The organism is Pseudarthrobacter sp. TAF60_1, assembly GCF_052113505.1.
Classification (GTDB): domain Bacteria; phylum Actinomycetota; class Actinomycetes; order Actinomycetales; family Micrococcaceae; genus Arthrobacter.
In genome coordinates this window covers 1-55,452 of record NZ_JBFRDI010000021.1, presented here as the reverse complement: position 1 = coordinate 55,452, position 55,452 = coordinate 1, and the positions used below count along the sequence as shown (strand labels likewise).

Sequence of the window (55,452 nt, the reverse complement as noted above, 5' to 3'; positions counted from 1 at the left end):
ATGAGGCCGTCCAGAACGGCTACAGCCTCCCGTCCTACGTCCCGGATCTCGCGGATGCCGACGTTTACATTTGCGGGCCCGCGCGTTGGGCGGGCAACGTCATCGCCGATGCCCGCGCCGCGGGCGTCCGGCCCGACCAGATCCATCACGAACGGTTTGACTGGTGAAAACACGAGGAGCAGTGTCTGCAGCCATCGCCTCCGCAGGTATCCTCCTGGCCGGCTGGCAGGCCGGAACCCAGGTCGCGGGGGTCAGCACCACCACCAACAGCAGTACGACGGCGGCCGGTACCAGCGGTGCCGGAGCCTCCGGCGGTGCGGGAGCGGCGTCGGGAAGCGGCACCTCCGGTTCCTCCAGTTCCTCGGGTACCTCCGGTTCCTCGGGCTCGTCCGGCAGCGCAGCAACGGCAGGGACCTACAAGGGATCGGTGGTGCAGACAAGGTTCGGCGCCGTGCAGGTCCAGATTACTGTCAGCGCCGGGAAAATTTCCGAGGTCACCGCCCTCCAGTTGACCGACGACGACCGCAAATCGGCCCAGATCAGCAGCCGGGCCGCGCCGCTCCTCCGCAGCGAAGTCCTGGCCGCGCAGTCAGCCAAGGTCAAAACCATCAGCGGAGCCACAGTCACCAGCAGCGCGTACCTCTCATCCCTCCAGGCAGCCATCGATGCCGCGCACCTCTGAGAACCCCGCGCGGCCCACGGCGGTCGCGCCGCTAATAGCCTCCACCTTCCACTCCATGGGCACTGTCATCAGCCTGACCATGCCCGGCGCGCCCGGTCCGGGAGGGCACTCAGCAACGGACGAGCTGGAAGCGGCGGCCGCCGTCGTCGAACGCGTTTTCCTTGAACTGGACCAGACGTTCAGCCTGTACCGGGAGGATTCCGAGGCGAGCAGCCTGGCGCGTGGCGAGATGACCCTTCGCGACGCGTCGCCGGTCATGCGGGAGCGGTACGCGGAGGCGCTGGAATGGCGGCTGCGGACGCACGGGGCTTTCACACCGGAAAGGCCCGACGGCGTGCTGGACCTTTCCGGCCTCATCAAGGCTTATGCAATCCAGGAGGCGGGGACGTCGCTCCTGGCCCTGGGGCGCACGGACTGGTGCCTCAATCCCGGCGGCGACGTCCTGGTCAACGGTTCGCCGGTGCCCGGAAGCCCCGAACCCTGGGACGCCGGCATCGTGGATCCGTTCGACCGCGGGGCCTTGCTGGCCGGCTACCCGCTGGGCACCCGACGGCGGCACTCGGCGCTGGCGACGTCAGGTTCGGCTGAGCGGGGGGACCACATTTGGCGACGGGCCGGGGAGGCCCCCACGTTTGTCCAAGTATCGGTTGCCGCCGCGGACATCACCACGGCCGACGTCCTGGCCACCGCGATCGTGGCCGGCGGCGTACCCATGCTGGACCGGGCCACGGACGGCTGGAATGTAGCGGTGCTGGCGGTCGGCAGCGACGGAGCGCTGCTGGGGACGCCGGACTTCCGCCGCTAGGGCTTGTGTGGGGACCGGTTCAACCTGTCCCGGCCCGGTTCAGAGCCGCGTCAGCTGGCCGTACTTGGGCGCCAGACCGTCTCCGGACGACTTGCCCGTCACACGCCGGACCACCCACGGCCCCGCAAACTCGCGGACCCAGCGGGCGTTGGCGCGCATCGCTTCGGCCCTGCTGAGTTCGGGGACGGGAGTCATGGGCGGGACGTCGATCGAATGGTCATGTTCGAGGACCGTGAGGACGCGCTTGGCCATGTTGGCGTGCCCCGCCGCGGACATGTGCATCCGGTCCTGGGCCCACATTCCCCAGTCGTAGTACTCGTTGAAGCGCCAGTAATCCACCAGCAGCGCCCCGTGGTCGCCGGCGATGCCGCGGACCAGTTCGTTATAGATCGCCGTGCGCCCGCGCATGGTGCTGAACACCTTGGACCCGCGCGCATCAAAGCCGGTGAACATCACCACGGTGGCTCCCGTGGCAGCCAACTTGCCGATGCCGGCGTCGTACTCCTGCAGCAGATCGTCGATGTCGATCCTGGGCCGCAGGATGTCGTTGGCTCCTGCGTAGATGGTCACCAAGGTCGGGTTAAGTTCGACGGCGGCGTCCACCTGTTCCGCCATGATCTGGCGCAGTTTCCTGCCGCGGATGGCGAGGTTTGCGTAGCCGAAGCCGGGATCGGCCGCGCCCAGCTGCTCGGCCACGCGGTCGGCCCAGCCACGGACACCGTTGGGACGGGTCGCATCATCATCGCCGACTCCTTCAGTGAAGGAGTCACCGAGGGCTACATAGCGGGTCGAAAAGTCCATCCCGCCAGTCTGTCATCCGTTGCCGCGAGCAACCAAGAATCAGCTTTCGCGGAGGATCCAGTGGTCATCGTCGAGCCGCGCCACAATTTTTTCCCCGATGCGGGCCAAATCGTTGACATCGCGGTCCGTCAGCGCGTCCAGGAACTTTGCGCGGACTGCCTCCACGTGCCCCGGCGCGAGGTTCACCAAAGTGGCCATCCCGTCGTCGGACAGGTGCGCGGTGGTGACACGCGCATCGCGTGGGTGCGGGCGCCGCTCCAGCCAGCCGCGCTTTTCCAGTTTGGACACCACGTGCGAGAGCCGGGACAGCGAAGAACTGGTCCGGGCCGCCAGCTCACTCATGGGAAGGAAATGCCCCTCGGCCTCCGACAGCATGGCCATGACGTTGTAGTCGAACAGGGACACCTTGCCGGCGCTGTGCAGCTGGCTGTCCAGTGCCGCAGGAAGGAGGGTGTTGATACTCAGGATCGCCAGCCAGGCACGGCGTTCGTCGGCGTTCAGCCAGCGCGGTTCGGTCATGAGTCCATTCTAGGAGGACAATCTCTTGACGGTTCAAGTGCCCCGTCCGCGCGCCGGTAGGCTGGCCCTATGTTTGTTGTGTCGCTCACCTACAAAGTGCCCGAAGACATCGTTGACTACCACCGCCCCGCCCATATGGCCTGGGTTAAGCAGGCGTTCGACGACGGCGTGTTCCTTGCGTCCGGACGCCTGGTTCCGGCGGTGGGCGGTGTGCTGCTGTCCAAGGCGGACCGCGCCACCCTCGACGCCGCCTTGGCCCGGGACCCGTTCTACAGCAACGGTGTGGCCGAGTTCGAGGTCATCGAGTTCACTGCCACAACTGTGGCTGATGGCTACGAAAACCTGCTGGACACCTAAGTCTTATTAGCGCAGCCCGATCCTCACAGGGCACCGCCGGCTGTCTGGTGTTCGGACCTGCGGGACGGCAGGTACTCGGCCGGCTGCCCCGACGCGCGCACCACGGCACGCAACTCACCGAGGCCGTCGCCGAGCACGCCGGCGGCGCGGGCCTGGACCAGGACGTTGCCCAGCGCCGTGGCTTCAACCGGGCCTGCCAGGACGGGCCTGCCGGTGGCCTCGGCGGTGAGTTGGCAGAGCAACCGGTTCTGGGACCCGCCGCCCACGATGTGAACCACGCCGGCCCGGGCGTCCGCGAGCCGTTCGGCGTCGGCGATGGTCCGGGCGTAGCCGGCGGCGAGGCTGTCCAGGATGCAGCGGGTGATGGCTGCCGGCTTGTTCGGCAGGATATTCCCGGTGTGGCGGACTGCGGCGCGGATGCGTTCGGGCATGTTGTCGGGGGCGATGAAGTAGGAATCGTCGGCGTTGATGAGCGGACCGCCGGAGGGCAGGGCTGCGGCGGCGTCGAGGAGTTCCGCGAGGCCGGGCCGGTAGCCCTCCCCCGCCCAGGTGCGCTGGCATTCGCTGAGCAGCCAAAGCCCGCCCACGTTGCGCAGGTAGCGGATGGTGCCATCCACGCCCCGTTCGTTGGTGAAGTTCGCTGCCCTGCTGGCCTCGGTCAGGACCGGGTGGGAGAGCTCGACGCCAACCAGGGACCAGGTGCCCGAGGAGATGTAGGCGAAGTCCTTCCGGTCTGCGGGCACGGCGGCGACAGCCGAGGCGGTGTCGTGCGAGCCCACGGCCACCACCCTCGTGCTCTCCGGCAACCCCGTCCTCGCCGCGATGGCCGGCAGGAGGGGGCCGGTTGTTTCGCCCGGCTGGATCAGCGGCGGGAAGAGGTCCTTGGGCAGGCCGAGGGCAGTGAGGAACTCGGTGGCCCACTCCCCCGCCACTGCGTCGAAAAGCCCGGTGGTGGAGGCGTTGGTTGCTTCGGTACGGCGCTGTCCCGTCAGGAGGAACGCGATCAGGTCCGGAATGAGCAAAGCCTGCATGCCCTTCAGGTCCGGCTCGGTGGCGAGCTGGTAAATCGTGTTGAACTGCAGGAACTGCAGTCCCGTGGTCCCATACAGCTGCGCGGGGTCGAGTTTCCGGTGGACGGGCGCCACGGCGGCGCGGCTGCGGTCATCGCGGTAGCTGTACGGCTGTGAGGTGAGCTCGCCCGCCTTGTTGACGAGGCCGTAGTCCACCGCCCAGGTGTCGATCCCGATGCTGGCGATTATCTCGCCGCGTTCCCTGGCGACGCGGGCCGCGGCAGCGAGCCCTGCCAGGACCTCGGCGAACAAAGCATCAAGGTCCCAGCGGAGGCCGCCGTCGAGCTCTTTGACGCCGTTGGGGAAACGGTGCACAGTCTCGAGCTCGGCCCTCGTCCCACCGGGACTGCCAGCGACCCGGCCGAGGATGACGCGGCCGGAGGAGGCCCCGATGTCGACGGCGGCGAACAGGCCGCCGTCGGCCTTGGCTTCAGCGGCACGTGCGTCACCCAGCGCCGGCATTGTGCTCATCGCAGGAACGCGGCGGCCACGCCGGCATCAACGGGGATGTGGAGCCCGGTGGTGTGGGAGAGCTCGCTGCCGGTTAGCACGGCCGCGGCGTTGGCGACATTTTCCGGCAGCACTTCGCGCTTGAGCAGCGTGCGCTGGGCGTAGTACTTGCCCAGTTCCGCTTCCTTAACCCCGTAGACGGCGGCGCGCTTGGCACCCCAGCCGCCCGCGAAGATCCCGGAGCCGCGGACCACGCCGTCGGGATTGATGCCGTTGACCCGGATCCCATACACGCCCAGCTCCGCCGCGAGCAGGCGCACCTGGTGGGCCTGGTCTGCCTTGGTGGCGGAGTAGGCGATGTTGTTCGGACCGGCGAAGACGGAGTTCTTGGACGAGATGTAAATGATGTCGCCGCCCATTTCCTGGCCGATCATCACCTGCGCGGCGGCCTTGGAGACCAGGAAGGAGCCCTTGGCCATGACGTTGTGCTGCAGGTCCCAGTCCTTCTCCGTGGTTTCCAGCAGCGGTTTGGAGATTGAGAGCCCGGCGTTGTTGACCACCAGGTCCAGTCCGCCAAAGGCCAGGACGGCGTCCTGGATGGCAGCGGCGATCTGGGCTTCGTCGGTGACGTCGGCCTGGACGCCGATGGCGACATCCGCACCGCCCAGTTCCGCGGCGACGGCCTGGGCGTTTTCGAGGTTCAGGTCGGCAATCACTACGCACGCGCCGTCGGACGCCAACCGGGTGGCGATGGCTTTGCCGATGCCCGACGCCGCCCCGGTGACCAGCGCGATCCGGCCAACGTGCGACTTGGGCTTGGGCATCCGGGCGAGCTTCGCCTCTTCCAGTGCCCAGTATTCGATCCGGAACTTCTCGGATTCCTCGATCGGCGCGTACGTTGAGACGGCCTCGGCGCCGCGCATGACGTTAATGGCGTTGAGGTAGAACTCTCCCGCCACCCGGGCGGTCTGCTTGTTCGCCCCGAAGGAGAACATGCCCACCCCGGGAACCAGGACGATGGCCGGGTCCGCGCCGCGCAGGGCAGGGCTGTCCGGGGTCGCGTGCCGGCGGTAATAGCCCTGGTAGTCCTCGCGGTAGGCGGCGTGGAGTTCCTTCAGCCGGGCGACCGAGTCCTCGATCGGGGCATCGGCGGGCAGGTCCAGGACCAGCGGCTTGACCTTGGTGCGCAAGAAGTGGTCCGGGCAGGACGTGCCCAGGGCGCCGAGCCGCGGGTGCTCTGCAGCTTCGAGGAACTCCAGGACGGCGGGGTGGTCGCTGAAGTGCCCCAGCTGCGGCTTGTCCGTCGAGGCGAGTCCGCGGATCACCGGAGCCAGGGCGACCGCCTTAACACGCCGCTCAGCCTCCGGGAGGGCGCCGTAACCGGGCAGCTTGGGCCCGAACGGGTCGGCCTTGCCGTGGTCCTTGATGTACTGCTCTGCCTGCTCGATGATCCACAGGGAGTTCGCCTCGGCTTCCTCGCTGGTGGCGCCCCAGGCGGTGATGCCGTGGCCGCCGAGGATGGTGCCGACCGCGTGCGGGTTCGCATCCTTGATGGCGGCGATGTCCAGGCCCAGCTGGAAGCCTGGGCGGCGCCACGGCACCCACGCGACCTTCTCGCCGAAGATCTCCTTGGTGAGCGCCTCGCCGTCGGCTGCCGTGGCAATGGCGATCCCGGAGTCCGGGTGCAGGTGGTCCACGTGCGCGGCGTCCACCAGGCCGTGCATTGCGGTGTCGATCGAGGGGGCGGCGCCGCCCTTTCCGTGCAGGCAGTAATCGAACGCGGCCACCATTTCGTCTTCACGCTCGACGCCGGGGTACACGTTTTTCAGTGCCTGCAGCCGGTCCAGCCGCAGCACGGCCAGGCCTTGTGCCGTGAGCGTGCCGAGGTCTCCGCCGGAGCCTTTGACCCAGAGCAGCTGGACGTCCTCGCCGGTCACGGGGTCCTTCTCAGCGCCCTTGGCCGAGGTGTTGCCGCCGGCGAAGTTGGTGTTCCGCTTGTCCGCGCCGAGGCGGTTGGAACGGGCAATCAGTTCTTCAACAGTCTTGTTCGTCATGACTTTTCAGGCGCCCCATCCGGCTTGCTGGCCGCCGACGCGGTCCTCGTTGATCTTCTTCTGGTAGCCGCTGGCCTTGAAGGCTGCCAGCGGGTCCGCGGGCAGGCCGCGGGATTCACGCCATTCGGCCAGGATGGGCCGGACGTCGGTGTAGAAGGCATCATTGAAGATGCCGTTGGCGGCCAGGACGTCGCCGCTGCGCTGGGCCTCGGCGAGCGCATCCGTGTCGATCAGCAGGGCGCGGGCCGTCATTTCCTGGACGTTGAGCACGGAGCGGATCTGACCGGGGATCTTCTCTTCCAGGTTGTGGCACTGGTCCAGCATGAGCGCCACGCCCGAATCTTTCCCGAATCCGCCGCCGCGGATGACCTCGTGCATGATGCGGAAGAGCTGGAACGGATCCGCGGCACCCACGATGAGGTCGTCGTCGGCGTAAAAGCGTGAGTTGAAGTCGAAGGAGCCCAGCTTGCCCAGGCGCAGCAGCTGCATCACGATGAACTCGATGTTGGTGCCCGGAGCATGGTGGCCGGTGTCGAGGCAGACGAAGGCCTTCTCGCCCAGCGCCAGGGTCTGCGCATAGGAGGTGCCCCAGTCCGGAACGTCGGTGTGGTAGAAAGCCGGCTCGAAGAACTTGTACTCGAGGACGAGCCGCTGGTTTTCGCTCAGGGCCGCGTAGATCTCCTGCAGGGATTCAGCCAGGCGGTCCTGCCGGCCGCGCATGTCGTCCTGGCCCGGGTAGTTGGTGCCGTCCGCGAGCCAGATCTTCAAATCACGCGAGCCTGTGGCGTGCATGATCTCCAGGCACTCGAGGTGGTGAGCGATGGCGCGGCGGCGGACTGACTCGTTGGCTGAGGTCAGGGAACCGAACTTGTACTCGTCATCCTGGAAGGTATTGGAGTTCACCGTGCCCAGCCCCACGCCCAGGTCCGCGGCGTACTCCTTCAGGGCCGCATAGTCATCCACCTTGTCCCAGGGGATGTGCAGAGCCACGGTGGGCGCCAAGCCGGTCAACTCGTGGACCTTCGCGGCGTCGGCCAGCTTCTCCTGGATGGTGCGCGGGGTGCCGGGGGTGCCGAACACCTTGAATCGTGTGCCGGAGTTGCCGTAGGCCCAGGACGGCACCTCGATGGCGAGTTCCCCGAGGCGGCCCAGGGCCTTTTCTGTGCTGTTCATGGTTGTTCCTTCTGCGGTTGGTGGCTGTCCCCGGCGACGTTGGCCGCGGACAACTGGTCCTCGAGATTGAAAATTTCTGTGAGCTGGAGGAAGCCCTGGTCCGGTGACTGCGCGTCGTCTTCGAACAGGGTTGCCATCTCGGCCTGCCAGCGGGCGTTCACCTCAGTGAGCGCCATTCGGGCGCGTACTGCGTCGAAGTCATCGCACTCCACGTAGCCCACGAGCAGCCCGTCGTCGGCGAGGAACAGCGAGTAGTTGTTCCAGCCAGCCGCCTTGAGCTCCCGGAGCATCTCCGGCCAGACAGCGGCGTGCCGGCGCCGGTACTCCGGAATCTGGCTGGGTTTGACCGAGGAGCGGAAACACACCCTCATGAAGAATTCCCCTCACCGCAACTGTAATTGAATCGATTCATTCGTGCAATAGTGTTCTGCTAATTCGTTCGCCTGGCTCCGGCGCTGGTCATTTGACCAGCGCCGGAGCAGAGCATCTAGAAGTTGTACTTGTCCACGTTCTCGGCCGTGAAGACGGTGGGCTCACCGAGCAGAACCGTGGCGTTCGGGCCGACTTTGAATTCGCCCAGGGTGCCGGCCTTGAAGGTCTGGCCTTCGGTGCCGCTGATCTGTCCGGATGCCAGGGCCGCGCCGGCGTAGGCGGCGAGGTAGCCGAGCTTTTCAACGTCCCAGAGGGCGAAGGACTTCATGGTCCCGTTTTTCAGGAATTCCTTGAGCTGGCTCGGGAAGCCGAGTCCGGTCAGCTGCACCTTGCCCTTGTATTCGGAACCGGCCAAGTACTGGGCGGCAGCGGCAACGCCGACGGTCGTGGGCGAAATGATGCCCTTGAGTGTGGGGTGGGCCTGGAGGAGCGCCTGGACTTCCTGCTGGGACTTCTGGGCGTTGTCATCGCCGTAGGCGGTCGCGACGAGCTTGAGCTTGGCGTACTCGGGCTTCTGCAGTTCCTTTTTCATCAGCTCGATCCACGCGTTTTGGTTCGTGGCGTTCGCGGTGGCGGACAGGATGGCGATGTCCCCGCCGGCGGCACCGATGGCGTCGGAGATGAGCTTGATCTGGGTTGACGCGATACCTTCAGCGGTGGCCTGGTTGATGTAGAGGTCGCGGCATGAGGGGTCGGTGTCGGAGTCAAAGGTGACCACCTTCGCTCCGGCGCTGCGAGCCTCGTCCAGGGCCGAACAGATGGCTTTGGGATCGTTGGCCGAGGTTGCAATGACGTTTGCGCCCTGCTGAGTGAGGGTGTTGATGTAGCTCACCTGGCTGGAGGCGCTGGCTTCGGACGGCCCGACCTCGGAGAAGACGCCCTTGTATTCCGCCACGGCATTCTTGCCGCCGCGATCAGTGACGGTGAAGTAGGAGTTGTTGAGCTGTTTGGGCAGGAACGCCACCTTCAGCCCTTCCTTAATCGGGGCATTCGGATCCGCCGTGGCGCTGGAAGAGGCGCCGCCGCCACCGCCGGTGCTTGAGTTGTTGGTGGTCCCGCCGCAGGCGCTCAGCGCCAGTGCGAGTCCCGTGGCGACGGCTATATAGGCCGGTGCGAGGCGGCGGGTGCGGGTAGTGGTCATTAATTTCACGGTGGTGCCTTTCAACTGAACGTCGTTGTTGCTTAGATGCGGGCGGTGGTCAGGTCGTTGAATCTTTGCGGGTGAGGGATCGGAAAGAGGTGATGGCGTTGGGGGCGACGACGGCGAGGATCAGGAGGCCGCCGGTGAGCATCGACAGCGTGTCCTCGGGGACGCTGGCCAGCTGGAGGGCGTTGCGCAGGATGGCCAGGAGTCCGACGCCGGCAACAACACCCGGCAGGGTACCCTTGCCACCAAAAATGGACACGCCGCCTAGCAGTACCGCCGCGATGACGGACAGTTCGAGGCCCGTGGCGTTGTCTCCGCGTGCGCTTCCGTAACGCAGGGTCCACCACACGCCGACCACTGCTGCGACGACGCCCGAGATGACGAAGAGCCAGAACTTGGTCCGTGCGACCCCGATTCCCGAGAACCGTGCGGCGTCCACGCTGTAGCCGATGGCGAACAGGGCGCGGCCGAAGCCGGTGAAGTGCAGGAAGACCGCGAAGACGATAACGAGAAGTACGACCGGCAGGATCCAGACGGGGATGCCTGTGGACCCGATCTTTGCCTGCAGGCCCGTGGTGATGGCCCGCGGGAAGCTGGTGACCGCCTGGTCACCGAGGACAACAAAGGCGAGCCCGCGGTACAGCGCCAGGGTGCCGATGGTCACGGCCAACGACGGCAGGCCGACCACGGAGACCAGGAATCCGTTGACAGCCCCGGACACGGCGCCGATGACGATGCACACGGGAATGATCGTCTCCATCGGCATGCCGGCGTTCCAGAGCGCTCCGAACACGCAGCTGACGAACCCTGCCACGCTGGCCACTGAGAGGTCGATCTCGCCGGTGACGATGATCAGTGTCATCGGCAGGGCCAGCAGCAGGACCGGGATCACATCGATAAGTAGGAAACCGACGTTGCGTGAGGTGGCGAATCCGCTCACGGTCAGGGAAGCGACGATGACGCTGGCCACGAGGGCCAGGATGATCGCGGTGTCCCAGCTGCGCAGGAAGCCGAGGCGGGGAGGGCGGCGGGTTTCTGCTGCCGGCGGTGCTGTATCAACCAGCATGTGAATCGTGTCCTCTCAGACGGCGCTCGGTGCGCAGGGCAAGGTATCGGTCCAGGACAATCGAGGCCAGGATCAAGACGCCGATCATCGCTCGCTGCCAGAAGGGGGAAACTCCGAGGACCGGAAGGGCGGAGGTGATCGTGGTCAGGAGGACGGCGCCAAGCGCCGCCCCGTACACCGTGCCGACACCGCCGGCGATGGCGACCCCGCCAACCACAGCCGCGGCCACGACGTTCAGTTCCAGGCCTTGGCCCGCCGTCGCGTCCAGGTTGCCGTACTTGGCTGCATAGATCACCCCGGCGAGTCCGGCAAGGGCGCCGGAGACGGCGAAGGCGGTGAACACCTTCCGGCCGACCCGGATTCCGTACAGGCGGGCGGCCTGGACGTCCGAACCGATGGCGTAGAACTCGCGTCCGGAGCGCAGGTTTCTCAGGTAGAGCCCGAAAGCCAGCACGACCGCGAGGGCGATCAGGGCAAGGTAGGGGAATCCGAGCAGGGCGCCCGCACCGAGGGCAAGGAAGTCTGCCGGCAGGTCAGACGGGCTGATCTGCTGGCCCTGGGCCCAGGCGAAGTCAACCCCGCGGAAGATGTACAGGGTGCCCAGGGTAACCACCAGGGCCGGTACCTTGGCCACGGCGATCAGTGCTCCGTTGATGGCTCCCAGCATGGCACCGATAGCGATGCCGATGATCAGCATGGCGATCACGGGAAGACCGGGCACCGCGATGAAGATTTTTCCTGTGGCGAAGGCAGTCAGCCCGAGGACTGAACCGACCGAAAGGTCCACGTTCTTCGTCACGATCACGATCCCCTGACCGACGGCGAGGATCACCAGGATCGAGGAGTTCAGCAGGAGGTCTTTGATGCTCTGCCCGCTCAGGAACCGGGGATTGGCGGCGACTGTGACGGCGATCAAGATCACCAGCGCGAGGAACACGCTGAACTCACGTGATCGGGTCAACGTCCCCAGCCATGCCATGGAAGGCTGACGTTGCAGGGTTAGGGTGGTCACGCTGTTGTCTCCTTGGTTTTCGGGTCGACTCCGGTGGCGGCCGTCATGACGGATTCCTCCGTGGCGTCCTTGCGGCTGAGTTCTGCGGTGATCCGTCCCTCGTGCATCACCAGCACGCGGTCCGACATGCCCAGAATCTCGGGCAATTCCGAGGAGATCATCAGGACGGCCAGGCCCGTGCCCGCCAGTTCGGAGATGAGCCGGTGCACTTCGGATTTAGTGCCGACGTCGATTCCGCGGGTGGGTTCGTCGATGATCAGGACTCGGGGACCGGTGGCCAGCCACTTGCCCAGGACGACCTTCTGCTGGTTTCCGCCTGAAAGAGTTGAGATCGGGGACGTAGGGGACCCCGCCTTGATCTGGAGTTTCTTGGCCCACTCCGTGGTGGCCTGGGCTTCGGCCTGGTTGGTGAGGAGGCCAAAACGGCTCAGTTTGCGCCGGAGAGTCAGCGTCAGGTTGCGGCTCACGGTCAGCTCCATGACGAGGCCCTGCTTGCGCCGATCTTCCGGCACGAACGCGAGCCCGGCCTCCATCGATGCCCGGGGGGACAAGGACTTGAGCGGCACGTCACGGACCAGCACTTCGCCGGCATCGTATTTGTCGATACCGAATACGGCCCGGGCCACCTCAGAACGTCCGGCGCCGACAAGGCCGCTGAGGCCGACGATCTCGCCGGCCTTCACGGTGAAGGAAATATCCGAGAAGACGCCCTTGCGGCTGAGTCCCTTCACCTCAAGGGCGGTGGCTCCGATTTGCGTTTCCTGCTTCGGGAACAGTGAAGCGACGTCGCGGCCCACCATTTGCCGGATAACGCCGTCGACCGTCAGTTCGGAGGCCGGCGCGGTGGCGACGTGCGCGCCGTCGCGCATTACGGTGATCCAGTCCGCCAGCGCGAACACTTCGTCGAAGCGGTGCGAGATGAACAATACTGCGGCCCCCTGGGCCCGCAGGGTCCGGGTGACGGCGAAAAGCCGGTCAACTTCGACGCCGCTGAGCGCCGCCGTCGGTTCGTCCATGATCAGGACACGCGCCTCGAGCGAAATGGCCTTGGCGATTTCCACTACCTGCTGGTCAGCAATCGAGAGTCCCTGCGCAACGCGGTCAGGATCGATCTTGACCCCCAGTTGGGCAAAGAGCTCCAGGGCCTGCCGGCGCATCGCCTTCCGGTCGATTCGGTGCAGGGAGCGCAGCGGCTGCCGCCCCATAAAGATGTTCTCTGCGACGGTGAGGTCCGGGAACATGGTGGGCTCCTGGTAGATGACCGCAATCCCCGCCTCCCGGGCATGGAGCGGGTCACGGAATGAGACCTCTTCGCCGTCCAGCAGGACTTGGCCGCGGTCCTGCTGGTGGAGCCCCGCGAGAGCCTTCACGAGGGTGGACTTGCCGGCGCCGTTTTCTCCGACCAATGCCGTGACTTTACCGCGGTACAGGCTCAGGCTGGCACCGCGCAGGGCGTGAACAGCTCCGAAGGACTTGTGGATATCCCGCAGTTCCAGAAGAGGAACCTCGGCGCTTCGGATGCTCCGAACCTTGGCGTCCTGTGCTTCGGCCATGTCGGTTACTCCTTTGTAATGAATCGATTCATAAGTGAACCTCCTCACACGGTAGAGCGTGTGTCTGTTGCGTGTCAAGAGTGCAACAGGGCACCCGCATGGGAGAACGAAGTAACCTTGATGAGGGAATTGATTCGATTCATAGGTTGGAGGTTTCAGTGGCCGGCGCCCCGGGTTCGAAGCTGAAGGATGTCGCAGCCCTTGCAGGGGTTTCCGTCGGCACTGTTTCAAATGTCCTCAACCGGCCGGAACAAGTCTCGGCTGCCAAGAGAAGCCGCGTGCTGGCCGCCATCGATGAGCTGGGATTTGTCCGCAACGAATCAGCCCGGTCGCTTCGGTCCGGGTCCACCCGGAGCCTCGGCATGCTGGTGCTGGACGTCCGCAACCCCTTCTTCACCGATGTGGCGCTCGGGGCCGAAGACGTCGCGGAAGAGCACAAGCATTCCCTGATCCTGGCCAACAGCGCCGAGGACGCCGGGCGGGAACTGGCGTATCTGGACCTGTTTGAGCAGCAGCGGGTCCAAGGCGTCCTGATCACCCCGTTCGGCCAGGTTCTTCAACGGCTTGAAGTCATGCGTTCCCGGGGCATTCCCTCCGTTCTCGTTGACCGGCTCGCGGGAGCAGACCAGTTCTGCTCGGTTTCGGTTGACGACGTCGCCGGCGGCGCAACAGCCATGGCCCATCTCCTGAACATCGGTTCGGTGCGCCCGGCGTTCGTCGGCGGTCCGTTGACGCTGCAGCAGGTCGAGGACCGTTACCGGGGTGCTACCGAGGCTGCGGCGGAGGCAGGGATCGGTATTCAATTATTCGAAACGCCCGATCTGAAATTTGAGCGGGGGCGCCGGATCGGCGATCTCATCGGCAACCTCCAGCCTTCGAAGCGGCCGGACGCCGTGTTTGCAGCCAACGACCAACTGGCGCTCGGACTCCTGCAGTCCTTCACTGCCAACGGGCTCCGGGTGCCCGCGGACATCGCAATTATCGGATTCGACGACATAGATTTTGCGTCCCAATCAAGCATCCCGCTCAGCTCCATCAGCCAGCCGCGGCATCTGATCGGCGAACGCGCCGCCCAGCTCCTCTTCGACGAAGTCGACGGCGAGCCCGGACACGTGCACAGCCAGGTGGTGTTCACTCCCGAACTGGTTATCCGGCAGAGCACCCAGCGCCGCTAGCGGTGCCTGCCTGGCCCGGGATGGGCTAGGTCTTGTTCGCCCCTGCGCGTCTCTCCGCGATCTTCCTGAGGCCACGCTTCCGCGGTACCTTGACCGGTTCCGGCCAACGCGGGCTTAGCGCATCCCCCAGTGTGATGCCCCTGATCTTGCGGCCAAAGAGTGGCAACACCCAGTCGTTGACCCAGCGCCGCTGCCGCTGTTCCCACTCGCGCAGGCTTAGCCTGGGCAGCGGCTCCCATTCCTTGGGTTGAATTTTGTGCGGCACGCCGAGCTGGTCCAGCACCTGCCCAGCGAGGTATTTATGGCCGGCCTTGGACATGTGGAGCCGGTCCGAGTCCCACATCCGCTGGTCATGGAAGGCATCCAGGCACCAGTAGTCCACCAGCACGGCGCCGTACTTGGCGGCGATTTCCCGCACCCGCTGGTTGTAGATGGTGTTCCGCTTCTTCAGCAGCTCCAGCACGGCGGACACCTTGACGTCGAAACCCGTGAAGAGGACCACCGTTGCCCCGCTACCGGCCAGCCGCACCACCAGCTTTTCGTAGTCATCCATGAGGGCGGCCATGTCCGTGCCGATGTCCAGGATGTCGTTGCCGCCGGCGTAGAGGGTGATCAGCGCCGGATCCATGGCCAGCGCTGGCTCCAGCTGCTCGCTCACTACATGGCGCAGCCGCTTGCTCCGGATAGCCAGGTTGGCATATTCCCAGCCGGGGTCGGCCTTGGCCAGCTTCTCGGCCACCCGGTCAGCCCAGCCCCGCACCCCGTTGGGCAGTCGCTCGTCCCGGTCCCCGACTCCCTCGGTGAAGGAATCGCCAAGAGCAACAAAAACGCGCCGACCACTCGAAGGAAGCAAAGAATCAGCGCACACCGTCCCACCATAACGGGCGAAAGAAAAGCCAGGGTTAACGTCGGACGACAGCGTGGAGTGCGAGAGGGTTTGGAAAAAACCCACATCAAGTGAGAGAGCGTTTGGCAGGGGTTGCGTACTCGGGTGTGTGACACGGCGAACACGGCCCCCAGATTGCGGCCTGGGGGTGAACGATGGTTCACTAGATAGAGGGTAAACGCCCGTTCACCGCACCGCTCGTGATGCTGGCCGCGTTCCTGCCCCCGGTTCCCACGCCCCGCTCCCCCTCGAAAGCAGCAGATGCCCCGTACCACCGCCGCCCGTCCCCAACGCAACCCAGCGCCGTCGCTCATCACCGCAGTCCTGGCGCTCAGCGGCACGGTGGTGTCCCTCATGCAGACACTGGTGGTCCCGCTGCTTCCGGACTTCCCGGGCATCCTGGGCGTAACGGCCGACGACGCCTCCTGGCTGGTGACCGCAACGCTGCTATCCAGTGCGGTGGCGACACCGATCGTGTCCCGCAGTGCGGATATGTACGGCAAGCGAAAAATGATGTTGATCTGCCTGGCCATCATGGTGGGCGGTTCGATCATGGCCGCAGTTGGCGGATCTTTCCTGTGGCTCATCATCGGGCGGGCCCTGCAAGGGTTCTCTTCGGCACTCATTCCCGTGGGCATCAGCATCATGCGCGACGAACTGCCCAAGGAAAAGATGGGATCGGCGGTGGCACTGATGAGTGCCACCCTCGGCATCGGCAGCGCCATGGGTTTGCCGCTGGCCGGCGTGCTCTACGAACAGCTGGGCTGGGAGTCCATCTTCTGGGTATCCGGGGCGGCCGGGACGCTGCTGCTGCTGGCCGTGATGCTGGTGGTTCCCGAATCCAAGGTCCGCACGCCCGGGCGCTTCGACTACGCCGGCGCCGTGGTGTTGTCCGCCGCGCTGGCGGCCCTCCTGCTGGCCATCTCCAAGGGCGGCTCCTGGGGCTGGGGCTCCGAGCCGGTCCTGCTGCTGTTCCTGAGCGCTGTAGTCCTCCTGGCCATGTGGGTCCCCTACGAGCTCAAGGTCAGCCACCCGATGGTTGACCTGCGGACCTCCGCCCGCCGTCCGGTGCTGATGACCAACCTGGCCTCACTGCTCATCGGGTTCGCCATGTTCGCCAACATGCTGCTCACAACGCAGCAGCTCCAATTGCCCGCCACCACCGGCTACGGCTTCGAGCTCAGTGTCATCACGGCCGGGCTGTGCATGGTGCCGTCCGGGCTCGCCATGGTGATCTTCGCACCTGTTTCCGGACGCCTGATCCGTGTTTTTGGTGGCAAGACCGCACTGATTGCCGGCGCTGCTGTCATGATTGCCGGCTACGTGGGCCGGGTCTTCTTCTATGACTCCATCGCCTCGGTCATTATCGGTTCCACTGTGGTCAGCATCGGAACGGCAATCGCCTACGCCGCCATGCCCACCCTGATCATGGGCGTTGTGCCCATCACGGAGACGGCGTCGGCCAACGGACTCAACAGCCTGGTCCGGTCCATCGGAACGTCGACGTCAAGCGCCGCCGTCGCCGCCGTCCTCACCTCGGTGACCATCACGGTAGGCGCTGCCCACCTTCCTTCCTTTGATGCGTTCAAGGATGTTTTCTGGATGGCGGCCCTGGCCTCGGCGGGGTCCATCCTTGCCGCGGTGTTCATCCCGCGCCTGGCAGCACCCCGCCCGGCGGTGCCCGTCGGCGCGGTCAGCGAACTCGTGGTCCAAGGACGCGTCCTGGCGGCGGACCACCGCCCCCTCACGCCCGCCGTCGTCACCGTAATGCAGACCGACGGCGAGCCGGTGGACTGGAGCCGCGTGGACGCGGAGGGCAACTATTCCGTGGCGCTGCCCGGCGCCGGGAAATACCTCGTGGTGGCCAACGCGGGCGGCTGGGCGCCGCTGGCCCAGGTCTTCGACTTCGACGGCCGCACCCTCCAGCACAACTTCCTCCTGGGGAAGCGCCTGGAACTGAGCGGCACTGTCAGTGTTGGCGGCAGCGCGGTGCCCGGCGCCATGGTGACGCTGCTGCAGGCCACGGGCGAGCATCTGGCAACCACCCATACCAATGACGACGGCACGTACGCCTTTCCGTTGCCGCCGGCCGGCCGCTATGTGGTCACCATGCTGCATCCCGTGACCCATCAGGCACTGGCTGGCAAGCTGGCGGTGGATAACCGTTCCGTCACGCTGGACCTCGCCGCGCCCGCCGTGGACGCCGGAGACCCGGTGCGGGCATGAGCAGCCCCAGCCACGACGCCATCCTGCAGTCCGCCAGGCGCCTTTTCGGCGAACGGGGATACCGCGGCGTGACGGTCCGGGACATCGCCGCCGACGCCGGCATTTCGGCGGCCCTGGTCATGAAGTTGTTCCTCTCCAAGGAAAAACTCTTCGCCGCGGCGCAACCGGACGAATCGCTGCTCACGGACCTGGACGTCCCGACGTCGGAACTCGGCAGGGCGCTGGTGTTCCGCGTACTGATGCGGCGGGAACGCGGCACGCAGGAGCCGTGGGCCATGATCCCGTTCGCCGTCCAGGACGCCCCGGATCCCGAAACTGCCCGGTCCGAGATCCGCGAACGCTACCTCACCGCCGTTGCCCGCGTCATCGGGGACACATCACCGGGCCGGCGCAAGGCCGCCACGGTGATCGCCCTGATGACCGGTTTCGGCGAAACGTTCCGCACCCTGGGCCTGTTCGACCACTGGGAGTTCGACGATCTCGTGGCCCACTTCGGCGCAATCATCCAGGCCCAAATCGACGCCGTCGCCCCGCCCGCCCCCACCCCCTGAAACGCTCTCTCACTTAATGCGGGAAATTCCCAAACGCTCTATCAGCTAACGCAGAAAAAACACCATCGCTCTCTCACTTTCCTCAAGAAAGTGAGAGAGCGATGGTAAAAAACCCACATTAAGTGAGAGAGCGTCCGGGTTAGCGGAGGACGATGTCCACCGGGTTGGCCTCGGACCGCCATTCGCCCTCCGAGCGGGGGCGGCGCCGGATCACCGGGGCAGTCAGCACGCCGGAGCGGTTGGTGCGCTTATCGCGGAGGATTTCCGTGACGGAGCCCAGGTGCCGGGACAGGTCGATCACGTTTTCCGGTGCAGCCAGCAGCAGCTGGAACCCGAATTCGTGCAGCGCCTTGATGCCCGCACCGGCGAATTCCTCGGAGGCCAAAACGAATGCCTCGTCCATCATCACGGTGCCGTACGTGGTGAAGCCCTGCTCGGCGATGCCTAGCTGGTAGCTCAGCGCCGCGGCCATGATGAACGCCGTGAACCGCTGCCGCTCGCCGCCGGACATGGAGCCGGTATCGGCGTGCATGTAGACCTCGGTGCGCTTCCCGCCCTTCGCGCCCGGTCCGGTTACCTCCCGGTGTTCCTTGCACTGGATGAACAGGTGGCCGCGCACGTCCAGCACTTCAGCGCGCCAGCGCCGGTCCTCGGGCGTGGACGATCCGAGCCGCTTCACAAGCGTTTCCAGGGTTTTGTAGCGCGCGGTGAGCTCGGCGTCATCGTCGGTTTCGATGGCGGAGCCGCTGCGGGCCGGCCGCGTGTGCCGGGCCTTCAGGGCGTTCTGGATCGCGTCCTTGAACTGCTTCGCCGTGGCCGGGAGCGTCTGTTTGATGTCGAGTTCCAGGAAACTGCCCTCGTGGAAGTTGACCTCCGACAGAATGCCGTTCAGGGGCAGGATGCGGCTGGTGATGGAGCGCCGTTCCTCGTCCAGCAGGTGCAGCAGCGTGCTGAACGATTCGTGCGTGCGCTGGTTGAAGAACTGCCGGAACTCGCTCTCCTGTGCGGGCAGGCCGTCGCTGACGATGGCGTGGTAGCGGGCCTCGAACTCCCCCGCCGCGCCGATGGAGGTGCCGTGGTCCGCCGAGATCGCCGAGCCCCATTCGCGTACGAAGCCCTCGAAGATGCGGGTCAGGCGCTCCGAAGTGGCCTGCCCGCGCGTCTCGGCGGTGTGCAGCTCCCCGAGCAGGGCCGTGCGGACGCGGTTGGCCAGGTTGTCCAGCTCATGCATCTCGCTGACGTCGCCGAAGTCCGTGAAGTACGGTTCCAACGCGGTGACGGTAGCGTCCGACGGCGGCGCCTGGGCGAGGCGGGCACGCGCGGCTTCCAGCAGCGAATCGGCAGTGCTCAGCTGGCGGTCCAGTGCCTTGTATTCGCTTTGCAGGACGGCCGCCGCCTCGGTGCTCGCCTGATGTTTCTGCCGCGCAGTCTCGATGTTGGCCCGCAGGGGTTCCAGGTCCGCCTGCGCCGCTAGGGCGTCCTTGAGCCGCTGCTCAATCCTGGTGAGTTCCTCGGCGGCCACCGCGGCGGACACCTGTTCCCAGGGGCGGTGGTCCTCGGCGATGCGGCGGAGGGCGTCGAGCTGGCGGCTCATGCCCTGGTGGGACTCTTCCCGGCTCTGGGCAAGCTCGGCCGCCTTGGCCAGTTCCTGCTGCAGGTCCTCCACCTGGGCGGCCACGAGTTCCAGCTTGGCGGCGTTGTCGAACCCGAGCACGTAGTCCTGGCGGCTGGTGAAGCGGTCGTCCTTTTCCACGGTGTGGCGGTTGCGTTTGACCACACCGCCCAGGCTTAGGCCCTTGTCCAGCTTCGCCAGCTCGTCCGGGTCCTCCACGCACGGGTACGCGAAATCGAGGGCGATCCGCTCACGGATCCATTCCCCGGCGTCGGCCACCGCGCCACTGGCGAGGATGTCCAGCTTGGTGAGCAGGTCGCCGTCGCGCGCGTCCTTCACGGCGAGGGCGCCGCCAGCGAGCGGTTTGGACACGTCCACGGCGCGCAGGGCGCCGCGCACCTTGTTGTCGTTCAGGTAGCGGGTCACCGCAGCGAAGTGTTCGCCGGGAACCAGCAGCGTGGTGGCCAGGTTCCGGAGCGCGCGCTCGGCGGCGGGCCGCCACTGCTCCTCGCCCTCGGCGAGGTCAATGAGCTCGCCGCCAAACGGCATCCGGTCCTCCGGGACGCCGGTGGCCGCGGCAATCGCCGCCCGGTTTTCAATGCTCGACGGCGGCAGCAGGGACTTGCGCGTCTTCAGCGAGACGAGTTCCTGCTGGGCAGCCGCCAGCTCGCGCTTCTTGGTGGCGTGGCCGTCGAAGGCCTCGAAGCGGAGGTCCTGCAGGGCCTGCGAATCGTCCTTGAGCTCGGCAGCCCTGGCCGCCGCCTGCTCGTGGGCCTGTTCCCAGCCCTCGGCGGTCCAGTCAAGCTGCAGGCCGGCGTCGGACAGGGCCTTCCGCGCTGCTTCCTCCACCTGTTCCCGGAGCCGCAGGCCAACCCTGGCATTCTCCAGCGACTGTTCGATCGCGGAGATCGCGTTGCCGCCCTGGTTGTTGTAATCGATCTCGAGCTCGCGCAGTTCTTTGGCGAGGCCGTCACGGACCGTGCGTTCCGCGCCCAGTTCCTTGGCTTTGGCCTGGGCCAACTCCTTGATGCGGGACAGGGTTTTCTGGTGCACGGTGACCGCGAGCTGCTGCTTGTAGGCCTCGAACTCCTCCCCAGCCAGCTCACGGAGCCGGTTGGCGTCCAGCAGCGACTGCGCGTAATCCTTGTTCAGGCCGGGCACGGGGGCAAGCTGGTCGCGCTGCTGCCGCACATCCTCGAGCCGCTGCCGGATGGACATCAGGTTACTGAATTCCTCCACCACCGAATCCGCCGCCGAAAGGGTGGCAGGGGCGTCCAGGACCTGGTCGCGGAAGAAGGTGTTGACGCTGCCGCCCAGTCCTTTGCCGGCCTGGATCACGCGCAGCAACGGCAGGGCCTGGTCCGAGTTGATCCCCAGCAGCCGGCGGAACCGCTCCGCGAAGGCCTTGTGGACGTCGAAAATCTGGGCGTCCGGGAAGACCGACTCCAGCGTGGCCTTGGTGAAGCGCTTCTCCGCGATGTCCTCAATGGCCGGCAGGTCCAACGGCTTGTTGTCGATCAGGTAGAAACGTCCAACACTGGACTCCGTCCCGTTCTTGGGCACATCGAACAGTGCCGATACGGTGACGCGGGTGCCCGCGGCGTTGTCGAACGTCAGCGCGACGGCGGACCACGTGGCACCGGGGCGCTGGAATGCACTGGCCGAGCCCTCGCCCACGGCCTTGTCGCCCACTTTGCCGCGCATGTAGGTGAAGGTGGTCCTCTTGTCCTCCACAGCCCCGCCGGCACGCTGGGCGGCGGCCTCGTTGGAGCGCGGCCGGGCGTCGAACACCCGCAGCATGGCATCAAAGAGCGTGGACTTGCCCACGCCGGAGTTGCCTGTCAGCAGGGTTCCGTTGCGGTCCACGTGCATTGTGTGCGCGCCGTGGAACGTTCCCCAGTTGACCACCTGCACCAGAGCAAGCCGCATCTGGCCCGGGTTCGTGAGCTCGCCCATGGGGAGCATGGCTGCGACGCTCACTTGTCCTCCACGGTTTCGGTGGTTTCAGTCTCTGTGTCGTTGTCCATTTCCAGCAGCGGTTCGGTGCCGGCGGGATCGGTTGTGGCTGCCACCAGGGCTTCGATTTGGGCCGGGATGTCGCCGATGTTTTCGAACGGCAGCGCCAGGGGCAGGGCGTTTGAGATGGCGTACACGTCGTCCAGGCCCGTGGTGAGGAGCAGCTGGCGCGCCAGGAGTTTGGTGATGGCACGGTTGACCACGTCCGAATCACGCAGGGCGTCCTGCTGGCCGGCGGGCTGGTAGTGGGCCACGAGGTCTGCGATTTCCTCGCGCGTGATGGTGGGATCGGTCTGGGCCGTGACGTGCCGGTCCAGCAGCAGGCGCAGGCGGAGCAGCACAATGGTCTCAACCCGGCTGAGCGCCCGCTGCTGGCGGAGGATGCTGGACCGCGTGCTGCCCCCGATGGCGTCCGGGTCCACCGGGCGCAGGACGGCGATCTTGCGCTCATGGTCAAGCTGCAGGGTCAGGAAGAGCTCTGACAGGCGGCTGCGCAGGATCAGCTGGTTATCCAGCAGGGTGGTCCACAATTTCTCGTCCCGCCCGCCGTCGATGTACGGGCCCTTCAGCAGCTTCACCAGGGCCTGGCGCACCTTCATCGAGAGCACGCCGGTGTCGCCCGGGAACAGGGCGGCGCCGTCGACGAACGTGTCGCGCGGTGTAACGCCACCGCTGCGCTCCACGACCGGAACTGCCGCCGTCGTGTTTTCTTCAGTCATCATGAATCCTTCTTGAGGGTGACCACCGGCAGGTACGCCTTGCGGGTTGTGCCGTCGATCTGTTCGAAGTCCAGGCCGTCCCAGGTTTCGCGGTCGAAGGCCGCGCCTTCCTGGAGGGCATGCCCGAGGAGCGCGCGGATGGAGTTGATGTGCTGCTCTTCGGCGGGCAACTGCGCCCAGGCCTCGGCCAGGGTGGCGGCACCCGCGACGGCGGCACGGATGGCCTCGGGGCGCGCCTTGCCTGTCCGCGGCGAGCGCACGCGGTCCGAATCGCTGAAGGCGATGGGGTCCGCGAGTTTGGGCGGGACGGCGAACTCGTCCGGGTCATAGAGCTTGACCATGGCGAGCGATTCGAAGCCTGCATTGAACAACACCGGGCCCCGGACCAGGCCGGCGCGTTCACGTTCGTACGGCAGGGACCTGATGGCCTGCTCGGCCTCGCGCAGGACCTTCCGGAGCCGGACGGACTGGCGGAAGTCGTCGCTCTGGACGTAAGTGTTCAGGCTTTCGCTGAGCTTGCCGTAGATGCGCTGGATCTGGCCATGCTGGTGGCGGAGCTCGGCCACCAGGTTCTTGAGGGTTTCGCGGTCCTCCGGCGAAAGGTCATCGGCGAACTGCCGGCTCAGGACCTCGCCGATCGCCGAGCGGAACCGCATCTGCTGCTGCGGGTCGTCCAGGAACGCGGTGAAGGAACGGAAGGTCCTGCCCTCGGGGCTCTGCCGGAGCCGTTTGTCCGCTTCCAGGACCTGGGCCATGGTGGCTCCCTTGCTGAGCGACTCCTCGATGATCTGGTTGCGCAGTTCGCCCACCAGTTCTTCAATGCGGTCGCGCATCTTTTTGTAGTCGGCGGGCAGGCTCGCGGCGAGGTCCAGGATGTTGCCGGCGGCCTCCACGGCTTCATCGTCATCGAGCAGCCCGTCAAAATCACCGCTGCTGATGTCCTGGATCAGCTGCTGCCGCTCCCCGATCTCTTCCTCAAGGGATTCAAGCCGGGCGCTCTGGTCCGGGTTGGTTTCGTTGGCGAGCTTCTCCACGTCACCGAGCAGCGTTCCCAGCCGGGATCCGTTCAGGGTGGACCGCTCGCTGGAGAGGCTGTCCAGGAAGGCGAGCACACGTGCGGCAGGCTCCGTGACTTCGTACACGATCTGCCCCGACTGGTTGCGGCGGGTCAGGAAGTTCTTGCGCGTCCATTCGTCCGCGTAGTTTCTGCCGGTGGAAGACCCGACGGCGGCGCCGCCCGGATCCTGGCGCCGCAACTGCTCAAGGAAGGAGTCGACGTCGGCGTGGAACTCCTCGAGCGGAAGCTGCGGACGTGTGCGGGTGAAGGACGCCTGCAGCACGGCGATGACCCACGGAGCGGAGCGCGTGAGCGCCCAGGCAGGGCCTTTGGTGAGGAGTTCGAGGTCCCGGAGCCGGGCGCTGATGGCGTCAGCGGATGACCTGGCGGAGCGGGGCACGCACTCTCCTTGAGCTGCTGGGGGATGAGTTGGGCAGGAAAAACTGCCAACTACAAGGTTAACGCAGCAGCCCCTGCAACCAACGCGGGGTCACAAAACGCCCGATCCGGGAGCAAAATTGAGCGCAAAGTGACCCCACGTTGGGTGGGGAGCGTGCAGGCAGTCCGCGACCACCCCGTGACCTACCCCCGGGTAGCATTGCGATCCCGTATCAACCCGCTCTCCTGACCGGCGGCGTCTGGTTGGGAATGCCCGGCAGCCCCTACGCTCAGTCCTACTGACTCAACCGTGGCAATGGCACAGGGGGAACAATGCAGTTCGACTTAAGTTCAGTGGAGATCTACACCATGGTGTTTATCGGCACCATCCTGTTCGCGCTGGCCCTGGTGGCCTTCGTCCTGACCGCAGGATTTCTTGCCCTGGTCCTGGTAGGGGTGGGCAAGCTGGCCTGGTACCTCGTGTCAACGTCGCTGCTGGCAGTGGTCCACGGCATCAACCAGGGCTGGGACCGGCTGGTGCATCAAGCCGCGAGCGTGGAGCTTCCCGGGGACTTTCAAGGGCAGCCCTCCCCTAGTACCGGAAGCTACCCGCGGGTAATGTTGGGAGACAGCTAAAGGGTTCTCCAACCCGGCGGATCCATGGCTAGAACCGGCCATCCGGCGAAGGAGATACCTCATGAGCTCCGCCACTGACAGTCCCGCCACCAAAGCTGCCCCCGACGCGCCTCCCATCGACGCTCCGGACGCTGACGTCCCGGTCGACGCGGGCAACATCGGTCCTGAAGCCACCGCAGCGGATGCCCGGGCACTCGCCGAGGCCTCCCGGGAGACCGGCTGGGACCGGCCCAGCTTTGCGAAGGGACTGTACCTGGGAAGTTTTGACCTCGGCCTGATCCACCCCTGGCCGAAGGCCCGGGCAGAGGATGTGGAACGCGGCGAAGCCTTCATGGAGCGGCTCACCGAATACGCCCGCACCATGTCCGGCCGCGTGATCGAGCGGGATGCGAAAATCCCGGACGACTACATCCGCGGCTTGGCGGACCTTGGCGTCTTTGGCATGAAGATTCCGCAGGAGTACGGCGGGCTCGGCCTGTCCCTGGTGTACTACGGGAGGGCGCTGGCGCTGCTGGGCAGCGTCCACCCCAGCCTCGGTGCCCTGATTTCGGCGCACCAGTCCATCGGAGTGCCGGAACCCGTGAAGGTCTTTGGCACCGCTGAGCAGAAACGCGAATACCTACCGCGCTGCGCCGCCGGGGCCGTCACCGCTTTCCTGCTGACCGAACCGGACGTTGGCAGCGATCCGGCCCGGATGGGCAGCACCGCAGTTCCCGCGGACGACGGCGGGGCCTACGTTCTGGACGGCGTCAAACTTTGGACCACCAACGGGGTGATCGCCGAACTGGTGGTGGTGATGGCCCTGGTGCCGGCCCACACCGATGCGGATGGCACGGCCCACAAGGGCGGCATCAGCGCGTTCGTGGTGGAGATGGACTCCCCCGGCATCACGGTGGAGAACCGCAACACCTTTATGGGACTGCGGGGCATTGAAAACGGCGTGACCCGGTTCCACCAGGTCAAGGTGCCCGCGGCTAACAGGCTGGGACGCGAGGGGCAGGGCCTGAAGATCGCGCTCACCACGCTGAACACAGGCCGGCTCTCGCTGCCGGCGCTGTGTGTGGCGTCCGGACGTTGGAGCCTGAAAATTGCGCGGGAATGGTCCAACGCCCGCACCCAGTGGGGCCAGCCGGTGGGCAAACACGAAGCCGTGGGCAAGAAGATCGCCTTCATTGCCGCATCCGCCTTCGCCCTCGACGCCGTGTTTGAACTGTCCGCCGAGCTTGCCGACGCCGGGCAGAAGGACGTCCGGATCGAGGCAGCCTTGGCCAAGCTGTGGTCCACCGAGATCAGCTGCCGAATCGCCGATGAGCTGGTCCAGATCCGCGGCGGCCGGGGCTTTGAGACCGCAGAATCGCTGGCGGCACGCGGGGAACGCGCGGTTCCGGCGGAACAGCAGCTGCGCGATCTCCGGATCAACCGCATCTTCGAGGGTTCCTCGGAGATCATGAAGCTCCTCATCGCCCGCGAAGCCGTGGACGCGCACCTTGCCGCTGCCGGCGACCTTGCCTCCATGGATGCGAGCCTGCAGGATAAAGCGAGGGCCGCCGTCGGGGCCTCAGGCTTTTACGCGAAGTGGCTGCCCAAACTCGTTGCCGGCGCCGGGATGGACCCACGCTCCTACGGCGACTTCGGCCGGCTGGCCAAGCACCTGCGCTTTGTGGAACGGACGTCGCGCCGGCTGGCCCGGCAAACGTTCTATGGCATGGGCCGCTGGCAGGCGAAGCTGGAATACAAGCAGGCGTTCCTGGGCCGTGTGGTGGACATCGGCGCCGAACTCTTCGCCATGGCGGCGTGCTGTTCACGGGCCGAGATGCTTCTTCGTACTTCCCCGGAACATGCGGCGGGCGCCTACGAACTGGCAGAGGCGTTCTGCGAGCAGTCACGCGTCCGCATCGACGAATACTTTGACCAGCTGTGGCGCAACACCGACGACGCCGATCACGCGCTTGCCGGAAAGGTCCTGGCCGGAGATTACACCTGGCTGGAGGCCGGCATCCTGGACCAGTCCGAGGGCACCGGCCCGTGGATCCAGGACGCCACACCCGGGGCGTCCACGAAGGAAAACCTGCACCGCACCTACCGCTAGCAAATAGTAAGCATCCTTGTTATCGCCGCTGACCAGTGGTTGAGTTGAGTCATGAGCAACCACATGGAACCAGGGGACGGACTTCCGCGGCGCGCCCGGAAGGAGAATCTGCGGAGCGAAACTGATCGTGACGCATCCTTCGCCGGCGGTGAGCCCACGCGGGCGTTGGATCAGCCGCAGCCTTATGCTGAGCGGCCTTATGTCGAACAGGAGAACGAAACGCAGCGGGACGTTGGACGGCGGGACGTTGGACGGCGGGACGTTGGACAGCGGGACGTTGGACAGCGGGACATCGGACGGCCAGACGTTGACCAGCGGGACGTTGGACGGCCGAACGCTGAGCCTGCCTACGCGGCGGAACCATACGCCGCAGAACCGTCAGGCGGCGTTCCGGCGGCAGACCCGCGCCTGACGGATCCTCGCCTGACTGACCGGCAGACCGCTGTGGCCCGCGAGAAGGAACAGTTCGGCGGCGTGAAGGTGGGCTCGGCCTTTTTCGGCTGGCTGGCGGCCACCGGCATGGCTGTCCTGTTGACGGCCTTTGTTGCCGCAGCGGGCACCGCGGTGGGGCTGGCGAGCAACACGGACGTCAACGAGGCCGTCCACCAGATGGCCACCAACGGCACCGTGGGGCTGGTGGGCATCATCGCCCTGCTGGTGATCCTGTTCGTCTCCTACTATTCAGGAGGCTACGTGGCCGGCCGGATGGCGCGGTTCAACGGCGCGAAGCAAGGCATGATGGTGTGGGTCTGGGCACTGATCGCCGCCGTCGTGGTGGCGCTGCTCGGCCTCATCGCAGGGCAGCAGTTCAACGTCCTTGCCAACCTCAACAGCTTCCCGCGGATCCCCATCAACGAAGGCGAGCTGACAGTCACCAGCATCATCGCCGCCGTCGTGGTGGCTCTGGTTGCGCTTGTAGGTGCCGTGCTCGGCGGCCTGGCCGGCATGCACTTCCATCGCAAGGTGGACCGGGCAGGGTTCACTCCGGACGAAAGCTACAACGAAAGCTAAGCGACGGCGTCCACGTAGTACCAGCGCCGGTTTTCCCGCACAAAGCGGCTGGTTTCGTGGTGGACTCCGCGTTCGCCGTCGTGCCGGAAATGCGCTTTGAACTCCACAATGCCCTCGGTGTCCAGCGGGCCGCCGCGGTGCGTGGAGACGATGTCCAGGCGGCGCCACTCCATGACCGGGTCCAGTTCCAGGTCAGTCGGCCGGGTGCTCGAATGCCACGTCTTTCTGAGGTATTCCGCGTTGAGCAGCACAAACGCGGAATAGCGCGAGCGCATCAGCTGCTCGGCCGTGGCGGCGTCCGTTCCGCCGTTGTGGAAGCGCCCGCAGCACTCGCTGTACGCCTCGCCCGACAGGCAGGGGCAGTTGCCGGCAATTTCTGGGTTCGTGCGCAAGGGTGCTCCTTTGGCGGTGGTCTTCGCAGCATCTCGGCTGCCTTGGTTCCCTACCGACTATAGGCGGCGGAAATGGGCGGCATGGCGGGTTGTCATATCGGGTAACAGCTTCGAAACAACCTCGGCCGCACCCCCGCAACCGGGCGTGTGTCCGAAAAATAGTCCGTAAGGTAGTGCAGGGGCTTGGTGCCCGTGGTGATGGGTCCCGGCACAGGCTCCGCCGCTGGCAGATTGGAGTGATGACGTGGGAGATTCAACAACGATCGCTCTCAACCTGACGTTTTTCGGCACGCTGGGACTGGCATTCCTGATGTTCCTGGGCCTGTTCCTCTTGGTCGTCCTGACCCTGGTCCTCGCGGGCGTGGGGCGGTTCCTGGTACTGACCGTGCAGGCACTGTTTGGCCGGCTCCCCAAGAACGACACCCTTCCCCTGGCCCGCCTCACCGGGGAGACCGGACAGCCGCCGAATGCCGCCAATACCGCGCACGACGACGCTGCTGCTGCCCCCGCCCCCGCGAAGCCACGTCACCCGTTGCTCCCTGCAGCCCGGCGCGAACCGCCAGTACTGGCCGAGGACTGGGCGGCCGCCGTCGCGGACGCCGATGCCCGGGCCATGGCGCGGGCGCGGGCCGCCGCCCCCGAGATCAAGGTGACGGTCCGCGAACTCCCTGCGCCATCCCTGCCGGCAGCAAAGCTGGAAGCGGTGGCCCCGCTCGTGGAGTCTGCGCTGCACCTGGACGTTCCGGCGGCCCGCTCGTTTACGAAGCCGCCGTCTTCGGCGCCGCTCTCCCCGCTGGACACAGGCTCACTCATGTCATTGAACGGCCACGCGAAGCTCCTCAAGGCCAAGCTGCCTGCCAACAACAACTGAGCTCAGGCACCAGCCGGAAGGTTCATAATTCGTCACGCCGCCGGGCCGCGTTACGCCCCGCTACGAAAAGCGAAGTACTAAGGCAGGATTCGTTTCCGCTCCGCCGAATGTGTGTAGCGTCGTGACGATCCACAGCAATCCGCGTGGGGAATTGACCGTGAGGAGCCGGGGATGAGCCTCAGCGAACTTCGGGTGTTCGGCCGGTCCGGCACACCCATCAGCCCGCTCACCTTGGGCACCATGAACTTCGGCGAAGGCTCCGGCAGCGCCTCGGACAGCAGCGCTGCAAACGGCGCACCCACCGGCGCGGACGAAAGCATCCGCATCATCCAGTCGGCCCTGGATGCCGGCATCACCGCGGTGGACACCGCCGACGTTTACTCGCAGGGCGAATCGGAACAGGTAGTGGGCCGGGCGATCCGCGGGCGCCGCGACGACATTTTCCTGGCCACGAAATTCCACGGGCAGATGAGCCCCAACCCCGCCCACTCCGGCAACTCCCGTCGCTGGATCATGCAGGCCGTGGAGGGCAGCCTCCGCAGGCTCCAGACCGACCGGATCGACCTGTACCAGGCCCACCGGCCGGACTACAACACGGACGTCCTGGAGACCATCACGGCCCTGAACGACCTCATCCGGCAGGGCAAGATCCTCTACTACGGCACCTCGGTCTTCACCCCGGCGCAGCTGGTTGAGGCGCAATGGCTTGCCACCACCAACCACCTGATCCCGCCCGTGGCCAACCAGGTGCCCTACTCCATGCTGGTCCGCGGCAACGAACGCGACGTCCTCCCCATCGCCCAGCAGTACGGCCTCGGCGTGCTCGCCTACGGTCCGCTGGCCGGCGGCTGGCTGTCCGGCGATTTTGTCCTGGACGCCGGCAAACCGCCCACCCGCGTGCATTCCCTCCCGGGCCGCTATGACATCTCCGGGCCCTCCAGCGAACGCAAGCTCCTGGCGGCGGACTCGCTGGCCAGGCTGGCGGACAAGCTGGAGATCTCCCTCGTGGAGCTTTCCGTCGGCTTCGCACTGAACCACCCTGCGGTGAGCAGCGTGATCATCGGCCCCCGCACGGAAGCCCACCTCCAGGCCTACCTCAAGGCGGCGGACACGCTCCTGAGCGAGCCGGTCCTGGATGCGATCGATGAGCTGGTACCGCCCGGGACCAACTACGTGGAGCGCGATGCCGGCGCCGTCGTCCCGTCGCTGGAGTACGCGGAACTCCGCCGCCGCTGAGCGCCGGAACCCGGCGCAGCGCCGTCGGGCATTTCTCATCCACGCCCCGTCCAGCCCTTACCCTGAGCAACCAACTCCGTTAGCGTGGAAACCATGGAATTCAGATACCTCGGAAACAGCGGCTTCAAAGTCTCGGAAATCACGTTCGGCAACTGGCTGACCCACGGCTCCCAGGTGGAGAACGACGTCGCCACCCAGTGCGTCCGGGCAGCGCTCGACGCCGGCATCAGCACCTTTGACACGGCCGACGTCTACGCCAACACTGCCGCGGAAACCGTCCTCGGCGAGGCGCTGAAGGGCGAGCGCCGCGAATCGCTGGAGATCTTCACCAAAGTCTTCGGCCCCACCGGCCCCAAGGGAAAGAACGATCTGGGCCTGTCCCGCAAGCACATCATGGAGTCCATCAACGGCTCGCTGCGCAGGCTGCAAACTGACTATGTGGACCTCTACCAGGCCCACCGCTACGACTTCGAAACGCCGCTGGAAGAGACCATGCAGGCGTTCGCCGACATCGTCCGGCAGGGCAAGGCCCTTTACATCGGTGTCAGCGAATGGACGGCGGAGCAACTCCGCGAAGGCCACGCCCTGTCCAAGGAACTGGGCTTCCAGCTGATTTCCAACCAGCCGCAGTACTCCATGCTGTGGCGGGTCATCGAGGCTGAGGTTGTGCCGGCGTCCGAAGAACTGGGCGTCTCGCAGATCGTTTGGTCTCCCATGGCGCAGGGCGTACTGAGCGGAAAATACCTGCCCGGCCAGCCTGCACCTGAGGGCAGCCGCGCCACAGACGATAAGGGCGGGGCCAAAATGATCGAACGCTGGATGCGCGATGACGTTCTCACCGGCGTCCAGGCCCTCAAGCCCATCGCGGAGGAGGCAGGGCTGTCCATGCCGCAGCTTGCGGTGGCCTGGGTCCTGCAGAACCCGAACGTGGCCTCGGCCATCGTGGGCGCGTCCCGCCCGGAACAGATCGCCGACAGCGTGGCCGCAGCAGGGGTGACCCTCGAGCCCGACGTGCTGAAGAAGATCGACGACGCCATCGGCTCGCTCGCGGAGCGCGATCCGGCGAAGACGAAGTCACCCGCTACCCGCGAAGCGTAAGGGGATCCCCTTGGCTTCCCTTCCGGCCCTGTCCGATCTCGCTGTCACCGGCTCCACCGGAGGGTTGGGCGGGATGGTGGCCCGCCAACTCGCGGAGGTGGGCCAGGCCCAGCGCCTGCTTGTCCGCGACACCGGCCGCGCACCTGAGCTTGAAGGATCAGTGCCGCTGGTGTTCAGCTATGCGGATGCTGTCTTGTCCGCCAAGGCGTTGGAGGGAGCCAAGGTCCTGTTTATGGTGTCCGCGGCTGAGGCCGAGGACCGGCTGCAGCAGCATTACAGCTTCATCGATGCCGCTGCAGCCGCCGGCGTGGAACACGTGGTGTACACCTCCTTCTACGGAGCCGCGCCCGATTCGGTGTTCACATTGGGCCGCGACCACTACGCCACCGAGGAGCGGATCAAGGCCTCGGGCATGAATTACACCTTCCTACGGGACAACTTCTACCTGGACTTCCTGCCGCTCCTTGCGGGTGAAGACGGCGTGATCCGCGGGCCAGCGGGGAACGGCGTCGTCTCAGCCGTTTCCCGCGAGGATATTGCCCGGTGTGCGGTGGCGGTGCTGAGGGACCCAGCGCTCCACGAGGGGACCACCTACAACCTCACCGGGCCAGCGGAGCTGACCCTGTGGCACGCCGCAGAAGTCCTCACCGCCGAAACAGGGCGGAGCATTACCTACCACCCGGAAACAGTTGAAGAAGCCTACGCGTCCCGGGAATCCTACGGGGCACCGCCGTGGCAGGTGGATGCCTGGGTCAGCACCTATACCGCCATTGCTGGCGGGGAACTCGCCGGGCTCTCACCGGATGTATATACGCTGACCGGCCGGGACCCGTTGAGCCTGACCGAGTTCCTGCGTCAGCCCCAGCTGTAGGCTCCCGAAGGCTGGGCGGCCAGCAGCCTTCGAAGTCCGTGAGAACTTTGACCTTGTCCGCCGAGGCCGATGTCGGATCAAAGCTGTAGCCGATCCATTCCCTGGCGAGCCGGCTGGCGAGCTCCAGGCCGATAACCCGCTGGCCCATCGTGAGGACCTGGCAGTCGTTGGACAGGACCGAGCGTTCCACGGAGAAGGAGTCGTGGGCCGTGGTGGCGCGGATACCGTCCACCTTGTTGGCGGCAATGGCCACCCCGATGCCCGTGCCGCAGAAGAGGATGGCACGGTCGGCATGCCCGTCGCGGATCAGCTCGCCGGCGGCGATGCCAACGTAGGGGTAGGGCTTGGTGAAGTCCTCCGGGGCGTCGGTCCGGTTGACTCCAATGTCGATGATTTCGCTGATCCTCGGATCGTCCTGCAGATCGGCAAGGATGCGGTTTTTGTAGTCCACGCCGGCTTCATCGGCGCCCAAAACCAGGCGCAGCCCCAGCTTTCCGGGTGTGGTGGTCATGAGAGTGCTCCTTGCTGCCGGCTGACGGCGGCTACGGCAGGAGACGGCTGGCCGGGACCTGCCAGGGCCGGACCCATGACGGTGAAAATCATCGCCAGGGAGGTCGCCCCGGGATCCGGTGTGCCCACGCTCTTTTCGGCAAGCGGCCGGGCCCGTCCCTTGAGAGGCCGCAGCGACGCCGTGGCCTCGGCTGCCGCCGTAGCTTCGACGGCCGCAACTTCCCATGCCGGGCGCGGTTCTGCACCGCTGGCCGCCAGGCGAGACAACGTTTCCGTGAACGGCACCAAGGCATCCACCATGGTTTTGTCGCCGGGCTCCGCCTTGCCCAGACCCGTAATCCTGTCCGTGAAGGCACCCACACCGGCCGCCAGTTGCGAGGCGTCAGGGCTGCGCTGATCGCCCAGTGATTCCCCGAATGCCCGCAGGCCAGCACCCCAAAGAACCCCCGAGGTACCGCCGGCTTTGTCCGCCCAAGCATCTCCGGCGGCGATCAGAACTGAACCTGCCCCTGCACCCTGTCCGGCCGCGGCTGCTGCGGCGGCTGTTGCGGCGTCGATCCCGCGGACCATACCGCGGCCATGATCGCCGTCCCCCGCGATGGCGTCCATGTCCCCGAGCCCGGTTTCGGCGGTGTGCAGGCAGTCACGCGCGGCAGCCAATGCCGCCAAACAGGCGGCGGCGTATTCGCGCGAATCCTCGGTGGCCTCAAAAGCGGCAGGTGCCGCGGCGTCGTCGGACATTTCCTCGCCGGATGCGTCACCCGACTGGACTGCGGCGTTCCCGCGGCGGTAGGCCGGCGTCTCCGCGGGCGCGGTCCACAACGGCTCAAGCTCCTCGTCCAGCCACGTGATGGTGAGGGATACACCGGACATGTCCAGGCTGGTGACCAGTTCTCCCACCTCGGGCTGCACCAGCGTGTAGCCGGCCTCCCGCAGCAACGGGGCCACCGCCAGCCACAGGACAAAGAGTTCCTCATGCTTGGTGGAGCCCAGGCCGTTGAGGATGACTGCGAGCCTGTCGCCGGCACCCTCAGGCGTTTCCGCCAGCAGCCGGGAAACGAACTCCTGGCCGAGTTCCTTGGCGGACGGCAGATCGGTGTCGAACAGGCCGGGTTCGCCGTGGATTCCGAGGCCGAGTCCCATCTGCTTGTCCTCGAGCGCGAACAACGGGGCGGCGGCGCCCGGAAAAGTGCAGCCGTGGAAGGCGCTGCCGATGGTCCGTGTGAGGCCGTTGGCCTTCCGTCCCAGCCGCACCACCTCGGCCAGGTCGGCGCCCGCTTCGGCCGCGGCGCCCATGACCTTGAAGACCGTGAAGTCACCGGCAATGCCGCGGCGTTTCTCGGATTCCGACGGCGGCGCGCTGGCGATGTCGTCCGTGACCAGGACGTTCTCAACCTGGATCCCCTCGGCGGCGAGGCGGTCGCAGGCCATGCCGAAATTCATCACGTCGCCGGCGTAGTTGCCGTAGGTGAACACCACCCCGGCGCCGGACTCCGCTGCCTTGGCCACGGCGTACGCCTGCTGCGCGGACGGTGAGGTGAAGATGTTACCCACCACCGCGCCGTCGGCCAGTCCGCTGCCGATCAGCCCGGCGAACGCCGGGTAATGCCCGGACCCGCCGCCCGCGAGGACCGCAACCTTGGGTTTGGCCGGACGGTGACGCCGCACGGCGCCGCCGGGAACCTGACGGACCAGGCCGGCGTGGATGTCGCAGAATCCGGCGAGCGCTTCTTCGGCGAAGTCGGAAGGATCGTTGAAAATCTTGGTCATGGTGGGGCTCTCTGACGTGGGCCTAGGTCTTACGTGGAGCTGTTAGTGGATGTGGCTTCCGCCGTTGATGTCGATGGTGGTGCCGGTCAGGTAGGCGGAGTCCTCGGAGGACAGGAACGTGATGACGGCGGCGACTTCCTCGGTGGTGGCGTTACGGCCCAGGGGGATCCCGGCGTTGATGGCGGCTTCCTGCTCGTCGGTGCTGCCCACCCGGATGTTGGTGTCCACGGCACCGGGCGTGATGGCGTTGACCGTGACGCCTGTGCTGCCGATTTCCCGGGCCAGCGCCTTGGTCAAGCCGAGGATGGCTGCTTTGGCGGCGGAGTAGGGGACCTTGCCGAACACGCCGCCGCCGCGCTGCGCGGAGACAGAGGACATGTTCACGATCCGGCCCCAGCCGTTCTCGATCATGTCCGGCAGGAACGCCTTGGTGACCAGGTAGGTGCCGGTGGCGTTGACGTCCATGACCTTGTGCCAGAGGTCCAGGGTTGTTTCCAGGAATGGCACCGGGGAGGTGATGCCGGCGATGTTGGCCAGTGCGCCGACCTGGGGCAGGATGCCGGCGTCGATTTCCTTCTTGACCGCTGCGTAGGCGGCGGTCACGGAGGCTTCGTTGGCGACGTCGATTTCATGGCCGAACGCCGGCACGTTGAACTCGTTGCCGATCTCCGCGGCGACCTTGGCGGACTTCTCGCCGTCGAGGTCCAGGATCACCACACCCCAGCCCTGGCTGGCGTAGCGGCGGGCGGTGGTGATGCCGATGCCCCGTTCCGAGGTGGCTCCGGTGAGGACGGCGGTGCGCTGGATGGTGGTCATGATGCTCCTTGGATTACTTAGTGACTTTTGATGGATCAGATGAGGTCGGTGATGAAGCTTGCCGCTTTTGCTGCGGCGGCGGGGCGTTCGTCGTGCGTGACGTCCCTGGTTTCAAGTTCGAGTGAGAAGTGGCCGGTGTAGCCGCTCGCTGCGAGCGCGCGGAGGCCGGCGGCGAAGTCTGCCTGGCCGTTGCCGATGCTGAGGTTGATGTTGCCCGGCACCGCATCCCGGAGGTGGACGTGTGAGATGCGGCCTTCATGGCGTTCGAGGTACTCCAGCGGGTCTTCGCCGGCGGCGACAATGTGGCTGAAGTCCATAACAATGCCGACGCCGGTTCCCGCCAGCCGCTGGGCCAGCAGTTCCGCGCGGTCCAGGTTCCAGCAGAACCTCAGGAAGTGCAGGGATTCGGTCCAGAGTTCGACGCCGAACTCCGCCGCTCGCTGGCCGGCGTGGGTGAGTTGGGCGGCGATTTCGTCCAGGTCCGTCTCGAGGCTTCTTACCGGTTCGTGGTTGAGCGCCCCGCACGGGAGAACCAGCGACTTGGCGCCGGTGTTGACCGTGAGGGTGAGCAGCGCTTCCAGGTGCCGTTCGCGGGCGGCCTGCTGGCAGGCGTCGAGCACGGCGTTGAGGTCTCCGATGTCCCCGTTGACTGAGCGGACCCGCAGCCCCGAGGCCGCAACTTCTGCGGTCACGGCACTGACGGCTGCCTGATCCAGGCTGTACGGGACGTGGTCACAGACGCCGGGGAGGGCGCCGAGATCGATCTCTTCGAAGCCCAGGCCGCTGATGGTCCGCAGGGCGGCCGGCAGGGCCTGATGCCTGAAGCTGATGGACGAGCAGCCAAGCCTGGAGTTGAACATCGTCGTTGATCCTCTGGATGAGCGGGTGGTGATGTGAATCACTGTAGGTCCATTCACTGTCAACAGTCAACCTCAAACATTGACTGTTGACATTGATGCATGATGCGGGTCACACTGGCATATCATTTGTTAACAGTCGACAGCGACGGTGCGGAAGCGTTCCTCGCTCTCCGAAAGGGAAACAGCTATGAGCAACGAAGCTCTGAATATGCGCGGCCACGTGCATGGCACGAAGGACGCACGGCGCGTCGCTATCGGTTCCGGTGTGGGTGCCGTCATCGAGACCTACGACTTCATCGGGTTCGGCACCGCCGCAGCCCTGTACTTCGGCACGGCATTCTTTCCCACCGGCGATCCGGTAACCGGCACGCTCGCTGCCTTCGCCACACTCGGCGTCGGCTTTGCGGCGCGTCCCATCGGCGGCATCATCGGCGGCCACCTGGGCGACAAGCTCGGCCGCAAGCCGGTCCTGGTGGCCTCCCTGATCCTCATGGGGGTGGCCACGTTCGTCATCGGCCTGCTTCCCACCTATGGCCAGGTAGGCCTGCTGGCCCCGGCACTGCTGGTCTTCGTCCGCATCGTCCAGGGCCTGGCCTTCGGGGCGGAATGGGGCGGCGCCATCCTGATGAGCTACGAACACGCACCCTGGAAGAAGAAGGGCAAGTACACCGGCATGGTCCAGGCCGGCTTCCCGGTAGGCCTGCTGTTGGCCAACCTGGTCTTCCTGGTCAGCGTGAACTTCGGCGGCGAGCTCGCCTGGCGCATCCCCTTCCTGGCCAGCATCCTGCTGGTAGTGGTGGGCCTGATCATCCGCTCCAAGGTCCCCGAGTCCCCCGTCTTTGACGAGGTCAAGGACAGCGGACACATTGTGAAGTCCCCCATCGTCGAGGTCCTCAAGACCGACTGGCGCAATATCGTCAAAGGCATCGGCCTTCGCATCGCCGAAACTGCCGGCTACGCCGTCTCTGTTACCTACATGATTTCCTACCTGAACAGCCAGCACCTGGCGGACAAGACCCAGACGCTCGTGGCCCTGTGCATCGCCTCCGCGATTGGCATCTTCGCCACCCAGGCCTGGGCCCGGCTGACTGACCGGATCGGCCGCCGCCCGCTCTACATCTGGTCCTGCGCCTTCGCCGTGGTGTTCGCGATCCCCATGTTCCTGCTGGTCAACACCGGCCTGTTCTTCTTCGTCATCGCCACCCTGGTCATCTCCTACGCCGTCTGCCAGAACTCACTGGCCGGCGCCCAGGGTGCCTGGTTCCCCGAGCTGTTCAAAGCCAACACCCGCTCCTCGGGCGCCAGCCTGGCCTACCAGATTTCGGCGATGGTCTCCGGCTTCACACCGTTCATCACCACACTGCTGTTCGTCAGCTTCGGCTGGATGGGCCCGGCGCTGCTCTTCGGCCTGTATGCAGCCATCGGGCTGTGGGCCGCCCTCGCCACCAGGGAAACGTGGGGCAAGCGCGAGCGCCAGCTCGCGGATGAGGCCACCAAAAGCACCCCCAACACGGTGAGCGTCTCATGACTGCCACACCGGAACTGAAGCTTCACGAACTGCCAAAGAAGGAACGAATGACCCAGGAAACTGCCGCTGACCGCCTTGACCGCGTCAGTGCCGCCGCTTACCGGATCCGCCACCACGCCCTGAACATGGGCGAGGTCCAGGGCCAGGGCTACGTTGGCCAGGCCCTCGGCGCAGCGGACATGCTCGCCACCGTGTACTCGGACCAGCTCCGCTACCGCGCCGAAGACCCCGAATGGGAGGCCCGGGACCGGTTCCTGCTCTCCACCGGCCACTACGCCATCGGCCACTACGCGGCGCTGGCCGAGGCTGGCATCGTCCCCGTGGCAGAACTCGAGACCTACGGCTCGGACGATTCCCGCCTGCCGATGTCCGGGATGTCCACCTACACCCCCGGCATGGAAATCTCCGGCGGCTCCCTCGGCCACGGCCTGACCATCGCCGTGGGCATGGCCCTGGGCCTGCGCTACCAGGGCTCCACGGCGAGGATCTACAACTTCCTCTCCGACGGCGAACTCGACGAAGGCTCCACCTGGGAAGCGGCCATGGGCGCGCACCACCACCAGCTCGGCAACCTGACAGCCATGGTGGACATCAACGCCCTGCAGGCCGACGGCAAGACGGACACCGTTCTCCGCACCGAACCCGTCACCGAAAAGTGGGAATCCTTCGGCTGGTACACCCAGCGGGTGGACGGGAACGACGTCGGTGCGCTGCTCGCAGCGTTCGACAACGCAGCAAACCAGGCCGCCGCCGTCGGACGTCCTTCCGTGATCCTGTGCGACACGAAAGTGGGGCGCGGCGTCCCGCTGCTGGAAGAGCGCGAGAAGGCGCACTTCATGCGCATTGAAGAACACGAATGGCAGACCTGCCGCGAACAGCTGACTGCAGGATTCGAAGCCACCGAAGGAGACACCAAGTGAGCGCCACCGCCGTCACCAAACCGAAGTTGAAGACCTCGGCGATGATCGCATCCTTCGCCGAACCCGGCCAGAAGACCGCGTCCGCGCCGTTTGGCCACGCCCTGGTCAAGGCAGCGCAGGAGAACGACAAAATCGTCGGGCTCACCGCGGACCTGGGTAAATACACGGACATGCACATCTTCGCGCAGGCCTTCCCTGAGCGGTTCTTCCAGATGGGCATGGCCGAACAGCTGCTCTTCGGCGCCGCCGCAGGCCTGGCCGAAACCGGACTCGTTCCGTTCGCGTCCACCTACTCAGTGTTCGCAGCCCGCCGCGCCTACGACTTCCTGTGCCTGGACGCGGCCGAGCCCAACCTGAACGTGAACATCGTGGGCGGGCTGCCCGGCCTGACCACAGGGTACGGTCCCAGCCACCAGGCCACCGAGGACATGGCGATCTTCCGCGGCATGCCCAACCTGACCATCGTGGATCCCTGCGACTCGATCGACATCGAACAGGCCGTCCCCCAGCTCGCCGCTTCGGACGGGCCCACGTACCTGCGTTTGCTGCGCGGCAACGTGCCCACCGTCCTGGATGAGTACGGCTACAAATTCGAACTCGGCAAAGCCAAGGTGCTGCGCGGCGGCAACGACGTGGTGTTTGTCTCCTCCGGCCTGATGACCATGCGCGCCCTGGACGCGGCCAAGGTACTCGCCGAACACAACGTGGACGTCGCCGTGGTCCACACCCCAACGATCAAGCCGTTCGACGCCGAAACTGTCCTGGCCGAAATCAACACCGACCGTCTCGCCATTACCCTCGAGAATCACAGCGTGATCGGCGGCCTCTTCGAAACGGTGGCCTCCGCCGTCGTCACCGCCGGCCTCGGCAAGCGCGTGGTGCCTGTGGCGCTGCCGGATGAGTTCCTCCACGCCGGTGCCCTCCCCACTCTTCACGACCGCTACGGGCTCAGCATCCAAAAAATCGTGGCGAAAGTCCTCGCAGAACTGAAGTAGCACCGATCCGGTGAGAAGCGCGGCGCCGAACCCACCCGGCGTCGCGCTTCTGCCGTAACATCGGCTGTTAACACACCGACTGTAAACAGTCGACCACTGACATTGAGGATGGTCACCATGGCCGGAGCAACAGCGCCACTGCTGGGACTGCAGAAGAAAAGCCTCCGCGAGCAGGCCCTCGCCGCCTTGCGCGCCGCCATCACCAGCGGGGAACTGGAACCCGGCCGGCATCTGGTGGAAACCGAACTCTCGGAGATGCTCCAGATCAGCCGCGGCACCCTCCGGGAAGCCCTGCGCCAGCTCGAACAGGAGGGCCTGCTCTCCGCGGGCCCCCGCGGACGCCTCTCCGTTCGGCACCTGGATGCCAAGGAAATCCGGGACATCTATTCCGTCCGCGCGGCGCTGGAAACTTTGGCTGCCCGCACCCTGTGCGAACTCCCCGACCGTCAGAAAGCCATTGCCTCCCTGCGGTCCGCCATTGAAGCCATGGCCGCGGCCGAAAAGGCCAGCATGCAGGACCGGGTTGAGTCGGACCTGGAATTCCACCGGACGCTGTGCCGGCTCACGGGCAACGAAACCCTGCTGCATTCGTGGGAGTCGCTGGAAGGTTCCATCCGGATGTCCATCATGTTCGCAGGCCAGGAGAAGGGCGTGAGCAACATGAGCGTGGACCGGCACTACGACATCGTTGCGGCGATCGAAACCGGCGATGCCTCACTGGCCCGGAAGACCATCCGCGAGCATATGGACACGGCGGCCGCGAACCTGGTCGCTTAGCGGCCGCGCCTGAGGTGCTCGGCGTTGAGATCGTCAAGTTCCTGGTCCGTGAGGTCGTCGAAGCTGCGGGCCTCGCGCTTGTCGCTCCGTGAGAAACGCATGAACATCAGGATGATCAGCGGCAGGTCCACGATCTCGCAGATGAACCAGAGGAGATCCCCGGCAAGCTGCTGGTCCCGGAGGGCGCCCGGGAACCAGGTAGGCGCGGAGCCTGCCACGGTAGTCACATGGTCCAGCACCTGGCCGTTGAGGCGCAGCAGGATCCCGGGGACTGCGTCCACCAGCAGTTCGATGAAGACAAACACGAATTCGAGGGTGATGAAGGCGCTGGAACGCTGGAAATCGGCCTCTTCAATGATCGGAAGCGCCATCAGCAGGCCCAGCAACGGAACGCCTACCGTCAGCAGCGCCTCCGCCACCGGATCCGTTCTCAGGGTGTAAAAGAGCGGCGTGAGGAACGTCGCAAAGAGGGCCAGCCCCAGCAGTGGTGCAGCCAGCGAATTGCTGAAAAAGCGCACCAACCGGTGGGACAGCACGGTGTTCAGCCGCGCGAGGCCCCCTGCTGGAAGCGCTGCACGGGCCAGGGAAATGGGTTTCCCCAGCCCTATCAGCAGCGGTACCACAAAGAGCAGCAACGAGATTTTCAGCGTGAACGCCCACCGCAGTTCCGCGCTGTACACGCCAGGGAAGCCGCAGGTCAGGACCGTCAGTGATCCCAGACCCAGCAGGTAGAAGGCCGCGGTCCGCCACCACGGCCAATGGCGGCCACGGGCCGCCGCCGCACGAATGCCGAGACCGTAGAGCACGCCCGAGGAAACAATGAGGAGCAGGGCGGCCCAGTCAATCTGCCAGGCGCCTATGACAACTTCGAAGGGGGGCACTGGCCAAGGCTAAGGGATGTACCTTGGAAAACGCCGAACGGTTCTTGACCGGCTTCATTCTTAAGGATTCCTTAAGGGCCCTGGGAAAGACTGGTTCCGACGCGGCCGGCCGGCCGCAGAGAGCGAGCCGGAGTATTTGATGCCTGAAACCGTCCACAGCCAAAGTTTGCCACCTGCCCGCGCAGAAACCGCCCAAAGAGATGCAGGGACGCGCCTCCTTGTACTCCCCCGGCCCCGGCTCTGGGCCCTGTGGGGGATCCTCTTGGCGGCCGCCGTCGTGGTTCTTGGCATCACCGTTGCCGACGTTCCTGGTATCAGCACTGCCGAGCTCGGCGTGGACCAGAACCTCAGCCAGCATCACGTGGCGCTGCTCACCGGCCTCGCCATGGCACTGAACCTGCTGTTTGGTCCTGTAGCGGGGGTTCTCCTGATCGCCGCCGTCGCCTTGTTCCTCCTCTTGGTGCGCCGGGCTCCCGTCAACGCTGTGGCGTTTGGCTTGGTGGCCGTGTCCGGTTGGGTGGCGAGCGAAATCTTCAAGGTTCTGGTCGCAAGGCAACGCCCCGATGCTTCGCTGCTCTTCGATCCGCTGGCCCCGGAATCCGGAACGGACAGTTTCCCCAGCGGCCATGTCACCTTCGCGGTGACCGTTGCCTTCGCCGTGTATTTCCTGGCGCGGGGCACCCGATGGGCGAAATTCGCCGCGGTTTCCGGCGTGGTGGTGATTGCCCTGGTGGCGTGGTCCCGGCTGTACATCGGCGTCCACTACCCGTCCGACGTCGTCGGGTCGGTTCTGGCGGGCACCGCGGCTGTGATCCTCCTGAGCGGGTGCTGGAACTGGCTCGCGCCCCGGGTGTGGCAGCGGGTACCGGTGAACGCCGTCACGCGTCCATTCCTGCGCTAATAATCTCCGCCCTCAGAAAGGCATCATGCAGTCATTTCATGCGCTGACCACGGTGGCCGCCTCCGTCGCGGCTTCCTCGCCGCTGGATCCCGCAGGGCTCCTTGAAGGGTTTGGACCGGCCGCTTTGGCGGTCATCGCCGGGATGGTTTTCATCGAATCCGGGGTCCTCTTCCCTTTCCTGCCCGGGGATTCGCTCCTCTTCACGGCGGGCCTGCTTCATCAGCAGCTGAACCTCACCCTCCCGGTCCTGATCGGCGTCGTCTCAGTGGCGGCCGTGGCCGGCGACCAAGTGGGCTTCTTCCTCGGCCGGAAGTTCGGCAGACGGTGGTTCAAGGACGACGCCCGGATCCTGAAGACCTCACACCTGACCCAGACCGAGGAGTTCTTCCGCCGGCATGGCGGCGGTGCCGTGGTGCTGGCCCGCTTTGTGCCGATTGTGCGGACGTACGCCCCGCTGGCCGCCGGGATTGCCCACTACACCTACCGGAAGTTCACCCTCTGGAACATCGTGGGCGCTGTGGCCTGGTCGGCGTCCGTGATCCTGCTGGGCTCCTGGCTGGGGCACTTCGAGATCATCGCCAACAATATCGACCTGATCGCCGTGGCCATGGTCCTGGTCTCAGTCATCCCGTGGGGAATTGAGTACCTCAAGCGCCGCAAGAACAAGGCCAGCGACCCGGAACCGGCCGAAGAATCCGAGGATCGGCGCGCGGAAGAGCTGGCCGCGGAAGAATAGGCCCCATGACAACAGATGCCCGGCCGTCCCTGCTTCTGGTCGAGGACGATCCGGTCCTGGGCCCGCTCATAGCCGAGCTGCTGGAAGGGGACTACCGGATCTCCCTGGTAGCGGACGGAAGGCTTGGCCTGAGCGCCGCCCTCGGGGAACCCTGGGACGTCATGGTGGTGGACCGCGGCCTGCCCGGCATGGACGGCATTGCCCTCATCACCGCCCTTCGGGCCAAAGGAATTTCGACGCCGGTGCTCATCCTGACGGCGCTGGGCGCAACGGATGAGAAGGTCCGCGGCCTCGACGCCGGTGCCAATGACTACATGACCAAACCGTTCGACGCCGGCGAGCTGGGTGCGCGCCTGCGCGCACTGACCCGCAGCTACACCCAGGCCACGGTGAGTATCGGCGACTGGGAACTGAACGCCGTCGGCCGTTCCGTGCGGTCCGTTTACGGGCCCTTGGTGGCTCTGACCGCGAAGGAATGCGAATTGCTTGCCGCCTTGGCCACGGAACCGGACCGGGTTTTCAGCCGGGACGAGCTCATCGGCTCCGTCTTCCCGTCCACAGACCAGCCAAGCGTGATAGACACCTATGTGCACCACCTGCGCCGCAAGATTTCCCGGAACGTGATCCGCACAGTCCACGGCGTCGGCTACCAGATCGGGGACGGCCATGAATAAGAGAACCCGGACCGCCACAGACCCGGATCAGGCCACCCTTCGCAAAGCCTCGCTCCGGATCGCCTTACGCATCAGTGCCGCCTGCGCCGTCATGGTGCTCTGCCTGCTCGCGGGGGCCGCGATTTACCTGACCAACCAGCTGTCCCACCCGGAACTGCCGGGCACGTCCAGCTCCGCCGCCGACTTTGCCTACCTTGACTACAAGGACCTGCTCAAAGCCCTGATCATCGCCGGTGCGGCAGGAATCCTCCTTGCCGGGATGATCGGCTGGTTCAGTGCCCGCAGCGCCATCGAGCCGCTCGGTGCCGCGATGGCGCTGCAGCGCCGGTTCGTCCAGGATGCCAGCCACGAACTGCGGACCCCCTTGGCAATCCTGGACGCCCGGATCCAACTGGCCCAGCGTGACACCACGCCTGAGTCGAAGACGGCGCAGGCTCTGGTCCGGATCCGGCAGGACACCTCGGCCCTGACGGCAATCGTCAACGAACTGCTCCTGGCCGCAACCGGAGGCTCCGCAGAAACCCCTGCCGAACCGATCGATGTGGCAGGCGTGGTGGAAACCGTTGCGGAGAGCGTCCGGACCATCGCCCGCGATCAGGAGGTCAGCGTCGCCGTCACGGCGGGAACGAGTCCGCTGGCCCGGATCGACGAAAGCAGTTTGCGCCGTGCCGTCCTGGCGCTGGCTGACAACGCCCTGGCGCACACACCGGCAGGCGGGACCATCACCCTCGCCGCGGCAGCGGACCACCGCAGCGCCGTGATCACGGTGACGGACACGGGAAGCGGGATCTCCGGCGTCGAACGTGACAGAATCTTTGAGCGCTTCGTCCGGACACCGCGTCCGGACGGAACGCGGGCGCAGCGCAGCTTCGGCATCGGGTTGGCGCTGGTCCGCGATGTGGCCACCGCCGCCGGCGGGACTGTGGAGATCGCCAGCACGGGCCCGGACGGGACCACCATGCGGATCACCCTTCCGCTGGCCACCCCCTGAGCTGCCAGTCCGGACGTGCCACGCCGTATACTCGGTGCCAGCCATGACCAGCCTTCCCGCCTCCCCAGCCAGCGTCCGCCTTGATGCGTGGCTGTGGGCGATCCGCGCCTACAAGACCCGCTCCGCCGCCACTGCCGCGTGCCGGGCCGGACACGTGCGGCTCAACGGCAGCCCCGCGAAGGCGTCGGCCACGCTGGTCACGGGTGAGACCGTCACCATCCGGATGTCCGGCTTCGAACGAATTCTCGAGGTCCGCCGTTTGATTGCCAAACGGGTGGGGGCCGAGGCCGCATCGCACTGCTTCACCGACCACACCCCGCCCAGGCCCGTCGCACCGGCACTGGGTCTGCCGCAGCGGGACCGCGGCGCCGGACGGCCCACCAAGAAGGATCGGCGGGAGATGGAACGGCTTAAGGGGTCGTAGTTCCCGGGATGTTGCGGTTCGTCTTATCGTTGCGGGCGTCTTTTTTCGAGGATTGTTCCGCAAGGAACTGACGGGTGTACCTCGAGGGTGTATCTGGCGGAATCGTGTTGGGTGACGAGTATTCCGTGCCGGTGTTCCAGGGCAGCGGGAATCAGTTGGTTGACGGCCTCAGTGAGCTGGTCGTCTCTGCTGGGGGTCTGGCTGACGGTGATGTCCAGGCGGAATGTCGCGGTTTCGTGCATGGGGGTGTCCTTGTCCGGGCGGGCTTCGCGTCCGCGGGTCAGACCTGCGGCGAGCGTTTGGGGGGGTGGGTCCGGAAGGCGCTTGAACCCGTGGCGTGTCAGGATCCTTGTCCAGTCGCGCAGGTGAGGGGTTCGACCGGCCTGCGTGGAGTACCACGCAGGCCGGTCGTTAGGCGTTATTTGGTTGGTCGCGTTGACACCACGCCTCTACCTGCTCTGTGGAGATTACGTCAGCCGTCGTCGCCGGCAGGGGTGGTCGTGATCGTGTAGCCTTCCAGTTTGTTGGCGGCGTCTGCGTACTTGTTGGTGAATGTCTCGGGGATCTTGACCTTGGAGGTGTCGACGCCGATGGTCTTCTCCATGTCGAAGATCGTCTTGGGGCCGCCGGCGGGCATTATGCCGTCGGGCAGGAACTGGGCCTTGTCCTGATCCAGCGCGGTCACGTACTGGTCCTTGCTGATGGTGCTGTTTTGAACGAAGTTGCTGGGCAGTTTGTCGGCGATTTCCGCTGCCGAGTGTGTGTTGATCCAGTGCATGGTGTCGACGAGGGCATTGACTACCTTTTGGACGGCGTCCTCGTGGGAATTCACCCAGTCCGCCTGAGCTAGCAGCCCGGCGGCGGGCCAGGCTCCGCCGAGCGACTTGTTGACACCGTCCGAGGTGGCCAGGTCAACGGCCGGAACGGCGAGGTTCTTGCTCTGGAGTGCGCCCACGGTGGGCTGCGTGGTCATGACGCAGTCGGCGGTGCCGCGCTGGATGGCCGCGATTGCGGTGGATCCGGCGCCCACGGCGAGGGTGTGGTAGTCCTTTTGGGTTAGGCCGGCTTTGGATGCGAGGAACTGGGTCAGGGTGTCGGTCCCGGAGCCGAGGTCGGTGACCCCGATGGTCTTGTCTTTGAAGTCCGCTGCTGAGTGGACGCCGCTGTTGGGCCCGCACATCACCCGTTCCCCTGGGGCGCCTGAGAGCTGAACGAGGTTGATCACGTTCTTGCCTTTGGCCTGGAAGTCGACGGTATGGACATACCAGGCGCCGGTCATGTCGACCTGGCCGGAGGCCATTGCGTCCTCAGCTCCGACGCCGCCGTGCTGCTCGGTCGAGAGTTCGACCTTGACACCGTACTTCTGGTAGTAGCCGAGCTGTTCGGCGAGCTGGTATGGCAGGTAGATCTGCTTGTCGATGCCGCCGATCATCATCTTCACGGTGGGCAGCGAGCTGGTGTCGGCGGCGCCGCTGCCGCTTGCGGGGCTGCTGCCGCTTCCGGTGCTGCCGCCGCAGGCCGCGAGGCTGAGGGCGATCATGCCGGCAGCGCCGACGGCGTAGATCTTGTTCTTCATCATGGGTGTACGTTTCCTTTGTTCATGTTGAGGATTCGGGTGTTGGGTGAAGGGAATGGAGGACGGTGAACGTCAGATCGCCTGTGCTTCGGAACGGTTCGGTGGCCGCCATTTGAGCAGTGAGTTCTCCAGCAGGGTGATCAGGTATTCCGCGCCGAGGGTGACCACGGCGATAATCACCATGCAGGCGAATACCGTGTCGGGGTTGAAGGTTCCCTGCGCCTGGCTAATGATCAGCCCGATTCCGTGCTGGGCGCCGAGCACTTCGGCCACGAGGGCGCCGATGATGGCGAAGCCGAACGCGCTGTGCAGGCTCGCGATGATCCACGTCAGTGCCGACGGGATGGTCACGTGCTGTGCGACCTGAAGCGGGGATGCACCCAGCACGCGGACGTTCCCGACCAGGTTCTGGTCCACCTCACGGACGCCCTGGAAGGCGTTGAAGAAGACGATGAAGAAGACCAGCACGGCTGCCAGGAGCACCTTGGGGAAGGTTCCGAGGCCGAACGCGACGATGAAGATTGATCCGAGCACGATCCGGGGGATTGAGTTCACGATCCGGATGTAGGGGCCGACGACGGCTGCGAGGTACTTGTTCGAGCCCAGCAGGATTCCGAGCACGACCCCGACGAATGTGCCGAGCAGGAAGCCCATGAAGGCCTCTTGGATGGTGATCCAGAGGTTCTCCCAGATCGTGCCGAATGCTGTGCCCTCTGTGAAGAGTTGGATCAGGCTGGTCCAGATTCCGGACGGCTGGCCGAAGAAGAACTTATCGACCCAGCCGACGGCCGTGAACCACTGCCAGCCCCCGATCACGACCACAGCGAGGATGGCCCGCCCGATGAAGACCCACATCCTGCGGATCTTCATGGCGCGGCGGGCGGAGTCCTGTTGCTCTGTCGGCTCCTCCTGCGTGCGTGCGCCGCGCTGGGTTGTCGTTGTCATGCTGCTGCACCTGCCGTTTGCTTGTAGGCCCGGGTGACCTCGTCTTTCAGGGATTCCCAGATCCGGCCCTGAAGTTCCAGGAACCGCTCCTCGTGGCGGATCTGCTGGACGTCGCCGCGTGGTCTGGGAAGATCGATGTCGAAGACATCCTTGATGGTGCCGGGGCTGCTGGTCATGATGACCACCTTGTCGGCGAGGGCCACCGCCTCGTCGAGGTCGTGGGTGATGAACAGGACGGAGGGGCGCAGTTCTTCCCAGAGCTGGAGCAGTTCGTTCTGCATAATCGCCTTGGTCTGAACGTCAAGGGCTCCGAAGGGTTCATCCATCAACAGGATCCGAGGATTGTTGATCAGCGCCGCGGCCATGGCAACGCGCTTGCGCATGCCGCCGGACAACTGATGCGGGTAGCGGTCCTCGAAGCCGGCCAGTCCAACCCGGCGCAGCCAGTCCATGGCGAGCAAGGTCGCTTCGTGCTTGGGCGTGCCGAGCAGGACCGGGCCGATCATCACGTTGCCCAGGACGGTCTTCCAGGGGAAGAGCGCGTCTGCTTGGAACATGTAGCTGACGCCCTTGGTGATGCCGTCGACGATCTGATCGTGGACGCTCACCGTCCCGGCGCTTGGCTGCTCCAGCCCCGAAACCTGCGCCAGCGTCGTGGACTTCCCGCAACCAGTCGGTCCGACGATCGCGCAGAACTGGCCCGGTTCGACCCTGAGGTTCACATCAGTGATGGCAGTAAATATCTCGCCCTTGGGCGTGAGGTAACGCTTCGTCAAGCCGATGATATCGATACCCGCCGCTTCCTGCGCTCTCTCGGAGTTCGCGGGCGGCCGGTTGGGATGAATGGCATCCATATCTAAGACCTCTCTGTCTTTGTCTTTTGGTTCTTGTAACCACTCGTTAAGAGACGCGCCACCGTGGTGCGTGAGGGAATTGAGACGGTCCGGTGTTTCTCTCCGGTTCAGCTTTCCTCCGTGATGTGGATCACTGGAACTTTGTCAAGCTTAGAAAGTGATCGTTCGTGCCAGAAGTCTTCAGTAAGTTGTGCGCCTTAACTGCAAAAGTGCATGTTTTGTGCGTTTTCTGCCATCGGGTAAATGCCCGGCCGGGGTAACCAGACCTGGACCGGCAGTACCAGCTGCGTGCCCTGCGCATTGCGGGCACCACCGCGCAGATGCCGGAGATCCGATCCGCCGTGGCGGTCCGGGATCCCGGGCACGTCATCGACGGGCTCGCCCGGGGGTCACCGCCGCCGCAGAGTCCGCTTACGTCGTCGTCACCGACCGCAACGGCATCCGGTTCTCCCACCCGGACCCGGCCCTGATCAGCCAGAAGCTGGAGGACCCCGGCGCCGTCCTGGACGGCAAAACCCACGTGGGGTTCAACCAGGGCAGCCTGGGCACCTCGGCCAACGCCAAGGCCCCGATCTTCATGACAACGGCTCGGTGATAGGCCAATCGGGCAACTTTAAGGTCTGGCTACCGGCAAACGCGCACCTTGCCGTAACTGAATGAAGGAGCAGGTGTTGATTAGGACATTGGTGGTCGACGAACTGGCGGCAGGAACTGGATTGTCCTTTCAATGTGGCCGTGAACTGCATCACGTAAGCTTTAAAGCAAGCACAGGAAGGGGACGAGGTGGAAGCCCTGTGAAGTTCCGCCGGCCGCGGCTGAAAGCGAAGCCGCTCGCAACGAGCATCCTGGTGTGGGTCCTGTGCATCCTGGTGCTGACCGTGACGCTCGGCGGGTTCCTCTACAGCCGGATCAGCAACGAATCCCTGAGCCGCGAGTATCAATTGCGTGCCCTGGGAATCGCCACCACTGTTGCCCAAATGCCCGAAGTGGTGGCGGCCGTGCAGTCCGGTGATCCCCAGCATGTTCTCCAGGATGTGGCCACACGCGTCCAGGCCCAGGCCCAGCCCGACTATGTGGTGATCTCCGACAGGAACGGCGTCAGATACTCACACCCAAATCCGGATCTGATCGGGCGCACTCTTGAGGAGCCAGTGGCCGTTCTGGACGGCCAGAGCCACGTCGGCACTGACAGTGGGAGCCTGGGCGCCTCGGCCAACGCGAAGGCGCCCGTCCGCTCCGCCGACGGCCGAGTGATCGGGCAGGTGTCGGTGGGCATTCTCGAGACGGTCGAAAATGACGAAGTGACCCAGCAAATCTGGCTGATCGCAGCATATTCAGCCGTGGTCCTGCTGATCAGCGGCGCCGGCTCAATATTGCTCGCCCGCCGCATCAAAAGGGTCACCTTCGATCTTGAGCCAGCAGAAATCGCTTCCCTGCTGCAGGAACGCGAGGCCCTCCTGCACGGTATCAAGGAGGCGATGATCGGAGTCGACGACGACGGCTGCGTCACCGTGATCAACGCCGAGGCGCGGCGGCTGCTCCATCTGGACGGAAGTATTCTTGGCGGACGACTCGAAAGCCTGCTGCCCGTGGGAAGGCTCCGGGACGTCCTCAGCGGAAAGGTAGCCGGCGCCGATCAGGTGGTCATTACCGACGACGCGCTGCTGGTAGTGAATCGGATGCCCGTCAACCTCGGCGGCCGGAGTATCGGTGCAGTAGTGACGCTGCGTGACCGCACAGAGGTGGAGGATCTGGTCCGGGATCTGCGGTCCGTACGCGGACTCATGGAGGCCTTGCGGGCGCAGGAGCACGAATACGCCAACCGGCTTCATGTGGTGGACGGGCTGCTGGAGATGGGCGAGCTGGACAAGGCCCGAAGCTTTGTCTCAACCATCTCGGACACCTCCCGTTCCCTGGGTGAGGGGCTGCGCGCCCGGCTCGAACCGCCGGAGCTGGCCGCGCTGCTGTTCGCAAAGATCACGGTGGCGGCCGAGCAGGACGTACTGGTCACGGTGACCGATGACTCCCAGCTCCGGCAGCCCTTCTTGGAAACCCAGGCCCTGGTGACCATCATCGGCAACCTCCTCGACAACGCCGTCGACGCCGTTGCTGCGGAGCCTTCCCCTCGCGAAGTGACCATCCATCTGGATGACTCGTCCGGAATCTTTATCTCGGTGACGGACAGCGGGCCCGGCGTCCCGGCGTCGAAAATCCACGAGATAACCACGGACGGTTACACCACCAAAGACAGCCAGCCCGGCATGCGTCGCGGGATCGGCCTGGCCCTGGTGGCGCGGATTGTTCACCGCTCAGGGGGGACAATGGACGTGTTCCCGGGCCCGGGCGGCCGTTTCGAGGTTTGGATCCCGGCACCCGAGGCCGATGAAGCACTGCCCACGTCCTTCCCTGCAGAAATGAAAAACGTATGATCCGCACCTTGGTGGTCGATGATGATTACCGCGTCGCACGCATCCACGCTGCCCGCGTGGCAAAGATTGAGGGCTACGAGTGCGTCGGCGAAGCCCACACCGGCGCCGAGGCCAGGGAAGCGATCGCCAGGCTGAAGCCGGACCTGCTGCTCCTTGACGTGTACCTCCCGGATGAGGACGGGATCAGCCTCCTGCGGTCCCTGCATGACCAGGGTGAGCAAGTGGACGCGATCATGATCACGGCGGCCCGCGATATTGAAACTGTCCGGGCAGCAAAGCGCGGCGGGGCGGTGTATTACCTGGTCAAGCCCTTCGGATTCGAGCAGCTGCAGGCTCAACTCGACGCCTATAGGGTCTTGAAGCAGGAGTCGGATTCCCGGACCGTGGCCGACCAGGCCGCCGTCGACCAGCTTTTTGGCCTGCGGAACCCGGGACAGGTGCGGCAGCGTTCACGGCAGCTTCCGCCAACGATGCAGAAGGTGCTGGACGCGATCATCAACGACGCCGGGCCATTGAGCGCCAGCGACATTTCGGACAGCATCGGCATCAGCAGGCCCACCGCCCAGCGCTACCTCAGCGAACTCGAACGCAAGGGACACATCCAGCTGCACCTCGTGTATGGCAGCACCGGACGGCCCGTCAACACCTATTTGCCGCGCAGGGGCTAGCCGCCGGCTCACTTCTTCGGCTTGGCATGGACCAGGTTCGCGAACGGCAGCCGGCCATGGTCCGCGACGAAAGCTGCGTGGTACTTGGCCTCGGCGTCATTTACCTCATCGGGCGGCACCTCTTTCCACGCGATAATCAGTTCGTCCGTATGGGTCAACTGCCAGATCAGCCGGCCGTCCCAGTGGCCCGGCGGCAGTCCCCTCCCGAAGTCCAGGAACTCCTTGATCTGGTTGCGGAGGCCCCGGTTGCCCTTGCTTCCGGGCCCTGCCTTGCCGATGTAGAGAATGTCGGCGCCGTCCACCCACGCACTGAACAGCGCTTCGGCCGGCACTGTGGGGATCTTCTTCTTGAAGACGCCTGCGGTGCTTCTTTTCAGGAAGTGTGGCTCGTACTCGTTGGGCCGAAGGACGGCGAACACGCCAGTGCCTTGCGGAACCCTCATGATCTCGAGGCTGTCGAACTGCTTGAAGCCTGCGAAGCCGTCAGCCTTGAGCGTTGTCCTGTTCATCCTGATGACGTTACCCGGGCGGGTGCTGGTCCGGTGAGCCAACGGGCACTGCGCACCTAAACCGTCAAAAGCGTAGAGTGGCATAAGACGCCTGATTCTGGACGCCTTGCTGCTGAGGGAGAGATCGTGACGATTGACTGGGACGAAAAAAAGGCCCTGCTACAGGAACCAAACATTGCGGCGGTAACGCAGCTTTGCGACGAACTGATGGAAAAGAAGCCAGGGTCCGTTGTTCCTTACATCGATCCCGTGCACGACGAGGACGAATGCCGGATCGTCAGCCTCCATGTGAGCCCGGGCAAGGGCACCGAATCGGGGTTCGTCTCCCATTTCAACGACGACGAAGCTGCCCGCCGGGCCACCCAGATTTACGAACTCGCGGAACTCGATCCCCGCTACGTGATGCCGTGGAACGCTTACCCGTGGGTCCGCGATCCGGAACTGCCCTCGGCCCTGAACGTCCAGGAAAAGACGGATGGCCTGCGGCCCTTCCGCCAGTTCCTGAAGATCAACCGCCGGGTCTCGGCAGTCATCGCCCACGGCACGGATGCCTCCACGTTCCTCACCCTCTTCGAGAAGACCTACCATTCCTCCCTGAAGAACAGCGGCATCAAAATCTACAAGGCCAGCGCGCTCGGCGGGCGGGCCTTTGCTGTTTCCGAAGCCAAGCAGGAGGACCTCTTGGCCAAGAGCGTGGAAGTCTACAAGGACGCCATGCAGCGGGCAGGCATCCAGCACCTCTAAGCGCTTTCGTACGACGACGGCACCCACCGTGGGTGCCTCAGCCCTCCAGCAAGCGCCTGCGGTGCTTGAGCTCCTTCACCCACGCCCTGGTGACCATGTCCGGAAACGGCGAGCCGCCGTCGTCGTTCCTTCCGGGACTTGCCACGCCGGCGAAAGCCGTACCGGACTCCAGGTCAGCGATCAGCGGACCTGACGCTTTCAACGCGAGCTCCACTACCTGGGCGGCCGTCCGATCGGTGAGCCCCAGATCGTTGGCCCAGCCCAGGAAATGCCGACGCGAAATCCCGTTACGCTTCCCGTTCAGGGTTAGCGCCAGGGTTTTATCGCCGTAGACCACTGTGGAGGGGATGTCGTAGACCGGCGCGATGATCCACTCCCCGTGCGGCTGCTGGACCATGGAGACGTTCTTGGCGTGCAGGTCCCCGTTGCCGCTCAGCCACGCGAAAGCCCCTTGAATGGCGAGGTTGCGGAGGGCGGGCAGCGGCGCGGCGCAGTGGGCGGCCAGCGCGTGGCACACCGTCCCGTAACCCACGTTGTACTTGTCCGCCGGGTAGAGCTTGAGCACCTGGGCGCCGTCCTCCACCGCCAGCCGCTGGACCTCGTCGGGCTTACCGCCGGCGACCGGGATCCGGTCGAAACGCTCCACGAGCAGCCCCGGCCGGCCCGCGACGTCCCGGATCAGCTGCACCGGGCTCAGCGGGATCCGCAGTTTGGCCGCGTACCGGAACATGACCAGCTCGTTCTCCACCACGTGCGGGAACTCGGGAGCGTTGAGTTTGAGGATGAAGCGCTTGCCCGCGCTGGCAACGGGCAGCGAAATCATCCCGGCGGACAGCTTGTCCTGCACACCGGCGAGGGCCACGGGGTCGATCAGGTCAGGGTCGCCCAGCAGTTGGTCGAAGTCCACGGGCACCTTGGGGTCCAGTTCGACGGCGTGCTCATCCGGGTCCAGCGGCTCACCGTGGCCCACAATCTGGACGTCGCCCACCGGGTTTGCTCCCGCGGCGATGAGCAGGGACAGGTCGTCATCGGCGCTGGTCTTGATGGACCGCCGCAAGGCGTTGAGCCGGCGCCCCTCCGGGAGCAACCCGGTGAAATAAGGCGGCGCCGCCCCGGCCGCTGAGACCACCGGGTCGGTGGTGAGGGGCAGGGAACTGGCGACGGCGGGTCCCCCGCTTTGCAGGTAGGCCGGGAGGTAGCTGAACCGGGTGCCGCCGTCGTGCCGTTCGAGTTTGGCGGCCAGGACACCGGCCTTGTAGATGTCCGCGATGCGGTGCTTCATGACTGCGCTTCACCAGTGTTGGGGGCCGCGGCGTCATTGATCGCGCGGGCAGCCTGGCTCGTTCTGGTGGTGAGCCGGAGTTCGATGCCCAAGGTGTCCAGGACCGCGGTCAGGGAATCGAGTTGGATACTTGGCTTGCCCTGCTCCACAAAACGGACGAACCGTTCCGAGACGCCGGCCATATCCGCGAGGTCGCGCTGGGTGAGGCCCAGCTGCACGCGGCGGGCGCGGACTTCGGTGGACAGCAGGTCTTTGAGTGCTTCCATCGGTTCCATCCGCTATAGGTACGATCGTGCCGTTTTGATGCTCTACCCGAGCCTACGCCTGCTGCACCTTTCTGACCAGCGGCCAATCGGCACGAACGTACCTGCGTCGAGAGCGTCCAAGTAGTGAGCAACGGTTAATACAAGTACTGACTACTCGGGCTACTCAGTTATTGCCGGGACTACCGTGACTGCAGCACACGGGCGGACCTCGGATCCTGGCCCACTCGTAGTCGAGGCTGGCCCACTCGGACCCCTGTAGGGACCGGCGGCCAGCACGGAATACCGCGAGGCAGGGGCGTAGGCGAGATGGACATCATGAACCGACTCGGAGTACTGGGGACCGATTTCTGGAATTGGACTGACCGTGTGCGAGCCCATCAGCGCCCCTCGGGCCAAGGGAAGCCCGGGGATACCGCAAAACGACCATCGATCAGACGGTTGGCGGCGGTTCCGCTGTCCCTGTGCCTGGTGCTTGGCGGGGCTTCTCTCTGGGCTATGCCTGTTGCGAATGCCGCGGCCGGGGGCATGGTGAGTGTGACGTTCGACGACGGGTGGACCAGCCAGTACAACAATGCGCTGCCGGTCCTGAACAAATATGGGGTTCCGGCCACGATGTACATCATCTCCGGATCTGTTAATGACGTTCCGACTTACATGACGCAGGCCCAGATCCAGGCATTCGCCAGCCGCGGCGACGAGATCGCGTCCCACACCGTCACCCACGCCGACCTGACCACACTCACGGCAACTCAGCTCAACAACGAGCTTTCACAGAGCAAGGCAACGCTGCAGCAGATGTTTGGTCCTTCCGCTGCGATCGATTTCGCTTCGCCCTACGGGGCATACAACGCGACGACCACGGCTGCGGTGAAGAATTACTACGCCACCCAGCGCAACACCGACGAGGGGTTTAACGCCCTGGCCGGCTTCGATCCTTACAATATCCTCGTTCAAAACGTCGTTTCCACCACCCCCAACGCCACAGTCCAGGGCTGGATAAATTCCGCGAAAGCCAACAACACCTGGCTGATTCTGGTCTACCACGAGGTGGGAGCAAACATCGGCGGGGACATCTATCACACTGACACAGCCGTGCTGGACTCCCACATGGCGGCCGTGAAGAACAGTGGGCTGCCGATGGTCACCGTGCGCCAAGGCGTCCAGGCGCTGACCTCGCCTGCCGCGACGGCGCCCGCGGCACCGGCCGGGGTTAGCGCCACCGCAGGGAACGCGTCCGCCACCGTGTCCTGGACCGCCCCGAACAACGGCGGCTCACCCATCACCTCCTACACCGTGACCCCACGCACCGGCACCACCAACCTCACCCCCGTCACCATCACCGGCAACCCGCCCGCAACCAGCACCACCATCACCGGACTCACCAACGGCACCGCCTACACCTTCACCGTCACCGCCACCAACGCCATCGGCACCTCCCCAGCCTCCACCGC

General features: G+C 65.4%; 54 protein-coding genes and 1 pseudogene (1 of these 55 only partly in view). 28 read left to right on the top strand and 27 right to left on the bottom strand.

Annotated elements, in window-relative coordinates:
• The 3 genes in view from AB4Y73_RS19505 to AB4Y73_RS19495 are tightly spaced (each overlapping or abutting the next) and all read left to right on the top strand, a layout consistent with a single transcriptional unit that may run on beyond the window.
• Positions 1–167: the 3' end of a ferredoxin reductase family protein gene (locus tag AB4Y73_RS19505; RefSeq protein ID WP_441874179.1), read on the top strand. 1,333 nt of this gene lie to the left of the window's left edge; 167 of the gene's 1,500 nt are visible here — the last part of the coding sequence; its start codon lies beyond the left edge, outside the window; the stop codon is at positions 165–167.
• Positions 164–682 carry an FMN-binding protein gene (locus AB4Y73_RS19500; protein ID WP_441874177.1) on the top strand — a complete coding sequence of 173 codons (519 nt, stop codon included), beginning with the start codon at positions 164–166 and terminating at the stop codon, positions 680–682. The genes AB4Y73_RS19505 and AB4Y73_RS19500 overlap by 4 nt, the downstream gene beginning before the upstream one ends.
• Positions 666–1,487: an FAD:protein FMN transferase gene (locus AB4Y73_RS19495; RefSeq protein ID WP_441874175.1), complete on the top strand. Its 822-nt coding sequence runs from the start codon at positions 666–668 to the stop codon at positions 1,485–1,487. The genes AB4Y73_RS19500 and AB4Y73_RS19495 overlap by 17 nt, the downstream gene beginning before the upstream one ends.
• Before the next feature lie 39 nt (positions 1,488–1,526).
• On the opposite strand, the gene AB4Y73_RS19490 is transcribed toward AB4Y73_RS19495, so the two are convergent.
• The gene (locus AB4Y73_RS19490; protein WP_441874173.1) at positions 1,527–2,288 is read right to left on the bottom strand and encodes an SGNH/GDSL hydrolase family protein; all 762 of its coding nucleotides are present in this window, start codon (positions 2,286–2,288) and stop codon (positions 1,527–1,529) included.
• A 39-nt stretch (positions 2,289–2,327) separates the two neighbouring features.
• Positions 2,328–2,807, bottom strand: coding sequence for a MarR family winged helix-turn-helix transcriptional regulator (locus tag AB4Y73_RS19485; RefSeq protein WP_441874170.1), 480 nt, complete (start codon positions 2,805–2,807; stop codon positions 2,328–2,330).
• A gap of 69 nt (positions 2,808–2,876) precedes the next feature.
• Here AB4Y73_RS19485 and AB4Y73_RS19480 point away from each other — a divergent pair, with 69 nt between their 5' ends.
• On the top strand, positions 2,877–3,164 hold the full coding sequence (locus AB4Y73_RS19480; protein WP_441874168.1) for a YciI family protein: 288 nt from the start codon (positions 2,877–2,879) through the stop codon (positions 3,162–3,164).
• A gap of 23 nt (positions 3,165–3,187) precedes the next feature.
• Here AB4Y73_RS19480 and AB4Y73_RS19475 read toward each other — a convergent pair whose 3' ends face one another.
• From AB4Y73_RS19475 to AB4Y73_RS19440, 8 genes are all read right to left on the bottom strand, one after another.
• Positions 3,188–4,705 (bottom strand): rhamnulokinase, encoded by a 1,518-nt coding sequence (locus tag AB4Y73_RS19475; protein ID WP_441874166.1) that lies wholly within the window; start codon positions 4,703–4,705, stop codon positions 3,188–3,190.
• On the bottom strand, positions 4,702–6,738 hold the full coding sequence (locus tag AB4Y73_RS19470) for a bifunctional aldolase/short-chain dehydrogenase (protein ID WP_441874164.1): 2,037 nt from the start codon (positions 6,736–6,738) through the stop codon (positions 4,702–4,704). Before AB4Y73_RS19470 ends, AB4Y73_RS19475 begins: the two co-directional genes overlap by 4 nt.
• Before the next feature lie 6 nt (positions 6,739–6,744).
• Entirely contained in the window at positions 6,745–7,911 is a 1,167-nt protein-coding gene (gene rhaI, locus AB4Y73_RS19465) for an L-rhamnose isomerase (protein WP_441874162.1), read from the bottom strand.
• Positions 7,908–8,282, bottom strand: a complete 375-nt coding sequence (locus AB4Y73_RS19460) for an L-rhamnose mutarotase (RefSeq protein ID WP_441874160.1) — start codon at positions 8,280–8,282, stop codon at positions 7,908–7,910. Before AB4Y73_RS19460 ends, rhaI begins: the two co-directional genes overlap by 4 nt.
• Before the next feature lie 116 nt (positions 8,283–8,398).
• Positions 8,399–9,484, bottom strand: a complete 1,086-nt coding sequence (rhaS, locus tag AB4Y73_RS19455; protein WP_441874158.1) for a rhamnose ABC transporter substrate-binding protein — start codon at positions 9,482–9,484, stop codon at positions 8,399–8,401.
• Between the two features lie 58 nt (positions 9,485–9,542).
• Complete coding sequence (locus tag AB4Y73_RS19450) at positions 9,543–10,556, bottom strand: ABC transporter permease (protein ID WP_441874156.1); 1,014 nt, start codon at positions 10,554–10,556, stop codon at positions 9,543–9,545.
• Positions 10,546–11,568 (bottom strand): ABC transporter permease, encoded by a 1,023-nt coding sequence (locus AB4Y73_RS19445; protein ID WP_441874154.1) that lies wholly within the window; start codon positions 11,566–11,568, stop codon positions 10,546–10,548. The genes AB4Y73_RS19450 and AB4Y73_RS19445 overlap by 11 nt, the downstream gene beginning before the upstream one ends.
• On the bottom strand, positions 11,565–13,121 hold the full coding sequence (locus tag AB4Y73_RS19440) for a sugar ABC transporter ATP-binding protein (RefSeq protein ID WP_441874152.1): 1,557 nt from the start codon (positions 13,119–13,121) through the stop codon (positions 11,565–11,567). The genes AB4Y73_RS19445 and AB4Y73_RS19440 overlap by 4 nt, the downstream gene beginning before the upstream one ends.
• 158 nt (positions 13,122–13,279) lie before the next feature.
• On the opposite strand from AB4Y73_RS19440, the gene AB4Y73_RS19435 reads away from it, so the two are divergent.
• Positions 13,280–14,296 carry a LacI family DNA-binding transcriptional regulator gene (locus AB4Y73_RS19435; protein WP_441874150.1) on the top strand — a complete coding sequence of 339 codons (1,017 nt, stop codon included), beginning with the start codon at positions 13,280–13,282 and terminating at the stop codon, positions 14,294–14,296.
• A 25-nt stretch (positions 14,297–14,321) separates the two neighbouring features.
• On the opposite strand, the gene AB4Y73_RS19430 is transcribed toward AB4Y73_RS19435, so the two are convergent.
• Positions 14,322–15,164, bottom strand: a complete 843-nt coding sequence (locus AB4Y73_RS19430) for an SGNH/GDSL hydrolase family protein (RefSeq protein ID WP_441874148.1) — start codon at positions 15,162–15,164, stop codon at positions 14,322–14,324.
• A gap of 279 nt (positions 15,165–15,443) precedes the next feature.
• Here AB4Y73_RS19430 and AB4Y73_RS19425 point away from each other — a divergent pair, with 279 nt between their 5' ends.
• Both AB4Y73_RS19425 and AB4Y73_RS19420 read left to right on the top strand, forming a co-directional pair.
• Positions 15,444–17,408 (top strand): MFS transporter, encoded by a 1,965-nt coding sequence (locus AB4Y73_RS19425; RefSeq protein ID WP_441874146.1) that lies wholly within the window; start codon positions 15,444–15,446, stop codon positions 17,406–17,408.
• Positions 17,405–17,959 (top strand): TetR family transcriptional regulator, encoded by a 555-nt coding sequence (locus AB4Y73_RS19420; protein ID WP_441874144.1) that lies wholly within the window; start codon positions 17,405–17,407, stop codon positions 17,957–17,959. Before AB4Y73_RS19425 ends, AB4Y73_RS19420 begins: the two co-directional genes overlap by 4 nt.
• A gap of 139 nt (positions 17,960–18,098) precedes the next feature.
• Here the strand turns inward: AB4Y73_RS19420 and AB4Y73_RS19415 are convergent, their stop codons facing one another.
• From AB4Y73_RS19415 to AB4Y73_RS19405, 3 genes are read right to left on the bottom strand one after another with little or no spacing between them, the layout of a single operon-like run.
• On the bottom strand, positions 18,099–21,551 hold the full coding sequence (locus tag AB4Y73_RS19415; RefSeq protein ID WP_441874142.1) for an ATP-binding protein: 3,453 nt from the start codon (positions 21,549–21,551) through the stop codon (positions 18,099–18,101).
• Positions 21,548–22,306: a DUF4194 domain-containing protein gene (locus tag AB4Y73_RS19410; RefSeq protein ID WP_441874140.1), complete on the bottom strand. Its 759-nt coding sequence runs from the start codon at positions 22,304–22,306 to the stop codon at positions 21,548–21,550. The genes AB4Y73_RS19415 and AB4Y73_RS19410 overlap by 4 nt, the downstream gene beginning before the upstream one ends.
• The gene (locus tag AB4Y73_RS19405) at positions 22,306–23,763 is read right to left on the bottom strand and encodes a DUF3375 family protein (protein ID WP_441874138.1); all 1,458 of its coding nucleotides are present in this window, start codon (positions 23,761–23,763) and stop codon (positions 22,306–22,308) included. Before AB4Y73_RS19405 ends, AB4Y73_RS19410 begins: the two co-directional genes overlap by 1 nt.
• Before the next feature lie 311 nt (positions 23,764–24,074).
• Between AB4Y73_RS19405 and AB4Y73_RS19400 the strand changes: the two genes are divergently transcribed.
• From AB4Y73_RS19400 to AB4Y73_RS19390, 3 genes are all read left to right on the top strand, one after another.
• Positions 24,075–24,377: a hypothetical protein gene (locus tag AB4Y73_RS19400; protein ID WP_441874136.1), complete on the top strand. Its 303-nt coding sequence runs from the start codon at positions 24,075–24,077 to the stop codon at positions 24,375–24,377.
• Positions 24,378–24,438: 61 nt separating this feature from the next.
• The gene (locus AB4Y73_RS19395; RefSeq protein ID WP_441874134.1) at positions 24,439–26,466 is read left to right on the top strand and encodes an acyl-CoA dehydrogenase family protein; all 2,028 of its coding nucleotides are present in this window, start codon (positions 24,439–24,441) and stop codon (positions 26,464–26,466) included.
• A gap of 51 nt (positions 26,467–26,517) precedes the next feature.
• On the top strand, positions 26,518–27,477 hold the full coding sequence (locus AB4Y73_RS19390; protein ID WP_441874132.1) for a TIGR04086 family membrane protein: 960 nt from the start codon (positions 26,518–26,520) through the stop codon (positions 27,475–27,477).
• On the opposite strand, the gene AB4Y73_RS19385 is transcribed toward AB4Y73_RS19390, so the two are convergent.
• A complete protein-coding gene (locus AB4Y73_RS19385; RefSeq protein ID WP_441874130.1) occupies positions 27,474–27,869 on the bottom strand; it encodes a YchJ family protein in 396 nt (131 codons plus the stop codon). The genes AB4Y73_RS19390 and AB4Y73_RS19385 overlap by 4 nt on opposite strands.
• Before the next feature lie 244 nt (positions 27,870–28,113).
• On the opposite strand from AB4Y73_RS19385, the gene AB4Y73_RS19380 reads away from it, so the two are divergent.
• The 4 genes from AB4Y73_RS19380 (at position 28,114) to AB4Y73_RS19365 (ending at position 31,945) form a co-directional block, all read left to right on the top strand.
• Positions 28,114–28,740, top strand: a complete 627-nt coding sequence (locus AB4Y73_RS19380; RefSeq protein ID WP_441874128.1) for a hypothetical protein — start codon at positions 28,114–28,116, stop codon at positions 28,738–28,740.
• Between the two features lie 171 nt (positions 28,741–28,911).
• Positions 28,912–29,976: an aldo/keto reductase gene (locus AB4Y73_RS19375; RefSeq protein ID WP_441874126.1), complete on the top strand. Its 1,065-nt coding sequence runs from the start codon at positions 28,912–28,914 to the stop codon at positions 29,974–29,976.
• 93 nt (positions 29,977–30,069) lie between these two features.
• On the top strand, positions 30,070–31,074 hold the full coding sequence (locus AB4Y73_RS19370; RefSeq protein ID WP_441874124.1) for an aldo/keto reductase family protein: 1,005 nt from the start codon (positions 30,070–30,072) through the stop codon (positions 31,072–31,074).
• A gap of 10 nt (positions 31,075–31,084) precedes the next feature.
• Positions 31,085–31,945: an SDR family oxidoreductase gene (locus tag AB4Y73_RS19365; RefSeq protein WP_441874122.1), complete on the top strand. Its 861-nt coding sequence runs from the start codon at positions 31,085–31,087 to the stop codon at positions 31,943–31,945.
• A gap of 22 nt (positions 31,946–31,967) precedes the next feature.
• Here the strand turns inward: AB4Y73_RS19365 and AB4Y73_RS19360 are convergent.
• The 4 genes and pseudogenes from AB4Y73_RS19360 to AB4Y73_RS19345 form a co-directional block, all read right to left on the bottom strand.
• A pseudogene (locus AB4Y73_RS19360) lies at positions 31,968–32,456 on the bottom strand (RpiB/LacA/LacB family sugar-phosphate isomerase); the annotation flags it as partial.
• Positions 32,453–34,225: a dihydroxyacetone kinase family protein gene (locus AB4Y73_RS19355; RefSeq protein WP_441874120.1), complete on the bottom strand. Its 1,773-nt coding sequence runs from the start codon at positions 34,223–34,225 to the stop codon at positions 32,453–32,455. The pseudogene AB4Y73_RS19360 and the gene AB4Y73_RS19355, both read right to left, overlap by 4 nt.
• A gap of 42 nt (positions 34,226–34,267) precedes the next feature.
• Positions 34,268–35,041, bottom strand: coding sequence for an SDR family NAD(P)-dependent oxidoreductase (locus AB4Y73_RS19350; protein WP_441874118.1), 774 nt, complete (start codon positions 35,039–35,041; stop codon positions 34,268–34,270).
• A gap of 35 nt (positions 35,042–35,076) precedes the next feature.
• Positions 35,077–35,901, bottom strand: a complete 825-nt coding sequence (locus tag AB4Y73_RS19345; RefSeq protein WP_441874116.1) for a sugar phosphate isomerase/epimerase family protein — start codon at positions 35,899–35,901, stop codon at positions 35,077–35,079.
• 187 nt (positions 35,902–36,088) lie between these two features.
• Between AB4Y73_RS19345 and AB4Y73_RS19340 the strand changes: the two genes are divergently transcribed.
• The 4 genes from AB4Y73_RS19340 (at position 36,089) to AB4Y73_RS19325 (ending at position 40,121) form a co-directional block, all read left to right on the top strand.
• A complete protein-coding gene (locus AB4Y73_RS19340) occupies positions 36,089–37,429 on the top strand; it encodes an MFS transporter (protein ID WP_441874114.1) in 1,341 nt (446 codons plus the stop codon).
• Positions 37,430–37,476: 47 nt separating this feature from the next.
• The gene (locus tag AB4Y73_RS19335) at positions 37,477–38,349 is read left to right on the top strand and encodes a transketolase (protein WP_441874112.1); all 873 of its coding nucleotides are present in this window, start codon (positions 37,477–37,479) and stop codon (positions 38,347–38,349) included.
• A gap of 41 nt (positions 38,350–38,390) precedes the next feature.
• On the top strand, positions 38,391–39,344 hold the full coding sequence (locus AB4Y73_RS19330) for a transketolase family protein (protein WP_441874184.1): 954 nt from the start codon (positions 38,391–38,393) through the stop codon (positions 39,342–39,344).
• Positions 39,345–39,461: 117 nt separating this feature from the next.
• On the top strand, positions 39,462–40,121 hold the full coding sequence (locus AB4Y73_RS19325) for a GntR family transcriptional regulator (protein ID WP_441874110.1): 660 nt from the start codon (positions 39,462–39,464) through the stop codon (positions 40,119–40,121).
• On the opposite strand, the gene AB4Y73_RS19320 is transcribed toward AB4Y73_RS19325, so the two are convergent.
• Positions 40,118–41,002 (bottom strand): cytochrome c oxidase assembly protein, encoded by an 885-nt coding sequence (locus tag AB4Y73_RS19320; RefSeq protein WP_441874108.1) that lies wholly within the window; start codon positions 41,000–41,002, stop codon positions 40,118–40,120. The two genes, AB4Y73_RS19325 and AB4Y73_RS19320, sit on opposite strands and share 4 nt — an antisense overlap.
• Positions 41,003–41,141: 139 nt before the next feature.
• On the opposite strand from AB4Y73_RS19320, the gene AB4Y73_RS19315 reads away from it, so the two are divergent.
• The 5 genes from AB4Y73_RS19315 to AB4Y73_RS19295 are packed head-to-tail and all read left to right on the top strand — an operon-like array spanning position 41,142 to position 44,728.
• A complete protein-coding gene (locus AB4Y73_RS19315; RefSeq protein WP_441874106.1) occupies positions 41,142–41,903 on the top strand; it encodes a phosphatase PAP2 family protein in 762 nt (253 codons plus the stop codon).
• A gap of 25 nt (positions 41,904–41,928) precedes the next feature.
• A complete protein-coding gene (locus tag AB4Y73_RS19310; RefSeq protein ID WP_441874104.1) occupies positions 41,929–42,639 on the top strand; it encodes a DedA family protein in 711 nt (236 codons plus the stop codon).
• Between the two features lie 5 nt (positions 42,640–42,644).
• The gene (locus tag AB4Y73_RS19305) at positions 42,645–43,313 is read left to right on the top strand and encodes a response regulator transcription factor (protein ID WP_441874102.1); all 669 of its coding nucleotides are present in this window, start codon (positions 42,645–42,647) and stop codon (positions 43,311–43,313) included.
• Positions 43,306–44,304 (top strand): sensor histidine kinase, encoded by a 999-nt coding sequence (locus AB4Y73_RS19300; protein WP_441874100.1) that lies wholly within the window; start codon positions 43,306–43,308, stop codon positions 44,302–44,304. The genes AB4Y73_RS19305 and AB4Y73_RS19300 overlap by 8 nt, the downstream gene beginning before the upstream one ends.
• Before the next feature lie 43 nt (positions 44,305–44,347).
• Positions 44,348–44,728, top strand: coding sequence for an RNA-binding S4 domain-containing protein (locus tag AB4Y73_RS19295; protein ID WP_164204101.1), 381 nt, complete (start codon positions 44,348–44,350; stop codon positions 44,726–44,728).
• Between the two features lie 23 nt (positions 44,729–44,751).
• Here AB4Y73_RS19295 and AB4Y73_RS19290 read toward each other — a convergent pair whose 3' ends face one another.
• The 4 genes from AB4Y73_RS19290 to AB4Y73_RS19275 form a co-directional block, all read right to left on the bottom strand.
• Positions 44,752–44,970, bottom strand: a complete 219-nt coding sequence (locus AB4Y73_RS19290) for a hypothetical protein (protein ID WP_441874098.1) — start codon at positions 44,968–44,970, stop codon at positions 44,752–44,754.
• 230 nt (positions 44,971–45,200) lie between these two features.
• Complete coding sequence (locus tag AB4Y73_RS19285) at positions 45,201–46,307, bottom strand: ABC transporter substrate-binding protein (RefSeq protein ID WP_441874096.1); 1,107 nt, start codon at positions 46,305–46,307, stop codon at positions 45,201–45,203.
• 69 nt (positions 46,308–46,376) lie between these two features.
• The gene (locus AB4Y73_RS19280; RefSeq protein ID WP_441874094.1) at positions 46,377–47,249 is read right to left on the bottom strand and encodes an ABC transporter permease; all 873 of its coding nucleotides are present in this window, start codon (positions 47,247–47,249) and stop codon (positions 46,377–46,379) included.
• Complete coding sequence (locus tag AB4Y73_RS19275) at positions 47,246–48,103, bottom strand: ABC transporter ATP-binding protein (protein ID WP_441874092.1); 858 nt, start codon at positions 48,101–48,103, stop codon at positions 47,246–47,248. The genes AB4Y73_RS19280 and AB4Y73_RS19275 overlap by 4 nt, the downstream gene beginning before the upstream one ends.
• 220 nt (positions 48,104–48,323) lie before the next feature.
• Between AB4Y73_RS19275 and AB4Y73_RS19270 the strand changes: the two genes are divergently transcribed.
• From AB4Y73_RS19270 to AB4Y73_RS19260, 3 genes are all read left to right on the top strand, one after another.
• Positions 48,324–48,698, top strand: a complete 375-nt coding sequence (locus AB4Y73_RS19270; protein WP_441874090.1) for a hypothetical protein — start codon at positions 48,324–48,326, stop codon at positions 48,696–48,698.
• Positions 48,699–48,897: 199 nt separating this feature from the next.
• Positions 48,898–50,532, top strand: coding sequence for an ATP-binding protein (locus tag AB4Y73_RS19265; protein WP_441874088.1), 1,635 nt, complete (start codon positions 48,898–48,900; stop codon positions 50,530–50,532).
• Complete coding sequence (locus AB4Y73_RS19260; protein ID WP_441874086.1) at positions 50,529–51,200, top strand: response regulator; 672 nt, start codon at positions 50,529–50,531, stop codon at positions 51,198–51,200. Before AB4Y73_RS19265 ends, AB4Y73_RS19260 begins: the two co-directional genes overlap by 4 nt.
• 8 nt (positions 51,201–51,208) lie before the next feature.
• On the opposite strand, the gene AB4Y73_RS19255 is transcribed toward AB4Y73_RS19260, so the two are convergent.
• A complete protein-coding gene (locus AB4Y73_RS19255; RefSeq protein ID WP_441874182.1) occupies positions 51,209–51,715 on the bottom strand; it encodes a hypothetical protein in 507 nt (168 codons plus the stop codon).
• Between the two features lie 120 nt (positions 51,716–51,835).
• On the opposite strand from AB4Y73_RS19255, the gene AB4Y73_RS19250 reads away from it, so the two are divergent.
• Positions 51,836–52,453 carry a uracil-DNA glycosylase gene (locus AB4Y73_RS19250; protein WP_164204097.1) on the top strand — a complete coding sequence of 206 codons (618 nt, stop codon included), beginning with the start codon at positions 51,836–51,838 and terminating at the stop codon, positions 52,451–52,453.
• A gap of 37 nt (positions 52,454–52,490) precedes the next feature.
• Here AB4Y73_RS19250 and AB4Y73_RS19245 read toward each other — a convergent pair whose 3' ends face one another.
• Positions 52,491–53,735, bottom strand: coding sequence for a type II toxin-antitoxin system HipA family toxin (locus tag AB4Y73_RS19245; RefSeq protein ID WP_441874084.1), 1,245 nt, complete (start codon positions 53,733–53,735; stop codon positions 52,491–52,493).
• A complete protein-coding gene (locus AB4Y73_RS19240; protein ID WP_441874082.1) occupies positions 53,732–54,001 on the bottom strand; it encodes a helix-turn-helix transcriptional regulator in 270 nt (89 codons plus the stop codon). Before AB4Y73_RS19240 ends, AB4Y73_RS19245 begins: the two co-directional genes overlap by 4 nt.
• Positions 54,002–54,496: 495 nt before the next feature.
• Between AB4Y73_RS19240 and AB4Y73_RS19235 the strand changes: the two genes are divergently transcribed.
• Positions 54,497–55,452 (top strand): polysaccharide deacetylase family protein (locus tag AB4Y73_RS19235; protein WP_441874080.1); only part of this gene is annotated, 956 nt, incomplete at its 3' end.

Coding starts and splice junctions, on each gene's coding strand:
- AB4Y73_RS19495 (WP_441874175.1), top strand. CDS start 666: ATGCCGCGCACCTCTGAGAACCCCGCGCGGCCCACGGCGGTCGCGCCG.
- AB4Y73_RS19490 (WP_441874173.1), bottom strand. CDS start 2,288: ATGGACTTTTCGACCCGCTATGTAGCCCTCGGTGACTCCTTCACTGAA.
- AB4Y73_RS19485 (WP_441874170.1), bottom strand. CDS start 2,807: ATGACCGAACCGCGCTGGCTGAACGCCGACGAACGCCGTGCCTGGCTG.
- AB4Y73_RS19480 (WP_441874168.1), top strand. CDS start 2,877: ATGTTTGTTGTGTCGCTCACCTACAAAGTGCCCGAAGACATCGTTGAC.
- AB4Y73_RS19475 (WP_441874166.1), bottom strand. CDS start 4,705: ATGAGCACAATGCCGGCGCTGGGTGACGCACGTGCCGCTGAAGCCAAG.
- AB4Y73_RS19470 (WP_441874164.1), bottom strand. CDS start 6,738: ATGACGAACAAGACTGTTGAAGAACTGATTGCCCGTTCCAACCGCCTC.
- rhaI (WP_441874162.1), bottom strand. CDS start 7,911: ATGAACAGCACAGAAAAGGCCCTGGGCCGCCTCGGGGAACTCGCCATC.
- AB4Y73_RS19460 (WP_441874160.1), bottom strand. CDS start 8,282: ATGAGGGTGTGTTTCCGCTCCTCGGTCAAACCCAGCCAGATTCCGGAG.
- rhaS (WP_441874158.1), bottom strand. CDS start 9,484: ATGACCACTACCCGCACCCGCCGCCTCGCACCGGCCTATATAGCCGTC.
- AB4Y73_RS19450 (WP_441874156.1), bottom strand. CDS start 10,556: ATGCTGGTTGATACAGCACCGCCGGCAGCAGAAACCCGCCGCCCTCCC.
- AB4Y73_RS19440 (WP_441874152.1), bottom strand. CDS start 13,121: ATGGCCGAAGCACAGGACGCCAAGGTTCGGAGCATCCGAAGCGCCGAG.
- AB4Y73_RS19425 (WP_441874146.1), top strand. CDS start 15,444: ATGCCCCGTACCACCGCCGCCCGTCCCCAACGCAACCCAGCGCCGTCG.
- AB4Y73_RS19420 (WP_441874144.1), top strand. CDS start 17,405: ATGAGCAGCCCCAGCCACGACGCCATCCTGCAGTCCGCCAGGCGCCTT.
- AB4Y73_RS19410 (WP_441874140.1), bottom strand. CDS start 22,306: ATGACTGAAGAAAACACGACGGCGGCAGTTCCGGTCGTGGAGCGCAGC.
- AB4Y73_RS19400 (WP_441874136.1), top strand. CDS start 24,075: ATGCAGTTCGACTTAAGTTCAGTGGAGATCTACACCATGGTGTTTATC.
- AB4Y73_RS19395 (WP_441874134.1), top strand. CDS start 24,439: ATGAGCTCCGCCACTGACAGTCCCGCCACCAAAGCTGCCCCCGACGCG.
- AB4Y73_RS19390 (WP_441874132.1), top strand. CDS start 26,518: ATGAGCAACCACATGGAACCAGGGGACGGACTTCCGCGGCGCGCCCGG.
- AB4Y73_RS19375 (WP_441874126.1), top strand. CDS start 28,912: ATGAGCCTCAGCGAACTTCGGGTGTTCGGCCGGTCCGGCACACCCATC.
- AB4Y73_RS19370 (WP_441874124.1), top strand. CDS start 30,070: ATGGAATTCAGATACCTCGGAAACAGCGGCTTCAAAGTCTCGGAAATC.
- AB4Y73_RS19355 (WP_441874120.1), bottom strand. CDS start 34,225: ATGACCAAGATTTTCAACGATCCTTCCGACTTCGCCGAAGAAGCGCTC.
- AB4Y73_RS19350 (WP_441874118.1), bottom strand. CDS start 35,041: ATGACCACCATCCAGCGCACCGCCGTCCTCACCGGAGCCACCTCGGAA.
- AB4Y73_RS19345 (WP_441874116.1), bottom strand. CDS start 35,901: ATGTTCAACTCCAGGCTTGGCTGCTCGTCCATCAGCTTCAGGCATCAG.
- AB4Y73_RS19340 (WP_441874114.1), top strand. CDS start 36,089: ATGAGCAACGAAGCTCTGAATATGCGCGGCCACGTGCATGGCACGAAG.
- AB4Y73_RS19335 (WP_441874112.1), top strand. CDS start 37,477: ATGACCCAGGAAACTGCCGCTGACCGCCTTGACCGCGTCAGTGCCGCC.
- AB4Y73_RS19330 (WP_441874184.1), top strand. CDS start 38,391: ATGATCGCATCCTTCGCCGAACCCGGCCAGAAGACCGCGTCCGCGCCG.
- AB4Y73_RS19325 (WP_441874110.1), top strand. CDS start 39,462: ATGGCCGGAGCAACAGCGCCACTGCTGGGACTGCAGAAGAAAAGCCTC.
- AB4Y73_RS19315 (WP_441874106.1), top strand. CDS start 41,142: ATGCCTGAAACCGTCCACAGCCAAAGTTTGCCACCTGCCCGCGCAGAA.
- AB4Y73_RS19310 (WP_441874104.1), top strand. CDS start 41,929: ATGCAGTCATTTCATGCGCTGACCACGGTGGCCGCCTCCGTCGCGGCT.
- AB4Y73_RS19305 (WP_441874102.1), top strand. CDS start 42,645: ATGACAACAGATGCCCGGCCGTCCCTGCTTCTGGTCGAGGACGATCCG.
- AB4Y73_RS19300 (WP_441874100.1), top strand. CDS start 43,306: ATGAATAAGAGAACCCGGACCGCCACAGACCCGGATCAGGCCACCCTT.
- AB4Y73_RS19295 (WP_164204101.1), top strand. CDS start 44,348: ATGACCAGCCTTCCCGCCTCCCCAGCCAGCGTCCGCCTTGATGCGTGG.
- AB4Y73_RS19290 (WP_441874098.1), bottom strand. CDS start 44,970: ATGCACGAAACCGCGACATTCCGCCTGGACATCACCGTCAGCCAGACC.
- AB4Y73_RS19285 (WP_441874096.1), bottom strand. CDS start 46,307: ATGATGAAGAACAAGATCTACGCCGTCGGCGCTGCCGGCATGATCGCC.
- AB4Y73_RS19280 (WP_441874094.1), bottom strand. CDS start 47,249: ATGACAACGACAACCCAGCGCGGCGCACGCACGCAGGAGGAGCCGACA.
- AB4Y73_RS19275 (WP_441874092.1), bottom strand. CDS start 48,103: ATGGATGCCATTCATCCCAACCGGCCGCCCGCGAACTCCGAGAGAGCG.
- AB4Y73_RS19260 (WP_441874086.1), top strand. CDS start 50,529: ATGATCCGCACCTTGGTGGTCGATGATGATTACCGCGTCGCACGCATC.
- AB4Y73_RS19245 (WP_441874084.1), bottom strand. CDS start 53,735: ATGAAGCACCGCATCGCGGACATCTACAAGGCCGGTGTCCTGGCCGCC.
- AB4Y73_RS19240 (WP_441874082.1), bottom strand. CDS start 54,001: ATGGAAGCACTCAAAGACCTGCTGTCCACCGAAGTCCGCGCCCGCCGC.